This is a genomic window from Mesorhizobium sp. CU3 (genome assembly GCF_006442965.1).
Lineage (GTDB): Bacteria > Pseudomonadota > Alphaproteobacteria > Rhizobiales > Rhizobiaceae > Mesorhizobium.
Map to the genome: position 1 here is coordinate 1 of NZ_VFWX01000007.1, position 54414 is coordinate 54414.

The following is a 54414-nucleotide window of genomic DNA, read 5'->3' on the forward strand; positions in this document are numbered from 1 at the left end:
GCTCCCTTCCTTTCCCTCCGGAGGGGGAAAGGTGGCGCTGCGAAGCAGCGACGGATTGGGGGAACCACCTGGCAATCAAACCTCGGCCCCGGTCAGTCACGCCAGTCACAGAAGATATGTGCATAGCGTAGCGATGGCCGCCGACTGCCCCCTCACCCCAGCAACGTCCGCGTCCTCTTGTTCCCGCCCAGCTTGCGCCAATTGTTGAACCGATGCGTCGCGGCGGCAAACGAGATCTTCATCTGCTGGGCGACGGTGTAGCGCGACTTGCCTTCGTCGAACATGCGGTAGCAGCACTCGGCGCCTTCCTCGGTCAGCTTGCCGTCGGGCGTCTTGTTGTGCGGGTTGGCCGGGTCGAATTTTTCGATCTGCTGCTCGACCAGGCCTTTCAGGCGCTGCAAATCTGCCTCGATGCTGGCGATGAGGTCGAGAACCGGCTTCGCGTCGAACGCATGCGGGTGCTTTTTGTCTGTCATCCGGTGGGCTCCTTTGGTCGGAGCAGCTCCAGGAAAAGTGTGATCGGTTTTCCGTCCGGAACTGCGTAAAGACAAAGACCTGAGCGGTTTGCCGTTTCCGTGAAACGGCGGACCGCTCTAAGCTGTTGCTGCCTATATAGGCAAACATTCGGCAATAATGAAGGGTTGGCGCGCTTCCGCTGGATCAACCATTCGCGAGCGCATCGATGCCGCTTGCAATTGACGGCCGCCGGTTACAATCCTAGTTTAGAACTGTTCTAAACTAGAGTGATGCCATCATGCTTTCCCGTGTTTTCGGCCTCAGCCGCCGTTCCTTCGATTCGCTCTCCGAACAGGAGATCCTGGCGCTGGCGATCTCCTCCGAAGAGGATGACGGGCGCATCTACCGCGCCTATGCCGACGGGCTCGCGCAGGACTTTCCGCAATCGGCGAAAGTGTTCGAGGCGATGGCCGAGGAAGAGGACGGCCACCGCGATTCGCTGATCGAGCTTTACAGAAAACGCTTCGGCGAGCGCATCCCGCTGCTCAGGCGCGAGCATGTGAAGGGCTATTACGAGCGCAAGCCCGACTGGCTGGTGAAGCCGCTGGGCATCGAGCATGTGCGGCGCCAGGCTGAAGAAATGGAGCAGCAGGCCTACCGCTTCTATGTCGCGGCGGCCAGGCGCACCACGGATGCCTCGACCCGAAAACTGCTCGATGAACTCGCCGCCGCCGAGCAGAGCCATGAAAGCTCGGCGCACAAGCTGGAGCAGGAACATGTGCCGGGCGAGGTGAAGGCCGAGGAAGCGAGCGCCGAGCAGCGCCAGTTCATCCTCACCTATGTGCAGCCGGGGCTGGCCGGGCTGATGGACGGCTCGGTGTCGACGCTGGCGCCGATCTTCGCCGCCGCCTTCGCCACGCATGACACCTGGCAGACGCTGCTGGTCGGGCTCGCCGCCTCGATCGGCGCCGGCATCTCGATGGGCTTCACCGAAGTCGCCTCCGACGACGGCAAGCTGTCGGGCCGCGGCTCGCCGATCAAGCGCGGCCTGACGGTCGGGCTGATGACGACGCTGGGCGGCCTCGGCCACGCGCTGCCCTATCTCATCCCGCAATTCTGGACGGCGACGACGGTTGCCGCGATCGTGGTGTTCTTCGAGCTCTGGGCCATCGCTTTCGTCCAGAACCGCTACATGCAGACCCCTTTCTGGCGCGCCGCCCTGCAGGTGGTGCTCGGCGGCGCGCTGGTGTTCGGCGCCGGTGTGCTGATCGGGAATGCGTAGGTCTCTTCCTTCCCCCCCTTGTCTACGGCATGCACACATCTCCAAGTGGCTGGTTTTGGCGATAGCGTGCATGGCAACTTGGCGCATGCACTGTCTAATGCAGCGCTGGTCGACCCCCACTCCGTCGAGCTTCGCTCGCCACCTCTCCCCCGATCGACGGGGTAGAGGAAAGGCGCCAGGCTTTTTGTCGTCAACGCTCGTCCAGCAACGCGCCCTTCCTTTCCCTCCGGAGGGGGGGAAAGGTGGCGCTGCGAAGCAGCGACGGATTGGGGAACCACCTGGCAATCAAGCCTCGGCCTGATCCGTCACGCCAGTCACGGAAGATGTGTGCACCCCTTGTGGAAGAGGCGCGCTGCGCCTTACCCATTCACCGCTCTGCTATCCTGCGGCGCCTCTTCTCTTTCCGTCAGCCCGTAGTCGCGCACGACATGGGCGATGCGCAGACGATAGCCGGCAAAGATACCACCGCGGCCGGCCTTCTGCGCCTGCCGGTGTTCTTCGGTGTTGCGCCAGGCTTTGACGGCGTCTTCGTCGCGCCAGAAGGAGAGCGACAGCACGCGCTTCGGATCGGCAAGGCTCTGGAAGCGTTCGATCGACAGGAAGCCGTCGATACCGTCGAGCAGCGGCCTGAGCTCGGCGGCGATGCCGAGATAGGCATCGCGCTTTCCCGCCGCCGGCTCCACCTCGAAGATGACGGCGATCATGCCTCCTCCTTGACCATGACGTCGGTCTGGAAGAGCTGTCGCGGCCCGTGCGGTGCGGACACCTGCTTGAGGAAGATGCGGTCTTCCTTGAGGATGAATTTTTCGCGCCGCGCGAATTCGTAGTTCGCCTTGCCCGCCGGGTCGGCGGCAAGCCGCGCGCGATAGGCTTCGTAGGCGGCGAGGCTCTCGATGTTGTAGGCCGCATAGGCCGTGGTGGCCGAGCCTTCGTGCGGGGCGTAGTAGCCGATCAGGTCGGCGCCGCAGCGGGGGATGGCCTGGCCCCAGGCGCGGGCATACTGCTCGAAGGCCTCCTTGCCGAACGGATCGATCTCGTAGCGGATGAAGCAGGTGATGGTCATGGCTCGTCTCCTTCTTGGGATTCTCTGCGAGGATGGTTCGATTGCGGTCGAAACATCCCTTGTGCCGTTGTGCTAGGCATTCTCGTGTCAGGAGCGTTGCCGCGGCTCCTTGTGCTGGCTTGAGAATAATGCTCTTCTGACGAGAATGCTTCGATAGGGATCAAACCATGCGTGAAGGACCCGACATCGCCCGCATCGCCAGCCTGGTCGGCGACCCGGCCCGCGCCAATATGCTCAACGCGCTGATGGGCGGCACGGCGCTGACCGCGACGGAACTGGCGTTGGAAGCCGGCGTGTCGCTGCCCACCGCATCCTCGCATCTGTCAAAGCTGATGGAGGGCGGGCTGCTGACTTTGGCAAGCCAGGGCCGCCATCGCTATTACGGCCTCGCCAGCGCCCAGGTGGCCGGCATGATCGAGGCGATCATCGGCGTTGCCGAGGCGGTCGGCCCCAAGCGCGTGCGGCCCGGCCCGCGCGATGCGGCCATGCGCGTGGCGCGGGTCTGCTACGACCATCTCGCCGGCGAACAGGCCGTCGCCATGCTCGACCGCCTGTTCGACAGGAAGCTTCTGCTGCGCGAAGATAACGAGATCAGGCTGGCGCCTGCGGGCGCCTCGCATTTCACGGCGCTCGGCATCGACATAGACCGCAAGGCGAGGCGGCCGGTCTGCCGCGCCTGCCTCGACTGGAGCGTGCGCCGCTCGCATCTTGCCGGCACGCTGGGCGCCGCCATACTCGACAAGATCATCGCGGAAAAATGGGCGCGCCGCGAAAAGGACAGCCGCGCCGTGGTGTTTTCGCCCACAGGCAGGCAGGCGTTTGAGAAGGTGTTTCTGGCCTGACGCTCACCCCCGCTTCAACACCTTCCCCAACTCAAAGAAATCCTTCCACGGATCGGCCTTCTTCAACTCCTGCAGCGTGGAAGCATCGCCTAGCGGAAACGCATTCGGCGCAACACCCTTCTCCAGCTCGGCCCAGGTCACCGGCATCGACACCGTCGCGCCCTTCTTGGCGCGTGACGAGTAGGGCGCCACCGTCGTTGAACCGCGTCCGTTGCGCAGATAATCGACGAAGATCTTCCCGGTGCGTGCCTTCTTCGACAGCGTCGCCGTGTAGCGGTCGGGCGCTGCTTGCTCCAGCGCGCGGGCAAAGTCATGCGCGAAATCCTTGACCGCGTCCCAGTCGGCAGCAGGCTTCAGCGGCACCAGCACGTGATAGCCCTTGCCGCCCGAGGTCTTGACCAGATTGGGCAACGCCAGCGCGTCGAGCTGCTTATGAATGTCGAGCGCCGCCTCGCGCACCTTGCCGACGTCGACGCCTTCATCGGGATCGAGGTCGAAGACGATCTGGTCCGGCTTTTCCAGCGCATCGAGCGTGCAGCCCCAGATATGGACCTCCACCACGCCGTACTGGACGAGCGCGGCGAGCCCGTCGAAGTCCTTGACGTAGAGGATCTCCTCGCCGTCGGCCGGATCCTTCATGCGCAGAATCCTGTCGCTCATGCCTGGCGAGGCGTGTTTCTGGAAAAAGCGCTGGCCGTGGATGCCGTCCGGCGCCCTGACCAGACTGAGCGGCCGGTTGACGACGAATTGCTGCATGCGCGGCCAGACCAGCGCGTAGTGATCGAGCAGGTCCTGTTTCGAGACTTTTTCGTCGGGCCACAAAAGCTTGTCGGGATGCGAGAGCTTTACCGAGGTCTTCGCCGTTCCGGCTGACGCCTTCGGCGCGGATTTGCCGCCGGGCTTTGCTTCGCTCTCGGCCTTCTTCGGCTTTTCCTGCACGACTTCCTCCGCCGGCTTGTCTTCGCGAAGCCCCTGGAACGAGGCGTGGCGGATTATACGGTCGGATGTCCAGGTGCGGAACTCCACCTCGCCGACCAGTTCGGGCTTGACGAAAGTGAGGCCCTTGCCCTTCGGCACGGCGGTCGAAAAAGGCGAACTCTTGGCCTGGAGAGCATCGAGCTTCTTCTTGAGGTCCGTCGCCACCTTGCCGGAAAAGCCGGTGCCGACGCGGCCGGCATAGCTGAGCTTGCCGCCCTCATTGTAGCCGACGAGAAGCGAGCGCAGGCCGCGTCCGGTCTTGTCTGACGGCAGATAGCCGCCGATGACGAATTCCTGGCGGAGCGTGCATTTCGATTTGACCCAGGAGAGCCCCCGTCCGCTGCGATAGGGCGCGTCGGCGCGCTTCGACACCACGCCTTCCAGGCCCATGCGGCAGACATGCTGCAGCATGACCTTGCCGGGCTCGTGGAAATGGTCGCTGAAGCGCAGCGCCGAATCTTCCGGTTGCGCGCCGAGCAGTTGAGCCAAGGCCTGCTTGCGCTCGACCAGCGGCTCGCCGCGCAAATCCTGGCCGTTCAGCCGCATCAGGTCGAAGGCATAATAGACGAAGCGATCGGCGCGGCGCGCCGACAGGTCGGCTTGCAGCAACGGAAACGACGACACGCCGCTGTCGGCCAGCACCACGACCTCGCCATCGATGATGGCATCGCGGCATTTCAGCCTGGCAAGCGCCGCAGTGACCGGCCCATCGAATTTCTCGGTCCAGTCGAGCCCGGCGCGGGTCAGCAGCCTGACCTCACTGCCGGCGATCTGCGCTTGCATGCGGTAGCCGTCGAATTTCACCTCGTGCAGCCAGTCCTCGCCGCCCGGCGCGTTCCTTTCCAAGGTCGCCAGTTGCGGTTCGATGAAGTCGAGGCGTTTGGCTGCTGCGCTCTTGGCCTTGCCGGCGGCCGGCTTGTTGGAATGCCAGACCTTTGGCTTCTCGCCTTTCGCCGCCTTGCCCTGGCCGACCTCCTCTATGGTCAGGCCCGACTTCACCGATTTCGGCTCATCTTCCAGAATGTCCTCGCCCGGGCGGGCCGCGGTATCGTCGGATTTGATAAGCAGCCAGTTGTCACGCTTCTCGCCGGGACGCGGCTTCAGCCGCACCAGATGCCAGCGGCCGTTGAGCTTGTGGCCTTCGAGCTCGAAATTGATATGGCCCTTCTTCATCGCCGCGGCCGGATCGCCGTCCGGGACCCATTTGCCTTCGTCCCAGACGATGACGGCGCCGCCGCCATACTCGCCCTTCGGTATGGTGCCCTCGAACGAAGCGTAGTCGACGGGATGGTCCTCGACATGGACGGCCAGCCGCTTCTCATGCGGATCGAGGCTCGGGCCGCGCGTCACCGCCCAGCTCCACAAAACGCCGTCATGCTCCAGCCGGAAATCGTAATGCAGGCGCGTGGCGTCGTGCTTCTGGACGACGAAGATGCCGCCGCCCATCCTGCCGCGTGCGACCTTGCCGGCCGGCTCGGCGGTTTTCTTGAAATCGCGCTTGGCATGATATTGCGCGAGGCCGGCCATGGCAGCGTGCTCCTAAGCCGACTTGCGCTTGGGCGCTGCTTTGGCCTTGGGCCCCTTCGCCGGCGCCTTGGACTTGCCGCCCTTGCCGCCGCCGTCCGCGTTCAAGCTCTTCTTCAGCGCATCGAACAGGTTGACGACATTGGACGGCTTTGGCGGCGCCTTGGCCTTCGGCGCCTTCTTGCCGGCCTTCTTGGCGCGGATCAGTTCGAGCAGCGCGTCCTCATATTTGTCGTCGAACTTCGAAGGATCGAACTTGGCGTGTTTCTTGTCGATGATGAGCTCGGCGAGATCCGTCATCTCCTGGTCGGTCTTTACCGACTTGATGTCGCCGAACACCGTTTCGGGCTGGCGCACCGTGTTGTCATAGCGCAGCGTCGTCAGCACCATGCCCTTGCCGAGCGGCTCAATCACCACCGGGCGTTCGCGGCTGTAGAGCACGATGCGCGCGAGCCCAGCCATCTTCTTGCCGGCCATCGCGTCACGGATCACGGCAAAAGCCTCCTCCGACACCTTGTCCGCCGGCGCGACATAATAGGGCGTATCGAGATAGATCTGCTCGATCGAGGCTTTATCGACGAAGCCGTCGAGGCTCATCGTGTGCGAGGATTCGATCTGCACCGCTTCGATTTCGTCCTCCTCGATATGGACGAAGTCGCCGTCACTCACCTCGTAGCCCTTGATCTCGTCGCCGTCCTCGACCGGCTTGCCGGTCTCGGCATCGACATAGATACGGTTGACCGTGTTGCCGGTCTTGCGGTTGAGGATGCGGAACGAGACCTTTTCGATGTGCGTGACGACGTTCGTCAGCTCGATGGCGCAGGTGACCAGCGACAGTTTCAGATAACCCTTCCAGGCGGGGCGTGGTGCCATGACAAACTCCCGGGCGATGCGCGCTTATCCGCAACGGGCGGAGGCTGGCTTGGGTTCCGCGGCGGCCGACCGGCTCCCGTTGCGCTCAAGCAATGAAATTTCGCGACGCCGCCGAACCGTGAAACAGAAGCGCGCCGAAGCGACATCGAGGCGAAACATATGTGATGCAAAAGGCACATCATGCGCAAAGGCGACAAAAGGCACCGAAAGACCCCGAATCAGCCGCATTCCGGCCACGATGCAACGACTTTCGGACCAGAAATTAACATCACGTTCACCGACTATTCACGCCTAGATGCTATGCTCCCAGACAATTCGGACGGGACATCCGAAAACGGGACAGGGACAGGTAAAATGAACTTCTGGAACCAAATCGCCGGCTATGCCACCGCCATCCGCGAATTCGTCGCGCCGACCTACCGGCCGGAGCGCTATTACATGCGCGGCCCGGGCCCGGCCTGCGCGCGTCGCGGCAACTCGCTGGGCGTCAGCGCCAACTGATATGATCCGCGAACGCGCCCACCACAGCCGCATTTGCCGGCCGGCCGCCGACCAGCGCGCCACCACCTATCGCGCCGAGCGCCTCGCGCTTGCCGCCAACTGGCGTGCGACAACGCCGCGACTTTGACGCCGCCGCCGGCTGGCTTAGTGTTGAAAAGCACAAGCAGCCGGGGCCGCCATGACCGACCTGCCCGATCAGTACAGTCCGCCTCACCAGGTCTATGATCCAAGCCTGCCGCTGCTCGTCTTCGACGGCGTCTGCGTGTTCTGCTCCGGCTTCGTCCGGCTGATCGTCCGGCTCGACCGCAAGAAACGCTTCCGCTTTGCCACCGCGCAGTCGCCTTTCGGCGAGGCGCTGTTTCGCCGGCATGGCCTGCCGACCGACGACTACGACAGCAATCTCGCCCTCATCGACGGCGTCGGCTTCACCCATCTCGACAGTTTCATCGCCATCATGGCCGAACTCGGCTGGCCATGGCGGGCGGCGAAGGCGCTGCTCATCCTGCCGCGCCCGCTACGGGACTGGATCTACGACCGCGTCGCCAGGAACCGCTACGCCCTGTTCGGCCGGAAGGACAGTTGCGAGATCCCGTCCGCCGAATTGCGGCAGCGGCTGGTCGGATAATGCGCGAGTAAAGAGAGGGGCGGCGATGAAACTCCTGATCGTCGGCGGCTACGGCATCTTCGGCGGGCGCATCGTCGAGCTTCTGGAGAACGAACCGCGCTTGAGTCTGCTTGTCGCCGGCCGCTCGCCCGGCAAGGCCGGGGCGTTTTGCCGGACCCGCGTCGATGCCAAAGCCGAGCTCGTGCCGACGGCATTCGACCGCGATGGCGATCTGGGCGTCCAGCTTGCCGCCTTGCGGCCCGATGCCGTCATCGACGCCAGCGGCCCGTTCCAGGCCTATGGCGAGGGGTGCTACCGGCTGATCGAGGCCTGCATCGCCGGGCATACCCACTATCTGGACCTTGCCGACGGCTCGGATTTCGTCGCCGGCGTCGCCGCTTTCGACGAACAGGCGAGAGAGGCAGGCGTCTTCGTCCTGTCCGGCGTGTCGAGCTTCCCGGTGCTGACGGCGGCGGTGGTGCGGCGCCTGTCGTCCGGCTTGGCGCGGGTCGAGACCATCCGCGGCGGCATTGCGCCGTCGCCTTTCGCCGGCGTCGGCGAAAACGTCATCCGCGCCATTGCGAGCTATGCCGGCCAGCCGGTGCGGCTGACGCGCGACGGCAAGCAGGCCGAGGGTTACCCGTTGACCGAGCAGATGCGCTATACGATCGCGCCGCCCGGCCGCGTGCCGGTGCGCAGCACCTTGTTCTCGCTGGTCGACGTGCCGGACCTGCGCGCGCTTGCCGCGCTGTGGCCTGAGGCGAAGACGATCTGGATGGGCGCCGGCCCGGTGCCGGAGGTATTGCACCGCGCGCTGGTCGGCCTGGCTTGGCTTGTGCGCGTCGGGCTGGTCCGCTCGCTCTCGCTGCTGTCGCCATTGATGCACTGGGCGAGCAACCGGCTGGCCTGGGGCGAGCATCGCGGCGGCATGTTCGTCGCGGTCGAAGGCGCCGACGATGCGGGCAGACCAGCCAGGCGGTCGTGGCATTTGCTGGCGGAAGGCAGTGACGGGCCGCTGATACCCGCCATGGCGGTCGAGGCGGTGATCCGCAAGGCGATCGGCGGCCGGATGCCTGCGCCCGGCGCGCGCGCGGCGGTGCGCGATCTCGAGCTCGATGACTATGAAACGCTGTTCGCCAGCAAGACGATCTACACCGGCTTCCGCCATGACAGCGAGGAACAGGGAAAGCCGCTTTATCCCCGCTTGCTTGGCGACGCCTGGAAAAACCTCCCGGCTCCGATCCGCGCCATGCATGAGGGCACGGCGGTTGCGGAAGGGCGCGCCAGCGTCGAGCGCGGCGACGGCATGCTTAGCCGGCTTGCTGCCTGGCTGGTCGGCTTCCCGCCGGCCCAGACCGATGTTGCGGTTAAGGTCCGGTTCGACATTGGCGCAGATGGCGAGACCTGGACGCGCACCTTCGGCACGCACAGCTTTTCGAGCCGCCAGCTTGCCGGGCAGGGGCGCTCCGAGCGACTGCTTGTCGAGCGCTTCGGCCCGTTGAATTTTGCCATGGCGCTGGTCGCCGGCGACAATCGTCTTTCGCTGGTTATGCGCCGCTGGAGCTTTCTCGGCCTGCCGCTGCCGATGTGGCTTTGTCCGCGCTCGACATCCTACGAGACGGTTCAAGACGGCCGCTTCCGCTTCCATGTCGACATCTCGCATCCGCTGACCGGATTGATCGCGCGCTATCGCGGCTGGCTGGAGCCGGCTTCGCGTCACAACGACAGCAAGGTGCGCGAAGAAGCGATGGCGGGTTGAGGGCTCGCCCTTGCGCATGTCGCGCAAGGGGAAGAAAATTTTTGCAGCCTGTCGAAATCGGTCAGAGCCGCGCGACTTTAGTGCGGCCCGCAACGATGCGGCCTTCGAAAACGGGAGAACACCATGCGCTACATGATTATGATCTATGCTGACGAAGCCGCGATGGCGAGCGTGCCGACGGAGACCACCTATCAGATCAGCGCGGCCTATGGCGCTTATACCGAGGCGCTGAAAAAGTCCGGCGTCTGGCTGGCCGGCGACCGGCTGAAGCCAAGCCAGGTCACGACCCAGGTGAAGATGAGCAACGGCAAGACCAACGTGCTCGACGGCCCCTATGCCGACACCAAGGAGCAGCTTGCCGGCTTCTATATGATCGAGGCGGCCGACATCGACACCGCCATCGAATGGGCGGCGCGCTGTCCGGCTGCCAGCATCGGCACGGTCGAGCTGCGGCCGATCTGGGAGATGGCCGAGTATGCGGCCAAGGCGGGATAATCCTGTATATCGGGAATGACCTGTGATGGACGATCGCTCTGATATTGCGCGGGCGGCGGCCGAAGCGGCCGCCCGGCAGAGCTACGGCAAGCTGGTCGCCTGGCTGGCGGCCCGCACGCGCGACGTCGCCGGCGCCGAGGATGCGCTGGCCGACGCCTTCGCCGCGGCGCTCGAACGCTGGCCGCGAACCGGTGTCCCGGCGCAGCCGGAAGCCTGGCTGCTTGCGGTGGCGCGCCGCCGCGATGTGGACGCCGTCAGGCGGCGGCTGACCAGCGAAGCAGCCCGCGATCATCTCAAGCTGATTTCGGAAGAGATAGAGGCGCGCATGAGCAGCGAGGAATTGCCCGACGAAAGGTTGCGGCTGATGTTCGCCTGCGCCCATCCGGCGATCGAATCGAGCGTGCGCGCGCCGCTGATCCTGCAGACCATCCTCGGTTTCGACGCAGCCGCCATCGCCTCGGCCTTCCTGGTCTCGCCGGCGACGATGGGCCAGCGGCTGGTGCGCGCGAAGAACCGCATCCGCGAAACCGGCATCCCGTTCCGCGTGCCGGAACAGGCCGAGCTCGGCGAAAGGCTGGGCGCAGTGCTCGAGGCCATCTACGCGAGCTTCGCCGAGGGCTGGTCGGACCCGAGCGGCACCGAAACCAGACGCCGCAACCTCGCAACCGAAGGCATCTGGCTCGGACGGCTGGTCGCCTCGCTGATGCCGGAAGAGCCCGAGGCGCTCGGGCTTCTGGCGCTGATGCTGTTCGCCGAGGCGCGCCGCGCCGCGAGGCGCAGCCCGGAGGGCGACTTCGTGGCGCTCGCCGATCAGGACACGGCACTTTGGGACGATGGCTTGATCGACGAGGCGGAAGCGCTGCTCGGCCGCGCCGCGCGAAAAGGCGTCATCGGCCGCTACCAGCTGGAGGCGGCCGTGCAGTCCGCCCACACCGCGCGACGGCGTGGCGGGCGCACCGACTGGGCGGCGATCCGCCAGCTCTACGACGCGCTGATGACCGTTGCCGGTTCGCCGGTGGTGGCCATAAACCGCGCCGTGGCGATCGCCGAGGAAGAAGGCACGCCGGCCGGGCTGTCCGCGCTCTACGTGCTGGGCGAGGACAAGCGGCTGCAGGACTATCAGCCCTATTGGGCCGCCCGCGCCGGCCTGCTCGCCAGACTGGGCACCATCACGAAAGCAGCCGAGGCCTATGACCGCGCCATCGGCCTCGAACGCGACGATGCCGTGCGCCGCTTCCTGCAGGCCGAGAAGGCCAAGCTTGTCAGGAATTAGAGCAATGCCTGGCCCAACCGCTGCGCACTTTTCCCGGAATTTGCTTTAAGGCCACATCTCGTGGGATGCATTGAGTTTCCGCATCAGCTCGTCCTCCCGCAGCCTTGCCCACAGGCGTTCGATGTTCGGCCAGTCGTTGCGGGCGCGCATCGTGTCCGGATGCCAGGCGACGAGCATGGCGAGATAGATGTCGGCCAGCGACCGCTTGTCGCCGGCCAGCCAGCTCCGGTCGGCAAGCGCCCGGTCGAGGATGGCGAAACCGCGATCCATCTCGGCAATCGCTGCATCCTTCACCGCTTGCACGCTGCCGGCATCGGCGGTGTAGCGATGGGCGTAGTAGAGCCTAAGGATCGCCGGGTAGAGCACCGACGACATGAAGGCCAGCCAGCGCAGGAAATCGGCCCGTCCGGGCGAACCGGCTTCGGGCGCCAGGCCGGCTTCAGGATGGCGCTCGGCGAGCAGGATGCAGATCGCCGCCGACTCGGTCAGCGAATGGCCGTCGGGCAATATCAGTGCCGGCACCTGGTTCAACGGGCTGATGGCAAGAAAGGCCGGATCGGACACGTCCTTCTTCGGCACGTCGATCTGCTCGAACGGCGCGCCGGCCATGGCAAGCGCCGCCTCGACGACAAAGCCGCCGCTGCCCGGGCGCGTAAAAAGCTTGTACATCAAAATCCCCCCGTCGGCCGACCGCAGCCGGCGGCGATATGAGCTGGAAGTCCGGGCTTGCTCAAGTCACTGGTGGAAGCCAGCCCCGGACTTTTCAGCGGTCCAACGTGTCAGGCGCCCAGTCCGTCGAACAGGATGGTCGACAGATAGCGCTCGGCGAAGGACGGGATGACGACGACAAGGTTCTTGCCCTTGTTCTCGGGCCGCGAGCCGACGACGATCGCGGCCTGGAGTGCTGCACCCGACGAGATGCCGACCGGCACGCCTTCGAGGCGGGCGACGAGGCGGGCATTGGCGACGGAATCCTCGTTGGAGACCCGGACGATCTCGTCATAGACCGAGGTGTCGAGGATCTTCGGCGCGAAGCCGGCGCCGATGCCCTGGATCTTGTGCGGGCCTGGCTGGCCGCCCGACAGCACCGGCGAGGCTTCCGGCTCGACGGCCACGACATGCAGCGCGGGCTTGCGCTTCTTCAGCACCTGGCCGACGCCGGTGATGGTGCCGCCGGTGCCGATGCCGGCGACGAAGATATCGACCTCGCCCTGGGTGTCGTTCCAGATCTCCTCGGCCGTGGTGCGGCGGTGGATTTCCGGATTGGCCGGGTTCTCGAACTGCTGCGGGATGATGGCGTTGGGCAGGGTGGCGGCGAGCTCGTCGGCCTTGGCGATGGCGCCCTTCATGCCTTTCGGCCCTTCGGTCAGCACCAGCTCGGCGCCGAGCAGCGCCAGCATCTTGCGCCGCTCCACCGACATCGTCTCCGGCATGGTGAGGATCAGCTTGTAGCCCTTGGCGGCGGCGGCGAAGGCAAGCGCGATGCCGGTGTTGCCGGAGGTCGGCTCGATCAGCGTCGTCTTGCCGGGCGCAATCTTGCCGGCCGCCTCCAGCGCCTCGATCATGGCAACGCCGATGCGGTCCTTGACCGAAGCGATCGGGTTGAAGAATTCGAGCTTGGCCATCAGGTTGGCGACGATGCCCTTCTCCTTGGCGAATTTGTCCAGCCTGACCAGCGGCGTGTCGCCGATCGTCTCGGTGATCGAATTGAAGACGCGGCCGCGGCCGGGCACGCGCGCGGAAGAGACGGGCTTGTTCATGGTTCTCGCTCCCAAGGCAAAGGCAATTGGCAAACAGAATAGGGCTTTCAGCCGCGCAAGATAGGCCGCCGGCCGAAAATATCCGAGTGGGACGGTTGCTCAAAACCGGCCCGCGCCGGAAATGCATTTTCCGGCCAGGCCGATTTCGGGAATGGTTTGGCTGAAATCAAGACCGGCTGAGATCGGTGCCTATTGCCTTGCGGCGATCGCGGCTGCCGCGCCCATCATGAAACCGGCGGCGGTGCGGTTCAAAAGCTTCAGTGCACGCGGCGATTTCAAGAACCAGCGCGCCTTGGCGGCCAAAGCCAGATAGGGCACCAGCACCACGAACAGCACGATGACCGTAAGCACCGCCAGGATGGCGTAGTCGGCGAGCGTGATCGTCTTCAGGTCGACGATGGTCGGCGTGATGGCGAGGTAGAAAATCATCGTCTTCGGATTGCCGAGCGTCAGCGTCAGCCCGGCGATGAAACTCGACACCAGCCCGTCCTTGGCCTTCCGCGCCTCGACGGTCTCGGGCGTGATGCCGCTCGTCCAGAAGCGCCAGGCAAGGAAGGCGAGATAGGCGACACCAGCCCATTTGATGGCCAGGAACACCATGCCGAAGGTCTGGGCGACGAAGGCAAGCCCGAGCACCACGGCGGTGAGATAGGTCAGATCGCCAAGCATCAGGCCGAACGACATGGCGAGCGACGAGCGAAAGCCGGAGCCGAGCGCGCGGGCGACAAGCGCCGTGACGCCCGGGCCGGGAATCGCGGCGGCGATGGCAAGGGTTGCACTGTAGGCGACAAATCCGGTGAGTGTCATAGGCGGAGGTCCGAGGATCGGGCGCCCTTTTCGCATGAAACCAGTGGGGAATGTATTCCCTGAGGCCGGTTTCAATTGCACCAGACGCCGACTGCCAACCGGATCGTCCTACTCGATCTCAGGACTGCCCATAGGTGATGCGCCAGATGGTGCCGTTGCCGTCCTCGGTGAGGATCAGCGCGCCATCCTTGGCGACGGCCACGCCGACCGGCCGGCCCCAGACCTCGTCGTCGGAAATTACGAAGCCGGTGGCGAAATCCTCATACTCGCCGGTCGGCTTGCCGTCCTTGAATTTCAGCCGCACCACCTTGTAACCTGTGCGGACATTGCGGTTCCACGAGCCGTGCAGCGCGACGAACGCATCACCCAGATAGTCGGCCGGGAAGTTGGCGCCGTCATAGAAGGCGATGTTGAGCGGGGCCGAATGCGCCTGGATCAGCACGTCGGGCAGCGTGACCTTGCCGGCAAGATCGGGGCGTGCGCCTTTGTAGCGCGGGTCCTCATTGCCGCCGATGTAATACCAGGGCCAGCCATAGAAGGCGCCGTCCTTCACCGCGGTGGCATATTCGAAGGGGACATCGTCGCCGAGCTCGTCGCGCTCGTTGACGACACACCAGAGCGCCCCTGTCGCCGGCTGCACGCTCATGCCGGAGCAGTTGCGCAGGCCGGTGGCGACGGTCCTGCGGTTGTTGCCGTCGGGATCGAAGGCCAGCACGTCGGCGCGGCCCTGTTCCGAACCCCAGGCGGCGCCCAGCGGCTGTACTTTCGCCCAGTCTTCGAGGCCGCCCTTCGGCTCGCCGCCCATATCCTCGGCGATGTTGGAGCCGGAGCCGACCGAGAGGTAGAGCGTCTTGCCGTCGGCCGAGAAGGCGATGTCGCGCGTCCAGTGATGGCTGGCCGGGATCTTTGCGACGATGGTTTCCGGCTGGCCGGACGCTTCGAGGTCGCCATCGCGATAGGGGAATCGCACGACGCTGTTGCTGTTGGCGACATAGACCCATTGCGGCTTATCGCCAGGCGGATAGAAGGCGATGCCATAGGGCCGGGTCAGGCCCTTGGCGAAGATCGACGCCTCGGCGGGCTTGGCGCTGCCTTCGGCAAGGCGGTAGACGCGTATCTGGTTCGACATGCTGTCGGCGACGAAGAGGTCGCCATTCGGCGCCACGCGTACGACACGAGGATTGTCGATGCCGGAAGCGACGAGCTCGGCGGAGAAGCCAGGCGGAAGTTTCGGCCTGGCGTCCTCGGGGCGATCGGTGACATCGCTGCTGTTTGAAGCAGACTCCGTCACATAGGGTTTTTGCAGATCTTCAGGTTTCAGCAGCCTGCGAACGCCTGGGCGGTCGGCCGTCCAGTCGCCGAAAGCCTTCTCGCCGCTGAGCAGGGGTTGATCGGCCTGCTGCGCGAGGGCGCTGCCGGCAAGGACCAGCGCGAGGCCCGCAAGGCCGGCAATCTGCATCATGCTGTTCCTCCGTGGCTCGCCAACGACGAGGGCCGGGCTCAGGCCTCCTCGGCATCCAGGTCGTCGTCGAGGCGCTGTTCCAGTTCGACGAGGTCGGCGGGCAAGGGCAGGCCCATGGCGCGCAGCTCGCGCAATTTCTCGCGCAGCTGCTCCTGGATCTCGTGCTCGTCCTCGGGCTGGTTGACCATTTCCTCAAGCAGCAGGCTGATCTGGGCCTTCAGCGATTCCAACGCCATCTCGCACTCTCCTTGCGGCGGTCGCCGCCTCCAGATTTACCTCAGCATCCGGGAGATCAGTTGCGCCGTGTAGTCGACCATCGGAACGATGCGGGCGTAATTCAGCCGCGTCGGGCCGATGACGCCGAGCGCGCCGATGACGCGGGCATCCTTGTCGCGATAGGGCGCCACCACAAGCGACGAGCCGGACAACGAAAACAGCTTGTTCTCCGAGCCGATGAAGATGCGCACGCCCGGCCCTTCCTCGGCGAGGTCGAGCAGTTGCAGCAGCCCGTCCTGCGTCTCCAGGTCCTCGAACAGGTGCCGCAGCAGCTCCAGATCGGCCTGCGCGGTGACGTTTTCCAAGAGATTGGCGCGGCCGCGCACGATGAGGCGCGCCGGCAGGCCGCTTTCGGCGCCGGCCCACACCGCAAGGCCCTTCTCGACCAGGTCCTGCGACAGCGTGTCCAGCGCCGCCCGGGTCTCGTCCTTGATGCGGGCGATCTCGATGCGCGCCTCGGCCAGCGTGCGTCCGCGGATATGGGCATTGAGGAAGTTCGAGGCCTCATGCAACTGCGACACCGTGATGCCGGCCGGCAGGTCGACGACACGGTTCTCGACATCGCCATTCTGCGACACCATCACCGCGAGTGCCTTGGTGGGTTCCAGCTGGATGAATTCGATATGCTTCAGCGCCACTTCGTTCTTCGAGGCGAGCACCAGGCCGGCGCCGCGCGACATGCCGGACAGCATCTGGCTGGCCTCGGTCAGCATGTGCTCCAGCGTCGCGCCGGAGCCGGAGGCGCGCACCTGCGCCTCGATGATGCGGCGTTCTTCGTCCGACAGGTCGCCGAGCTCCATGAAGGCATCGACGAAAAAGCGCAGGCCGGTCTGCGTCGGCAGGCGTCCGGCCGAGATGTGCGGCGCGTAGATCAGCCCCAGATGTTCCAGGTCGCTCATCACGTTGCGGATGGTGGCCGGCGACAGCGAGGAGGGCAGGATGCGCGACAGGCTGCGCGAGCCGACCGGCTCGCCGTCGCGCAGATAAGAATCGACGATCCGCCTGAAGATGTCGCGCGAACGCATGTCGAGCGACTGCAGCACGGGCGATTGCAGCCCTGACCCCTGCGACGTCGGATCGACTGGTTTGTTCATCCCGGCGAAAACCTCCTGTGGAAAGGATATAGACTTAAGCCAGCGCGGCGCAACCCGGTGCCGCGTTTGCGGGTTTTCCTTTGCGACTTGCCCCGCATGCGTCTACAAGCCGGCCACGATTCCGGAACCGACAGGAAAGCAGGCCGAATGCGCCCCTCCAAACGCCAAGCCGACGAAATGCGCGCCATCTCCTTCGAGCGCGGCGTATCCAAACACGCCGAAGGCTCCTGCCTGGTGAAGTTCGGCGACACGCATGTCCTATGTACGGCGAGCCTGGAGGAAAAAGTCCCGGCCTGGATGCGAAATTCCGGCAAGGGCTGGGTGACGGCCGAATACGGCATGCTCCCGCGCTCGACCGGCGAGCGCATGCGGCGTGAGGCTTCCGCCGGCAAGCAGGGCGGCCGCACGCTGGAAATACAGCGGCTGATCGGCCGTTCGCTGCGCGCCGTGGTCGACCTGCAGGCGCTGGGCGAACAGCAGATCACCGTCGACTGCGACGTCATCCAGGCCGACGGCGGCACCCGCACCGCCTCGATCACCGGCGGCTGGGTGGCGCTCCATGACTGCCTGCGCTGGATGGAAGCGCGCCAGATGGCCAGCGTTTCCAAGGTGCTGAAGGACCATGTCGCGGCGATTTCCTGCGGCATCCATGACGGCCAGCCGGTCATCGACCTCGACTATCTGGAGGATTCGTCCGCCGGCACCGACGCCAATTTCGTCATGACCGGCAAGGGCGGCATCGTCGAGATCCAGGGCACCGCCGAGGGCGAGCCGTTCTCCGAGGATCAGTTCGCGGCGCTGATGGGCCTGGCGAAAAAGGGCATTTCGCGGCTGGTGAGCTTGCAGCAGATGGCGGTGGCGTAGGTTTTCGAATGCCGAGCCCGGGCCCCTCCGCAATTCTGGAATCGGCGCTATACGTCACCGATCTGACCGCCGCGGAAGCCTTCTACCGCGACATCATCGGCCTCGAGCCGCTGGGCAAGGTCGAAGGCCGCCACGTCTTCTTTCGCTGCGGCGACGGCGTGCTGCTGCTCTTCAACGCCGAGGCGACAAGAATCCCGCCGGCGCCGGATGCAAGGCTGCAGGTGCCTCCCCACGGCACGGTCGGCGAGGGGCATCTTTGTTTTGCCGCCAGCGCCGACGAGATCGCCGAATGGCGGAACCGTCTCGCCGCGAAAGACATCGCCATCGAAAGCGATTTCGAATGGCCGCAAGGCGGGCGCTCGATCTATATCCGCGACCCGTCGGGCAATTCGATCGAGTTCGCCGAACCGAGGATCTGGGGTCTCTGATGCATTCCCTGAACGGACGAAAGATCGTCGTCGCCAGCCACAATGCCGGAAAGCTGCGCGAATTCGCCGATTTGATGGGCCCGTTCGGCTTCGAGGCGAAGTCGGCCAAGGAGTACGGCCTGCCGGAACCGGACGAGACCGGCACGACCTTCGAGGAAAACGCCTATATCAAGGCCTTCGCGGCCGCCAAGGCGACCGGCCTGCCGGCGATGTCCGACGATTCCGGACTTTGCGTCGATGCGCTTGGCGGCGCGCCGGGCGTCTACACCGCCAACTGGGCGGAAAAGCCGGACGGCAGCAGGGATTTCGGCATGGCGATGCAGAAGACGGAGACCGCCCTGCAGGATGCCGGCGCGACCGGGCCCGCTGAGCGCACCGGCCGCTTCGTCGCTGTCATCTGCCTGGCGTTCCCGAACGGCGAGGCGGAATATTACCGCGGCGAAGCGGAAGGCACGCTGGTGTGGCCGCCGCGCGGCACGCTCGGCTTCGGCTATGATCCAGTGTTCCTGCCCAATGGCTTCGACAAGACGTTCGGCGAGATGAGTGCGGAAGAAAAACACGGCTGGAAGCCTGGACAGGCGACCGCGCTTTCGCACCGCGCCCGCGCCTTCCAGAAATTTGCCCAGGCTCGACTGGACCTGGCCGGGCTCGGTTCGGAATGATCGGGACCGGCCAGACGATGCAACTCGACCGCAGCCCCGGCTTCGGCGTCTACATCCATTGGCCGTTCTGCGCGGCCAAATGCCCTTATTGCGACTTCAACAGCCATGTCCGCCACCAGCCGGTCGACCAGGAGCGCTTCGCGCGCGCCTTCGAGACCGAGCTCAAGACCATGCGCGATCGCACCGGCCCGCGCGAGGTGACCAGCATCTTCCTCGGCGGCGGCACCCCGTCGCTGATGAAGCCGGAAACGGTGGGCGCGGTGCTGGACGCCGTGGCGAAGAACTGGACGGTGCCTGCCGGCATCGAAGTGACCCTGGAGGCAAACCCGTCTTCGGTCGAGGCCGAGCGTTTCCGCGGCTATCGCGCCGCCGGCGTCAACCGGGTTTCGCTCGGCGTGCAGGCGCTGAACGACAAGGATTTGCGCTTCCTCGGCCGGCTGCACAATGTCGAGGAAGCCTTGCATGCGATCAGCTTGGCGCGCGAGATTTTTCCGCGCCTGTCCTTCGACCTGATCTACGCCCGGCCCGGCCAGACGCCGGAGGAATGGGGCGCGGAGCTCGAACAGGCGATCGGCTATGCCGTCGACCATTTGTCGCTCTACCAGCTCACCATCGAGGAAGGCACGCCCTTCCACGCGCTTTACGCGGCCCGAAAATTCACGCTGCCCGACAACGACCACGCCGCCGACCTTTATGCGCTGACGCAGGAGGTGACGGCGGCGCACGGCCTGCCGGCCTACGAGATCTCCAATCACGCACGTCCAGGCGCCGAGAGCCGGCACAATCTGACCTATTGGCGCTATGGCGAATATGTCGGCGTCGGACCGGGCGCGCATGGCCGCTTCGTCGAGAACGGCCGCCGCACCGTGACGGTCGCGGAGAGGATGCCGGAGACCTGGGCCAATCTGGTCGAGGCCAAGGGCCACGGCGTCACCGGCGGCGAGATTCTGACGCGCTCGGAGGAAGCAGACGAGTTCCTGCTGATGGGGCTGCGGCTTGCCGAAGGCATCGACCTGCAGCGCTACGAGACGTTTGCCGGGCGCAGCCTTTCGACGGATCGGCTTTCGGTGCTGCAAGAGGAAGGGCTGGTGGCGCCGGTCGGCAATGCAAGGCTGCGCGCCACGACCGCCGGCATGATCGTGCTGGATGCCGTCGTAGCGGATCTGGCACGATAGCCTTTGAAGAAAATCCTCTTCGTCTGCAGCCAGAACCGCCTGCGCAGCCCAACCGCCGAGCAGGTGTTTTCCAAACGCCGCGACATCGAGGTCGAATCGGCCGGCACCAATCACGACGCCGATAATCCGCTGACGCATGAGCTGGTCGCCTGGGCCGACACCATCTTCGTCATGGAAAAGGCGCATCGCGCCAAGCTGCAGAAGAAGTTCCGGTCGAGCCTGAAGGGCGCCCGGGTCATCTGCCTGGATATTCCGGACGACTACGAATTCATGGATCCGGAGCTGGTGCGGTTATTGGAGGCGAAGGTGCCTCGATACCTTTGAAGGCTGTGGCGCTCCTCAGCGCGTTCGTCATTCTCGGGCTTGACCCGAGAATCCACGCCGTGACCTACACGAAGGGTGCGGCCGGGCAGAATTCTGCACCGCTGGTGGCGCTTCGATGTAACGGCATGGATTCCAGGGTTTGCGCGCGTCGCTTCGCTCCTTGCTTCGCCCTGGAATGACGAAACGCGAGATCGCGAAGGGTCCTGCTTGTCTAAGCGTCGTGCTTCTGGCGGTGCTTGCCGCGGGTCTTCTCGCCATGCGCTTCGCCGTGGCGGACCGGCTTCAAATCGGCCTTGTCGCGGCGCGCGCCTTGCTGCGCGGCGATCGGATGCGGCGGGATGCCCTCGCGGGCGGTTTTGGTCTCAAGTTTGCTGATGAAAATGTCGAAGCGATTGGGCATCGTCCGGTCCTGCCTCCTCCCGGGGAATCAGGGATGAAATTCGCTGGTGCCGGTCTGGTTCCGCACTGTGGCAAAGGCATGGCGATTTCATCGACCCGACCTCACGTTTTGCAACAGGCCGTCAGCCATGCCAAAGAGGGTGAACGGAGGGTTATCCTTGACCGGCGAAAAACGCAGCTATCTGATCGGGCAGAGCGAGATCGTGGCGCGGCCGCTTCAGCCCGCGCTCTATCTGGTGGCGACGCCGATCGGCAATCTCGCCGACATCACGCTGCGCGCGCTGGAGACGCTGGCCGCCGCCGATATCGTCGCCTGCGAGGACACCCGCGTCTCGCGCGTGCTGCTCGAACGCTACGGCATCCGCCGCCGCACCACCGCCTATCACGAGCACAATGCCGCCGAGGCCGGGCCGAAGCTCATCGAGGCTTTGCAGGCCGGACAAAGCGTGGCGCTGATCTCGGACGCCGGCACGCCGCTAGTGTCCGATCCCGGCTACCGGCTGGTCGGCGAGGCGCTGGAGCATGGCATCCGCGTCGTGCCGATCCCCGGGCCTTCGGCGGCGCTCGCCGCACTGACGGCTTCCGGGCTGCCGTCCGATGCCTTCCTGTTCGCCGGCTTCCTGCCGGTGAAGACCGGGCAGCGGCTGACCAAGCTCGAGACATTCAAGGCGGTGCCGGCAACGCTGATCTTCTTCGAATCGCCAAGACGGCTGGCCGAGACGCTTGCAGCTATGGTCGAAGCGCTCGGCGGCGAACGCAAGGCCGCCATCGGCCGCGAGCTGACCAAGACCTTCGAGGAGATGCGGACCGGCACGCTTGCCGCGCTCGCCGGCCACTATGCCGCCGCCGACACGCCGAAGGGCGAGATCGTCATCTGCGTCGGCCCGCCGGAGGCCGGGGAAGAACAGCCTGCCGATATCGACCGGCTGTTGCTGTCGCTGGCCGCCGAAATGCCGGCGTCCAAGGCGGCGGCGGAAGCGGCGAAAATGACCGGCGGGCAGAAACAGGCGCTTTACCGGCGGCTGCTGGAGCTTAGGGAAGGCGACGGTGGCTAAGCGTTCGGCGGGCAATCGCCGAAAGGCCTATCGGCGCGGGCATCGCGGCGAATGGCTGGCGGCGCTGGCACTGATGCTGAAAGGCTATCGCATCCTGGCTCGCCGCCACCGCACCAAGCTCGGCGAGATCGATCTTATCGCCAGGCGCGGCGATCTCGTGCTGTTCGTCGAGGTCAAGGCGCGGCGCACGCTGATCGAGGCCATGGAAGCGATCGGCCATGAATCGGAGCGCCGCATCGAAGGCGCCGCCGATATCTGGCTGTCACGCCAGCCCGACTATGGCAGGCTTTCGCTGCGTTTCGATATGGTCGCGGTGCTGCCCTGGCGCTGGCCGGTGCATGTCGAGAACGCGTTTTATGGGAGGAATTGAGGGTTCACCCCCACACCATCAGCGCCAGCAGCCCGAGCCCGCCGACCACCAGCCGCCACCAGCCGAACAGCGAATAGCCGTTCTTCGAGACGTAATCGAGCAGGAAGCGCACGACGATGAGCGCGGTGATGAAGGCGGCGATGAAGCCGACGGAAATGATCGGGAGATCCGCCGAGGTCAGCACGTTGCGGTTCTTGTAGAGGTCGAAGACGAAGGCGCCGACCATGGTCGGCATGGCGAGGAAGAATGAGAATTCCGCCGCCGCGCGCTTGTCGACGCCCATCAGCAGCGCGCCGACGATGGTCGAGCCGGAGCGCGAGGTGCCGGGGATCAGCGACAGGCACTGGAACAGGCCGATTTTAAGATAAAGGCTCAACGGGAAGCGCTCGACATCGTGATGCACCGGCTTGAAATTGATGCGGTCGACGACGAGCAGCACGACGCCGCCGATGATCAGCATGATGCAGATTAGCCGCGGCGATTCGAACAGGATGGTCTTGATGAAATCATGTGCCAGCGCGCCGAGGATGGCGGCCGGCAGGAATGCGACCAGGATGCCGATGACGAAATGCCGGGTCTGCGGGTCGCTGGGCAGCTTGGTCAGCATCTGCCATAGCTTGCCGAAATAGACACTCAATATGGCCAGGATCGCGCCGAGCTGGATCAGTATCTCGAAAGCCTTTCCGGTGGAATGGAAGCCGAGGAAGTGGCCGGCGAGCAGGATATGGCCGGTCGAGGAGACCGGAATGAACTCGGTCAGGCCCTCCAAAAGCCCAAGCAGCAGCGCTTCGACGATGGTCTGGCTTTCCATTGGCAACCTCTGATCTTGGACGATGGCTAAGGGAAGGGCTTGCTTGTCATGGGGCGGAAGTGTCCCTATAGGTCGCAACACCCATGACAGCCCCTGGAATCGGGCAGCCAAGACTTACCGGCGCGGGTAACGATTCGCCAGTGCGCCCTATCATCGCGGAACCATGCTGACGCTTTTCCACCATCCGATGTTTTCCACCTGCCGGTTCGTCCGCCTCGCCTTCGGCGAATATGGCGAGGAGCTGGCGCTGATCGAGGAAAAGCCGTGGACCAGGCGCAAGGAGTTCCTGGCGCTGAACCCGGCCGGCACGCTGCCGATCCTGCTGGCCGAAGGCGATGTGCCGATTGTCGGCGCTGTCGTGATCGCCGAATATCTCGACGAGACGCGCGGCGTTCTGAAGCGCGACAAGCGCCTGTTCGCCGAAGACCCGATGCAGCGCGCCGAAATCCGCCGGCTGACCGACTGGTATCTCAACAAGGCCGAAAGCGAGGTCACCCGCCATCTGGTGCGCGAGCGCGTGCTGAAGCCGGTGATGCCGGAGACGGCCGGCGGCGGCTCGCCCGATTCGGCGGCGATCCGTGCCGCCCGCGCCAACATCCGCCAGCACATGAAATACACCAACTGGCTGGCCGGCACCCGCCACTGGCTGGCCGGCAACAAGGTGACCTATGCCGATCTCGCGGCGGCGGCGACGCTGTCGGTGCTCGACTATCTTGGGGAGATCGACTGGCGCGAGCATGCCGCCGCGCGCGAATGGTATACCCGCGTGAAGTCGCGGCCGTCGTTTAGGCCGCTGCTCACCGACCGGGTGCGCGGCCTGTCGCCGGTGTCGCATTATGCGGACCTCGACTTCTGAGAAATTGCGCGCGCTGATCGACGCCGAGGCGCGCCGCGCCGGCTTCGAGGCCGTCGCCGTGACCAGGCCGGACGCGATCCCGCTGGCGCCTGCACGTCTCGCCGAATTCGTCGCCGACGGCTTTCACGGCTCGATGGACTGGATCGCCGAGACGCTCGAGCGGCGCAGCGAACCTTCGACGCTGTGGCCAGAGGTGCGCTCGATCGTCGTGCTGGCGATGAATTACGGGCCGGACCACGATCCGCGTCTGCTGCAGGGACGTCGCGAGCGCGGCGCGATCTCGGTCTACGCGCAGAACCGCGACTATCACGACGTGATGAAAGGCCGGCTGAAGGAGATCGCCGGCAAGATCGTGGCAAGGGCCGGCGGCGACGTGAAGGTCTTTGTCGACACCGCGCCGGTGATGGAGAAGCCGTTGGCGGAAGCGGCGGGGCTCGGCTGGCAGGGCAAGCACACCAATCTGGTCAGCCGCGAGCATGGCTCGTGGCTGTTCCTCGGCACCATCTTCACCACCGCCGAGCTCGGGCCGGACAAGGCCGAGATCGACCATTGCGGCTCCTGCCGCGCCTGCCTCGATGCCTGCCCGACCGAAGCCTTTCCGGCACCCTACCGGCTCGATGCGCGGCGCTGCATCTCCTACCTCACCATCGAGAACAAGGGGCCGATCCCGCTCGAATTCCGCGAAAAGATGGGAAATCGCATCTATGGCTGCGACGATTGCCTGGCCGCCTGTCCGTGGAACAAATTCGCCTCCGCCGCCTCCGAAGCCAAGCTGGCCGCGCGCGCCGATTTGCGCGAGCCGAAGCTTTCGCAGCTGCTGGCGCTCGACGATGCGGCCTTCCGCGCCTTCTTCTCGGGCTCGCCGATCAAGCGCATCGGCCGCGACCGCTTTGTCCGCAACGTGCTGATCGCCGCCGGCAATTCCGGCGATGCTTCACTGGCGCCCATCGTGCGCGGTCTGCTCGATGACGCCTCGCCGCTGGTGCGGGGTGCGGCAATCTGGGCCCTGTCGCGACTGCTTTCCACCCGCGAATTTGCCGACCTTGCCGTCACGGCCGTCAAAGCCGAGAACGACGCGACGGTGCGTGACGAATGGTTGTCGGCGGATCCGGCTGGGGTTCATTGAGGGGCGATATGCAGGTTTTGATTTTCGGCGCGGGTTATTCCGGCAAGGCGTTTGGCCGCGCCAACCGGCAGGGCGTTCCGGTCCTCGGCACGACCCGTTCAATGGAAAAGTTCGACGCGCTGAGGCTGGCCGGCATCGAGCCGCTGCTGTTCGACGGCGCCGTGATCGGGGAAATCGAGGACGCGCTGGCGAAAACCACGCATCTCGTGATTTCGGTGGCGCCCGATGAAACCGGCGACCCGGTGCTGAACGCGGTCGGCGCGGCGATCCAGGCAAAAATGCCGGCGCTGCAATGGATCGGCTATCTCTCCACCGTCGGCGTCTATGGCGACCATGGCGGCGCCTGGGTGGACGAAACGGCCGAATGCAAGCCGGTGTCGAAGCGTTCGGTGATGCGGGTCGCGGCCGAGCAGCAATGGCTCGATCTTGGCCGAGCAGTCGGCAAGCCGGTGGCGATCCTGCGCCTTTCCGGCATTTACGGCCCCGGCCGCAACGCACTGATCAATCTCGAGGATGGCACCGCGCGGCGGCTGGTGAAACCCGGCCAGGTGTTCAACCGCATCCATTGCGACGACATTGCCGGCGCGCTCTGGCTGCTGGCGCAGAAGATCCTCGGCGGCATCTTCAACGTCACCGACGACGAGCCGGCGCCGCCGCAGCATGTCGTGACTTACGCCGCCGGGCTGATGGGCGTGGAGCCGCCGCCGGAAATCCCCTTCGAAACCGCGGAGCTTTCGCCCATGGCCCGCTCCTTCTACGGCGAGAACAAGCGCGTCGCCAACGCGGCCATCAAGGCCGCCGGCTATCGCTTCCGCTACCCGAATTATCGCGTGGCGCTGGACCGGATGTGGGCGGACGGGGATTGGCGCAACGGCGAGCCGCGCAGCGCGATCAGAGGATGATGCCGAAAAGTGTGAAGCGGTTTTCGGACGACATCATCCTTCTTTGATTAAAGTCGCTGATGATCGAAGCGAGCCGCAGGACATGGTATGATTCGCGCCTGATCGACCGCGTCGGAGCTTAGACTGGGGGGTAACCAGCCTGATGAATTTGCGATCGCTGCCGGAGCGCAAACCGTTCCTGACCGCCGCCCTGGCGCTGGTGACCTTGGCCGCGCTGGCGGCCGGCGCGATTTCGGCCGAGCCGCGCGCGAAGGACCTGTTCGGCGCCAGAAAACTGCCGGCAGTCGCGGCGGCGCAATCCTTCGGCTTCTATTCCAAAGGCTGTTTTGCCGGCGGCGTCGCGCTGCCGATGGACGGACCGACCTGGGAAGTGATGCGCCCGTCGCGCAACCGCCGCTGGGGCCATCCGGCGATGATCGCGCTGATCGAGAAATTGTCGCGCGACGCCCAGGCGGATGGCTGGCCGGGTCTTCTGGTCGGCGACGTCTCGCAGCCGCGCGGCGGCCCGATGACCACCGGCCATGCCTCGCACCAGATCGGGCTCGACGCCGACATCTGGCTGACGCCGATGCCGAAGCGGCCTCTGACCATGGCGCAGCGCGAGAGTATGAGCGCGACGCTGATGGTCGACGAAAAGACACATCTGGTGAAGGAGGCGCTGTGGACGCCGCAGCACACCAGGCTGCTGAAGCGAGCGGCGAGCTACCCGGAGGTCGAGCGCATCCTGGTCAATCCCGGAATCAAGAAGAAGCTCTGCGACACCGTCACCGGTGATCGCTCCTGGCTGCGCAAGATCCGGCCGTTCTGGGGTCATGACTATCATTTCCACATGCGCATCGGCTGCCAGCCGGGCTCGCCCTTCTGCAAGGCGCAGGAGACGACGCCCGACGATGACGGCTGCGGCAAGCCGCTCGCCTGGTGGTTCACCGAGGAGCCGTGGCGGCCGAACAAGAACCCGGATGCGCCCAAGGCGCGCGACCTGATGACCATGGCGAACCTGCCCAAGCAGTGCCAGGGCGTGGTCGACGCGCCGGACGCGCCCTCGCTGGAAGCGGTGACCTACCGTGGCGGCAGCGCAGCCGCGATCGCCGTGGCCGAGCCGGCGCCGGACGCGCCGGCCGAGACGATCTCCAGCGGGGCGGGGAGCATGCCCGCCGCCGCCAACGCCTTCGCGCCGACGCCAAAGATCGGCATTCCGGTACCGCGTCCACGACCGGGGAATTGAGGCGCAAGCGGGCTTCCCCTTTCGGGGGTCATACGCTAGTCAATCGATTGAAACGGCGTATTGGCGCCGCAACGAGGACGATCGAAGAGCATGGCAGGCGAAGATGAGACGGGGCTGCGATTTCCGGTCCTGATCGGCGACATCGGCGGCACCAATGCGCGCTTCTCGATCGTGCTCGACGCCAATTCCGAGGCGACTGAGCCGCAGATCGTCCAGACCGCCAATTTCGCCACCATCGACGACGCGATCCAGGCGGCGGTGCTCGATCGTTCGTCCATCCGGCCGAATTCGGCGGTGCTGGCGATTGCCGGGCCGGTCGACGGCGACGAGATCCCGCTCACCAACTGTCCCTGGGTGGTTAAGCCGAGGCAGATGTTTGCCAATCTGGGCCTGAGCGAGGTCGTCGTGCTCAACGATTTCGAGGCGCAGGCGCTTGCCGTGGTGGCGCTCGGCGAAGAGCATATGGAAAAGATCGGCGGCGGCACGCCGGAGCCCAATGCCAGCCGCGTCGTGCTCGGCCCGGGGACCGGCCTCGGCGTCGCCGGGCTGATCTACGCGCTCAACCGCTGGATCCCGGTGCCGGGCGAGGGCGGGCATATGGATATCGGCCCGCGCACGCCGCGCGACTTCGAGGTGTTCCCGCATATCGAGAAGCTGCAGGGCCGCATCTCCGGCGAGCAGATCCTGTGCGGCCGCGGGCTGGTCAACGTCTACCGCGCCGTGGCCAGGGCCGACGCCAAGCCGACGCCGTTCACCACGCCGGCCGAGATCACCGGCGCGGCGCTTTCGAAATCCGACCGAACAGCCGAAGAGGCGCTGGAGCTGTTCGTCACTTGCCTCGGCCGCACCGCCGGCGATCTGGCGCTGGTGTTCATGGGCCGCGGCGGCGTGTTCCTCACCGGCGGCATCGCGCAAAAGATCGTGCCGGCGCTGAAAGCCGGCAATTTCCGCGCCGCCTTCGAGGACAAGGCGCCGCACAGCGCGCTGATGCGCGAAATGCCGGTCTATGTCATCACCCATCCGCTGGCGGCGCTGCTCGGGCTCGCCGCTTATGCGCGGACGCCGTCGCTGTTCGGCGTGCAGACGGCGGGGCGGCACTGGCGGGCGTGATCGGGCCAGGTTTTGGGATGGTGATTGGTCGCCGCGACGAAGTTTCGCCATAGGCAAGCCGTAGCGGGGGCGCTAAGAGGGTGCCGAAATGCAGCCTGGCATCCCGACAAACCACGAAGCGCCCGCGATTTGACAGTCCAAAATCCACTCAAGCTGAAAGTCCAGCCCTCCGAGGTCAGGGCGGTGCTGCGCCGTATCCTGGCTGAAAACGGCAGTGAATACCGCTGGACCTATGTGGTCGCCATCACTTGCCTGCTGATCGTTTCCGGAACCACTGCCTTCACGGCGTGGATCATGGCCCCGATGATCAACCAGATCTTTTATGAACGGCGTTCCGACATGATCTTCTGGATCTGCGCCGGGTTCATGGGTGCCTCCCTGTTGCGCGGCTTCGCCGGCTACGGCCAGGCAGTCGCACTGGCCAAGATCGGCAACAATCTGGTCGCGCGCTACCAGAAGCGCGTCTTCGATCATCTGATGAGGCTCGGCGTCAACTTCTTCAACGACACGCGTTCGGGCCGGCTGGCGGCGCAGGTCAACGAGAATGTCGGCGGCGTTCGCGATCTCCTGTCGCTGACGCTGACCTCCATCAGCCGCGATGCGGTGACGCTGATCGGCCTCGTCGGCGTCATGATCTACCAGGACCCGGTGTTGTCGCTGAGCTCGCTGCTGATCGGACCGCCGCTGATCTGGGCCGTCGTCTACATCACCCGCCGGCTGCGCAAGATCAACCGGGAGTCCGTGCTGATCAATTCGCAGCTGAACGGATCGGTACAGGAGGCCACGCAAGGCATTGCCATCGTCAAGGCTTTCACCTTGGAGGGCGAGCTGGCGCGACGCATCGGCATCATGGCCGATACGGCCGAGCAGCGGAACAACAAGATAGCCCGCGTCGCCGAGCGGCTATCGCCGATTTCCGAGATTCTGGGCGGTCTCGCCGTTACCGCCGTGCTTGCCTATTCCGGCTACCGGGCGCTTGTGCTTGGGCAGCCGCCGGGCGCAGTCTTTTCCTTCATCACCGCCCTGATCATGGCCTATGATCCGGCGCGGCGGCTGGCGCGCACGCAGGTGACGATGGAGCGCGCGCTGGTCAATGCGCGCATGATCTACGAGTTGCTCGACCTCGAGCCGAAACAGGGCGATGCGCCCGACGCCGTCGAGGCCAGGATCGCCACCGGCGAAGTGCGCTTCAACCATGTGACGTTCGGCTACAGCGCCGATATACCGGTGCTGCGTGATTTGAGCTTCACCGCCGCCGCAGGCAAGGTGACGGCCATCGTCGGCGCTTCGGGCGCCGGCAAGTCGACCATGGTGGCGCTGCTGCAGCGCTTCTACGATGTCGACCAAGGCAGTATCGAGGTCGATGGCCAGGACATCGCCAAGGTGACCAAACATTCGCTGCGCAGCTCGATCGCCTATGTCTCGCAGGCGCCCTATCTCTTCGAAGGCACGATTCGCGACAACATCCGCTACGGCCGGCTCTCGGCGACCGATGCCGAGATCGAGCAGGCTGCCAAACTGGCCGCCGCCGACGAGTTCATCCGCCAGCAACCGAAAGGCTACGACACACCGGTCGGCGAAAGCGGTTCGACGCTCTCCGGCGGTCAGCGTCAGCGCGTCTCGATCGCGCGGGCCATCGTGCGCCAGGCGCCGATCCTGCTGCTCGACGAGGCGACCTCAGCACTCGACAACGAGGCGGAAGCGCGCGTCCAGGAAGCGCTGACGCATGTCATGGAAGGCCGCACGACCATCGTCATCGCACACCGGCTGTCGACGGTAGTCAATGCCGACCACATCATCGTCCTGGAGGAGGGCCGGCTGGTCGAGCAGGGCAACCATGCCGGGCTGATGGCCGACCCGGACAGCATCTATGCCCGCTTCCACCGGATCCAGGGCAAGAACGGGCTGGGGCTTGTCGACGATGCCAAGGCAAGCCAGACTTCGGGCCAAACTCCGGCGCGAAGCCGCGCCAAGAAGGCCGTGAGGGGAAGCGTATGAGTGAAACCGGCGACATGGGCCTAGTGGTGGTGGGCGCGGCCGGCCGCATGGGCCAGACGCTGATCCGCGCCATCCACACCATGCCCGGGGCGCGCGTCGCCGGCGCCGTCGAGCGGCCGGGCTCCCCCTATCTCGGCAAGGACGCGGGCGAGCTTGCCGGTATCGGCATCATCAACGTGCCGATCGTCGATGATCCGCTGCCGGCCTTCGCCAAGGCCGACGGCGTGCTCGATTTCACCGCGCCCGCGGCAACCGTCGAATTTGCCGGCTATGCCGCGCAGGCGCGCATCGTCCATGTCATCGGCACCACCGGCTGCACGGTGGACGACAATGCGAAGATCGCCGCCGCCGCGCGCCATGCGACCATCGTCAAATCCGGCAATATGAGCCTCGGCGTCAATCTTCTGGCCGTGCTTGTCGAGCAGGCGGCGCGGGCGCTCGATCCGGACGATTTCGACATCGAGATCTTGGAGATGCACCACAGGCACAAGGTCGACGCGCCGTCGGGCACCGCGCTGCTGCTCGGCGAGGCGGCCGCCAAGGGCCGCGGCATCGACCTTGCCGACAACAGCGTGCGGGTGCGCGACGGCCATACCGGCGTTCGCCAGCCGGGCTCGATCGGCTTCGCCACGCTGCGCGGTGGTTCCGTGGTCGGCGACCACTCGGTGATCATTGCCGGCACCGGCGAACGCATCACGCTGTCCCACAATGCCGAGGACCGGGCGATTTTCGCGCGCGGCGCCGTCAAGGCGGCGCTCTGGGCGCACGGCAAGAAACCTGGTCTCTATTCCATGCGGGACGTACTCGGCCTGAGCTGAGGCGTCTCTTCCGCAAATTCCAAAGGAGCAAACATGTCGGGAACTCTCGTGCTCGTGCGCCATGGCCAGAGCGAATGGAACCTGAAGAACCTGTTCACCGGCTGGCGCGATGTCGACCTGACCGAGCAGGGCAATGCCGAGGCCCTCGCCGCCGGCGCAAAACTCAAGGCGCTCGGCCTGAAGTTCGACGTCGCCTACACCTCGGCGCTGAAGCGGGCGCAAAAGACCTGCCAGCACATCCTCGACGTCGTCGGCCAGAGCGACCTCAAGACGATCCGCGACCAAGCGCTCAACGAGCGCGACTATGGCGACCTCTCCGGCCTCAACAAGGACGACGCGCGCAAGAAATGGGGCGAAGATCAAGTGCATATCTGGCGCCGCTCCTACGACATCGCCCCGCCCGGCGGCGAAAGCCTGAAGGACACCGGCGCCCGCGTCTGGCCCTATTACCTGCACGAGGTGCAGCCGCATGTGCTGCGCGGCGAAACCGTGCTCGTCGCCGCCCACGGCAATTCGCTGCGCGCGCTGATCATGGCGCTGGACGGCAAGAGCGGCGAAGAGATCGTCAAGCTCGAGCTCGGCACCGGCGTGCCGGTGATCTACCGGCTCAACGCCGATTCCACCGTGGCGAAGAAGGATGTGCTTGAGGGGTGAGGCGTTGGGTCAGCCTGTTTCGACCCGTTCTACGGGGAGAAGTGCCCGGCAGGGCAATGGGGGGCAGCGCCGACGCTGAGGATTAAGAGAGCCGGCGCCAGCGAAAAAAACCGCGTTGACACACATCGTTTGCCCGCTTACATGAGCCCGCACCAGCCCAGATGGCGGAATTGGTAGACGCGCACGGTTCAGGTCCGTGTTCCGCAAGGAGTGGAGGTTCGAGTCCTCTTCTGGGCACCATCTCATCCCGACTGCCAACGGGATTGCTTCACAGTCACACGCGACGCGACAACCTCTGAACTTCGTCATTCCAGGGCGGAGCAAGGAGCGAAGCGACGCGCGCAGACCCTGGAATCCATTCCGTTACATTGAAGCGTCGCTGACGGTGCAAAATTCTGGCCCGCAGCACCCTCCGGCGAAAGTCACGGCATGGATCTTCGGGTCTGCGCCACGTCGCTTCGCTCCTTGCTCCGCCCGTGGATGACGAAAGGCGCCAGAACTACCCGTCCGGCCAGTCCCCCAACAAACCGCTTCAAACCCCTCGCCCTCGGCGCTACGGTCCTCGCCATGGCACCCGTCGTCAGCCCGACCATCGCCAACCGCCGCGACCAGATGTTCCCGATCCTCACCGACGCGGACATCGAGCGCATGCGCCGGTTCGGCGAGGCGCGTAGCTATGCGGCGGGCGAGCATATGGTCACCGCCGGCACGGTGTCGCCCGGACTGATCCTCATCCTGTCGGGCAAGGCCGATATCACCCAGGCCGGCGGGCTCAGCCCGCGCGAGGCGATCGTCACCTATGGTCCGGGCAATTTCATCGGTGAGCTGGCGCAATTGTCGAACCGGCCGTCGCTGGTCAACGCCGAGGCGGCCTCGCCGGTCGAGGCCATCGTCATCCCCTCGCAGCGGCTGCGCGACCTGATGGTGCAGGAGGCCAATCTCGGCGAGCGCGTCATGCGGGCGCTGATCCTGCGCCGCGTCGGCTTGCTTGAAAGCGGCATCAGCGGGCCGATCGTCATCGGCCCTCCCGGCAATGGCGACGTGCTGCGGCTCGCGGGGTTTTTGCGCCGCAGCGGTCTTCCTCATCGCGCGCTCGATTCCGACACCGACCCATGCGCGAAAACGCTGATCGAGCGTTTCCATGTCGACCCGCACCATCTGCCGATCGTGCTCTGCCCGAACGGCAAGCTGATGCACAATCCCGGCGAAACCGAGCTTGCGCGCTGCACGGGCCTGTTGCGGCCGGTCGACGCCGACAAGGTTTTCGACGTGGCGATCGTCGGCGCCGGGCCGGCCGGGCTTGCGGCGGCGGTTTATGCGGCTTCCGAAGGCCTGTCGACCATCGTGCTCGACTGCCGCGCCTTCGGCGGACAGGCCGGCGCGTCGGCGCGCATCGAAAACTATCTCGGCTTCCCGACCGGCATCACCGGCATGGCGCTCATGGCGCGCGCCTACAACCAGGCGCAGAAATTCGGCGTCGAGATGGTGATCCCCGACGAGGCGAAGCTGCTCGGCGCGGCCGACGATGATTCCGGCGCCCGTTACCGGCTTGCCATCGGCGACGGCGAGACCGTGCGCACCCGCACGGTGGTGATCGCCAGCGGCGCGCGCTACCGCCGGCTCGATGTGCCGAACCTGGCCGAGTTCGAGGGCACGTCCGTGCATTACTGGGCATCGCCGATCGAGGCGCGGCTTTGCCAAAGCCAGGAGGTGGCGCTGGTCGGCGCCGGCAATTCGGCCGGGCAGGCGGCGGTCTATCTGGCGAGCCAGGTGCGCAAGGTGACGCTTCTGGCGCGCCGCAGCCTCGACGCCACCATGTCGCGCTACCTGGTCGAACGCATCGCGGCGCAACCCAACATCGAGGTGCTGACCGGGACCGAGGTCGAGGCGCTGGAAGGTCAGGACGGCAATCTGCAGGCGGTGCGCTGGCGCAACCGAGCGACCGGCGAAGCGACGATGCGCGCCATCCAGCATCTCTTCCTGTTCATCGGTGCCGATCCGAACACCGACTGGCTGGCGAACTGCAACGTCGCGCTCGACGCCAAAGGCTTTGTCCGCACCGGGCCGGAGACGACCCCGGGGCACGGGCTGATGGAGACCAGCCGCAGCGGCGTCTTCGCCATCGGCGACGTGCGCTGCGGTTCGACCAAGCGGGTCGCGGCCGCCGTCGGCGAAGGCGCCCAGGTGGTCGCGGCGCTGCATGCCTATCTGGCGCAAAATGCTGAATCGCCGAGGAGACCGTGATGGACGAATGCAGGCACACCAGGGACATCAAAAAGGTCACTCCGAGCGCGCTCGGCTGCGAGGAATGCCTGAAGACCGGTTCCTGGTGGGTGCATCTGAGACTCTGCCGCACCTGCGGCCATGTCGGCTGCTGCGACGACTCGCCCAACCGCCACGCGACAAAACATTTCCACGCCACGCAGCATCCGGTCATCGAAGGCTACGACCCGCCGGAAGGCTGGGGCTGGTGCTTTGTCGACGAGGTCTTCATCGACCTCGGCGAGGACACGACGCCGCAGAACGGGCCAATCCCGAAGTTCGTTTGAAATCCTGGGTCTGAACGCGGTCCGGCTTTCTTACCGCACTGAACCCGTGACGGTGCGATCGATGGCCTTGGGATCGCGGTCGTTGCCGGCGAGCGCGCCGATGATCAGCAGGCTGACGACGACCGGCACGAACAGGATGGCCACGCGCGCCTGCACGTAGAAGATGGCACGCCATTCGTTCCGCTTTTCGGGGCTGTCGTTCATCATGCTCGCTCTGTTGGCCTCCCGGGGCGGGACATAGAGACGAAGCGTTAAACAACCTTTTCCGATTCGGTTAACGCTCAGATTTCGATAACACGGTCGGCAGCCCGAAGTAATGACAACGTCATTACGGGCTGCTATTCTCAAGCCATGAAACACGAACCTCCAGATGAGGCTTCCAAGAGAAGCACGCTTAATATTCGCATCAAGCCGGAGGAGCGCGGCCTGATCGACGAGGCTGCGCGCGCGCTTGGCAAGACCCGAACGGATTTCATCCTCGATGCCGCTCGGCGCATGGCCGAGGATACCCTGCTTGACCGGACACTGATCAAGGTCTCGCCGGAGGCTTATGCGGAATTTCTAGCCCTGCTCGATGCGCCGGCCAAACCCAACGAGCGACTCGCCAAGCTGATGAACGCGCCATTGCCCTGGAAGAGCAAGTGACGCTCCAGCCGCCTGTGCCGCTGGACCGCAGCCATGATCCATCCTCGTTCTCATCCGGTGTTCCGGTTCTCGACGACTGGCTCAAGCGCCGGGCGCTTGCCAATCAGGATAGCGGCGCGACAAGGACTTTCGTCGTTTGCCGGGACGCAAGGATCGTTGCCTATTACGCGCTTGCTTCCGGCAGTGTCACCGCCAGTGAGACACCGGGCCGCTTCCGGCGCAACATGCCGGATCCCATTCCGGTCGCCATCCTTGCCCGCCTTGCGATTGATGCGTCATACCAACGCCTAGGCCTCGGCCGAGCGCTGGTGCAAGACGCGGCTCGCCGGGTGATGAATGCGGCACAGTCGCTCGGCATTCGCGGCATCCTGGTCCACGCAATCTCGGATGAGGCTCGGGCTTTCTACACAGCGCTGGGGTTTGGCCCATCACCGCTGAACCCGATGACACTGATGGTCTCGCTGACGGACTTGCATGAGACGATTACCGAGTGAGACGGGCATCAGACGTCCAGCCAGCCGAACGCCCCGGCGAGGATGATATCCGCCGGCTGATCCGGGTGGTGGCCGAGGGCATCGGCGATCCTTCGGTGCGCAGCAGGTAGACCTTGTTCCGTGCGGCGAAAGGGACGCCTAATCTCCGCAACATCTGCGGAGATTATCGGACTGCGCTCAACCGGCTTTCAGCGCGAACAACCTCCCGCCGGCCGGCACCACGTCGTCGATGCCAGCAAGGCGCAGGCAGTGCCAGGCCATGGCGTGATTGGAGGAGGTAACTGGAATACCTATGCGGCGTTCCAGCTCCGCCACCGCCTCGGCGACGCGCAGGCTGGTGCAGGAGATGAAGATCGCGTCGACGCCCGGCACCTCGGCCATGCGCTCCGCCGCTGCCTCGATCGAGGCCAGCGAGATGCGAGCCGCCTCGCGGTCGTCGCGCCGGTCGAAGGTGGCGACGGCTGATATGTCGAGGCCGCGTCCGGTGAAATAGCGCACCAGGCCCTGGTTGATCTCGGGCGCGTAGGGCGTCAGCAGCCCGATGCCCCGGGCGCCCAGCGCCTTGAAGGCGGCCAAAGCGCCTGTCACCGGCGTGGTGCAGGCGACGCCCGGCCGCGCCTTTCTTATTTCGGCGAACACAGCTTCTTCGCCCAGCGTCATCGTCGCCGAGGTGCAGCCGAAGCCGACGACGTCGAGCGGAATGCTGGGTAGGATGAGATCGACGGTGGGCGCGATGCGCGGACCGATGGCGCGCAAAGTCTCCGGCGTGATGTCGTTGTCGTTGAACAGCCGCGCCTCGTAGAAGGCGACGCCCGGAATGCGCACCAGCGCGCGGAATTCATGCTCCAGCGTCTGGTCGGTGGCGAGGATCGCAAGCCCGATCGCCGCGCGCGAGGCGAGGCCGCCGTCGATCACGGATGGCAGCACGCCGAGGTCAACCGGCTTGGGATCGACAGGCCCCGAGGATTGAGGGCGGGTAGCGGCCGCGCTGACAGACATGGCATTCCCTTTCTTGGTCGATCCCGTCCGGGATCATGCTCTCAGTTCAAAAGCCCGTCCATCGATATGGCCGGCTTGCGGCCGGCGATCAGGTCGGCGGTGATGCGGGCCGAGCCGTGCGACATGGTCCAGCCGATGTGGCCGTGCCCGGTGTTGAGGTAGAGGTTGCGGAGCCGCCGCTGGCCGAATTCGGGCAGATTGTTCGGGGTCATCGGCCGCAAGCCCGCCCACATCTCGGCGCGGTCGTAGTCCGCGCCCTCCGGATAAAGCTCCTCGGTCACGCCCTTCATGAAGGCGAAATCGGCCGGCTTGTGGCTGGTGTCGTAGCCGGCGAATTCCGCCGTGGCGGTCACGCGCAGCCGGTCGCCGAAGCGCGAGACGGCGACCAGATTGTGCTCGTCGATCGCGGCGATGGTCGGCGGCTGCGGCCGGTTACCGATCGGAATGGTCAGCGAATAGCCCTTGATCGGATAGATCGGCAGGCTGAGCCCGACCGTCTTGGCGATCAGCGGGCTGTAGGAGCCGAGCGCCAGCACATAGGCGTCGCCCTTGACCGCGCCCTTGTCGGTCATCACCTGCGCCACACCGTCGCCGGACGTCTCGATGCCCGTTATGGTCGTGCCGGTGCGGATATCGCCGCCGCGCTCGACCACTTTCGCCGCAAGTGCTCTCGTGAACTTCGCCGGATCGCCGGTCTCGTCGGTCGGGCAATGGATGCCGCCGGCGATCTTTTCCTTGGCCGAAGCCAGCGACGGATCGAGCGCGACGATGGCGTCGCGGTCGAGCACCTTGATCAGCTGTCCGTCGGATTCCAAGAGCCGCATATGCTCGACGCCTTTGTCGAGCGCCTGCTGGCTGCGGTAGAAATAGAGGATGCCGCGATCGTTGCGGTCGTAGTCGATTGCCTCGTCGGCGATCACTTCGCGCAGCACCGATTGCGAATAGACGGCCAGCCGATGCTTGAGCAGCGTGTTGCGCCGGGCCTTCTCGGCCGTGCACTCCATCAGGAACAGCCAGGACCAGCTGTAGAGCCTCGGATCGGCCGACAGCTTGAAGCGCAGCGCCTGGTCCTTCAGTACCAGCGATTTCAACAGGATCAATGGCGCCCGGGGCGAGGACCAGACGAAGGAATGCCCCGGCGCGATCATGCCGGCATTGCCCCAGCTGGTCTCGGCGGCGACCTGAGGCTGGCGCTCGAGGATGACGACCTCGTGCCCGTCCTTCTGCAACTGGTAAGCAGTGGTGACGCCGACCACGCCCCCACCCAACACGATCACGCGCATGGCGCCTCCGGAGATCGCAAGTTGGGATTAGTTTAGAGCGTGGCTTGCGGCCTGCAATGGCACACACACCAGGATGTCGGCGGGACAGCGCCCCTCTCTGGGTAGCACGACCGCATATGGCGCGTCGTCAGCCCGCAAAGGGGATCGCCGCCAAGACGATTCACACTCCCAACGCCTGCTCCAGATCCCCAATCAAATCATCCCCATCCTCGATCCCGCACGACAACCGCACCAGCGAATCCGATATGCCGATCGCGGCGCGCTTCTCCGCCGGGATCGAGCCGTGCGTCATCAGCGCCGGGTGCTCGATCAGGCTTTCGACACCGCCGAGGCTTTCGGCCAGCGTGAAGAGCTGCGTGCGCTCGAGGAAGCGTTTCGTGCCGGCAAGGTCGCGGTCGAGATCGACCGAGATCATGCCGCCGAAGGCATGCATCTGGCGCTTGGCGATCTCATATTGCGGATGGCTCGGCAGGCCCGGATAGATGACGCGGCGCACATCTTTGCGCGCTTCCAGCCATCTGGCGATCTTCAGCCCATTGGCGGAATGGCGTTCCATCCTCAGCGCCAGCGTCTTGACGCCGCGCAGCGCGAGAAAACTGTCGAACGGGCCGGAGATGGCGCCGATGGCGTTCTGCAGGAACTTCAGCTGGGCGGCGAGGTCCTTGTTGTCGCCGACGACGGCGACGCCGCCGACCATGTCCGAATGGCCATTGAGATATTTCGTCACCGAGTGGACGACGATATCGATGCCGAGCTCCAGCGGCCGCTGGATGTAAGGGCTGGCGAAGGTGTTGTCGGCAACCGTAAGCATGCCCTTACGCTTGGCGAGCGCGGCGACGCCTTCCAGGTCGACGACGCGCAGCAGCGGGTTGGTCGGCGTCTCGACCCAGAGCAGTTTCGTCTCCAGGCGGATCGCGGCCTCGACGGCGGCAAGGTCCGTGAAGTCGGCGAAGCTCACCTTGAGGCCGGAGGAGCGCTTGCGCACCCGCTCCATCAGCCGGAACGAGCCGCCATAAATGTCGTCGGTGGCGACGATGTGGGCGCCAGCATCGAGCAGTTCGAGCACCGTTCCGATCGCCGCCAGGCCGGAGGCGAAGGCGAAGGCGGCTGTGCCGCTTTCGAGATCGGCCACGGCGCGCTCGAAGGCAAAGCGGGTCGGGTTCTGGCTGCGGGCATATTCAAAGCCCTTGTGCACGCCGGGCGACTGCTGGCCGTAGGTGGAGGTGGCGTAGATCGGCACCATCACCGCGCCGGTCAGCGGGTCGTGGCTCTGGCCGCCATGGATGGCGCGGGTGTCGAAAGCCAGGCGGTTCTTGCCGTTAGTCATTTTGCGCGGCGCCTCAGATGGTTGATCAGGTCGATACGGGTTATCAGGCCGACGAATTCCTCGCCATCGAAGACAATGGCGACCTCGTTGCGGTCGAAGACGGGCAAGAGCGCATCGAGCGTCTGGCTGGCCTGCAGCGTGTGCAGGTTCGAGCTCATGGCCGAGCGGACCGGACCGTTGAAGCGGTCCCAGCGGCCGTCATAAGGGCCGTCGACCTTGGCCAGGATGTCGCTCTCGTCGACGATGCCGATCAGCTTGCCGCCGTCCAGCACCGGCAGTTGCGAAACGTCCGAGCGGCGCATACGGCCATAGGCGTTGAGCAGGCTTTCGTCCGGGCCGACGGTGACGATGTCGCCGGTGCGCGGCGAGCGCATGACCAGGTCGCGCAGATCGCCATGCTGTTCGTGGTCGGCAAGGCCCTGCTCGGCCAGCCAGATGTCGTCGAAGACCTTCGACAGATATTTGTTGCCGCTGTCGCAGACGAAGGTAACGACGCGCTTGGCCGTCGTCTGCTCGCGGCAATAGCGAAGTGCGGCCGACAACAGCGTGCCGGAGGACGAGCCGGCCAGGATGCCTTCGCGCGACAGAAGATCGCGCACCGCAAGCATGCTCTGCTTGTCGGTGATGGAATAGGCTTTCTTCACCAGCGAGAGATCCGCATTGGGTGGCACGAAATCCTCGCCGATGCCTTCGACGGTCCAACTGCCGGCCTCTTCCATCTTGCCGGTCTTGATCAGCGGCGCCAGCACCGAGCCGACCGGATCGGCAAGCACCATCTCGGTCTTCGGCGAATGTTGCGCGAAATAGCGGCCCAGCCCCGTGAGCGTGCCGCCGGAGCCGACGCCGACCACCACCGCGTCGACATCGCCGTTGAGCTGCCAAAAGATCTCCGGGCCGGTCGTCGTCTCATGCGCCAGCGGGTTGGCCGGGTTGGCGAACTGATTGGCGTAGAAGGCGCCGCGCGTCTCGGCGGCGATCTTCTCGGCCATGTCCTGGTAATGTTCTGGATGGCCCTTGCCGACGTCCGAGCGCGTCATGCGCACCTCGGCGCCGAGCGCGCGCAGATGCTGGATCTTTTCGCGCGACATCTTGTCGGGCACGACGAGGATGATGCGGTAACCCTTGGGGATGCCGACCTGGGCAAGCCCAAGGCCGGTGTTGCCGGCGGTCGCCTCGACGATCGTGCCGCCGCGCTTCAGCCGCCCCTCTTTCTCGGCCGCAGCGATCATCGACAAAGCGATGCGGTCCTTGATCGAGCCGCCCGGGTTCTGGCTTTCCAGCTTGATGAACAACCGGCATTTGCCGGTGTCGAACTTGGTCAGCTCGACGATCGGCGTCTGGCCGATCAGGTCGAGCACCGAGCCGTAAGGCGGCCGCAGCCTCGCCAGATTGGTGTCCGCGCCCCCGGGCGCCGCTTTGGTCTGCTCGCTCATCTGGTCGCTCCGTGGATCGACGCGGGTGTTCGCAATCTTGCGCATCGAGCCGGCGGAATCCATTCCGGCTTCGCGGATCGCGCGCCCCGTCTTTTCCAGCCCTTTGCCTTCGGAAAGAAGATAGATCGTGCCAATCAGGCGGCGAGACGGGGAATGGAATTTCAGGCCAACGGCTGAATGCCTACCCCAGCAGCAGCTTGCTGAGTTTCGCGCATTGCACGCGGATGTCGGGAATGGCGTCGATCTCGAAGAAGGTGCCACGCGTCAGCGGTCCTACGGCGAGGAGCTTCGACGACACCGTACCGTCGGCCGCGATCAGCTCGCATCTGGCGGTGACGTCGAGGCCGAGGCGCAGCGGGTCCGGCCGCGCCAGCGAGCGCTCGACCAGCGAGCGCACGACGCCGTTCGACGTCCGCGAAATGTCGCGGGCGATGCCCATGCAGTCATAGATGCGCGCGACCTCCAGCGTCTCGATGTCCTGCGTTCCACGCGGCTGGATTTTGACGACAAAACCGTCATTCGGCTCGACATCCACCACCCGGCCGGCGACGAGGCGGATGCGGCCTGACTGGACCGCTTCGGTGACCTGCGCATAGACTTCCGGGGCCATGCGGTGGCGGTGGATGTCCCACCAAGCCTTGGTGTGCTCGACGAAGCGGCGCTTGGCCGAGGACGGCCAGTTCTGCCAGATGGTCTGGTTGAAGGGCCTCAAGCCGTCGACGACGTCGCGCCAGTCGCCGCCGGCCTTCTGGTTGTCGCGGATCAGGTTGCGGAACCAGCCGACGAAATAGGAAAGCTCGGTGCCGAGCGGAATGTCGGCGACATCAAGCTTGATCGGGTCGCCCTTGCGATGCGGCGAAGGCAGCAGGCCGCGCCGCGACACGGCGATGATTGCGCCGCGATGACCGCGCTGCTCCAGCGACAGGAAGGCGTCGACCATGCTGAGGCCCGTGCCAAGCAGCAGGACCGGGGCTTCGGGATCGAGAGCGGTATCGGCCTCGGAGCCCATGCGGATGGCCTGGCCCTGGAAGGCGCCGGGCTGCTCGTCATGGCCGGTGGCCAGAACGGCCAGATGGCCAACGACGCTGGTGCCGTTGGCAAGCACCACCTCGACACCGGCCGGCGTCGGCGAGATCGACAGGCTTTCCTCGGCAATCAGCCGCAACCGGCCGGTCTCGCGCTCGCGTTCCACCAGATCGTCGAGCAACTCTCTCAGGTAGCGCGCATAGAGGCTGCGCGGCGCATAGAACGGCCCTTGATCGGGTTTGGCGAAGCCGCGCTCCAGCACCCAGCGCGCGAAATGGGCGGGATCGTCGGCATAGGCGCTCATCCCGGAGGCTTTCACGTTGAGCACATGCGCCGACAAGAGGGTGGAATAGGCCATGCCCTGGCCGAAATGCGGCCGCTTCTCGATCAGAGTGACGCGCAGATCGGGGTTAGATGACATCAAAAGATGCGCGGCAAGCACGACGCCGCTGGCGCCGCCGCCGACAATGATGATGGAGTTGCCGCGTCCAACCATGGTTGCGAGCCGGATTTCGACTTGAGCGATCAGCGCACGGCGGCCGATGCGGGCGGCAATTGCCGCAGGCCACTAACGATCGCCGGAACGGTCTTGAGAAGGTCGCGCATCGTTCTCTCACTCCCAATGTTGATAAGATTACTATACTAACCGCCGCGCACACGAAAACAGTTTGCCAATTCGCCGGCGATTTGAAGCATGGATTTACCGAAACGGCGTGACAGGAGGAGTTTTGGTTCGCTGGAACGACCGCCAAGCGATTGGCTGGGCCGATCCCGTGGTCGTTATTCCAGGGCGGAGCAAGGAGCGCAGCGACACGCGCAGACCCTTGTCGCGGATGGCCCTGGTTCTGCACTGTAGAGGGACGCCATGGACGTAACGGCATGGATCCTCGGGTCTGCGCGTCCGTTTCGCTCCCGCTCCGCCCGTGGATGACGGAGCTCAGGTGCATCCGAGAAAACTATCGGCGCAACACGGTCCGAACCAATGCCGTGATTTTCTGCAGCTCCGCCTCATCGAGCTTCTCGATGCTCTCCGCCAGAAGGTTCGCCAGTTCCGTCGCTGCCGGCGACAGGCCCGACGTGTCGATCCGCACCCTTGGATGCGAGCTCTCGGCGAGCCGCGCAAGATCCTCGGCGTCGTCCCAGATGATGTTGAAATAGCCGATGATCTTCTGGATCAGCGTCCAGGTCGGGGCGCCGCGGCGGCCGTGCTCGAGCGCCGAGAGATAAGCGGCGCTGACCCCGATCGCTTGCGCCATCGCCTTCTGGCTGACGCCGCGTTCGGCGCGCAAGGCCCTGAGCTTCTCGCCGAACGGGGTCATGACGCCGTGCTCATCCACCGCTTCCTCATGCCCGCCTCCCTCATGAACGCGTGCGCCGCAGCCGGACATAGAGCGCGCCCGAGCCGCCATGGTTGCGGGCGGCATGGTCGTGGCTGGAGACCAGATGACGGAAGGCCGGCGTCGACAGCCAGGCGGGCACGGCGCGGCGCAATATGCCGTCGCCGCCTGAGGACGAGCCCTTGCCGGTGATGATCAGCACATAGCGGATGCCGCCGGCATGCGCGCGGTTGAGGAATGTGAGCAGCAGCGAATAGGCTTCGTCCTGCGTCATGCCGTGCAGGTCGACGCGGCCTTCGATCGGCAACCGGCCTTTTTTCAGCTTGTTGAGCGTCTGGTCGTCCAGCGCATGCGCCACATGCTGCGTCTTCGGCTTCGCAGCCGGCGCCGCAACGCCGTTGACGGGAGCTGCGGCCGGCTCGGGCTTCGGCTCGATGATGTCGGGGATCTCGACCGAATTTTTGCCCTTCAACGGCCGCGCCGAGCGCGCCACCAGGTTCCACAGGATGCGGTCGGCTTCGCTCAGATGATCATTGCCGCGGCTCATGGTCGGCCTCCGGCAAGCAGGCCGCGAGGCACCAGGGCATAAAAATCCGCCGCGTTGCGGACCACGCCGGCGATCTCGCCGGCGGCGTCGCCGGAGCCGGCGAAGAGATCGCCGCGCGCCGGTCCGGTGATGGCCGAGCCGGTGTCCTGCGCGATCATCAGCCGCCGGAACGGCTTTTGGTCGAAGGCGGTCAGCGTCGGCGCGTCGATGTAAAAGGGCGTGCCGAAAGTGTGCAGCAGCCGGTCGACCGCCACCGACCGCCCCGGCGTCAGCGGCACCTTGGCCGCGGCGATGGGCCCAAGCGAAGCATCGTCCACCGGCGCCTCGCGGAAGAAAATATAGGAGCGGTTCTGCCACAGGATCTCGTCGACGCGATCCGGGTGCGCCTTGAACCAGGCGCGGATCGACTGCATCGTCACCTTTTCCAGCGGGATTTCGCCGAGCTCGCTCAGAATCTTGCCGGGGCCGGTGAAGCGCTGGCCCGATTTCGCGGCATAGGTGACGCGGCTCAGCCTGCCGTCGGTCATCTTCAGCCGCGCCGCGCCCTGCACGTGGATGAAGAAGGCGTCGACCTTTTCGGCCAGCCAGGCGATTTCGAGGTTTTGGCCGGCAAGCGCGCCGCGTTCGATCGTGCCGCGGTCGAAATATTCGACCGGGCCCGCCGGCGTGTCTCGCGCGAAGGCGAGATAGGAATCCATGCCGGCCGGGCGGTTGGCGTCGTCGATGTCGATCAGGTCGGCGGGCCGCGACAGCAGCGGCACGACGAAGCGCTCCGTCCTGACCGGCGAAGCCTCGGCCTCAGGCTCGTAGAAGCCGGTGACCAGCCCTGCGCCAGTCTCGGCCTTCACCAGCATCGGAACGAAATGCCGCTCGAAGAAGGCGCGCGCCTCAGACCGATTCGGCTCCGAAACGGCGCGGGCTTCCGCATAGGCCTCGGCGAAAGCGTCGAAACCGACGCCGAGCGAACCGGTGCGATAGGGTTTTACCGGCGCATGGAAGGCGGAGCGGCGAAAGGCGGCAAAGGCCGCGGCATGGTCGTCATCGCCCCAGCCGGGCAGGTCGCTGAAAGACTTCTCGCTGAATGTGGGAGAGAGCGGCACCACCGGGGCCTCAGCCGCCTGGACCTAGTCTTCTTCCTCGGTGGCGACGAGCTTCCAGTTCGGGTCGCGCGAGCGGGTGTCGCGGGCGAAGGTCCAGACATCCTTGACCTCGGCGACGGTTTCCGGATCGCCGTCGATGACGGCGCCGGCCTTGTCGCGGGTCGCGGAGATGAGCTCGGAGACGACGCGCAGCGTGATATGCGCTTCCGAGCCCTTCATTTCGGCGGCGACGATGTCGGCCTTGTCGATGCCGACGAAGGACGACTGGATCTTTTCCGACTTCGCCTCGCGCTCGCCGATGGCCGCGACGAAACCGTCGTATACCTCGCGGGACAGAAGGTTCTTCAGCGTTTTGCGGTCGCCGTCGGCATAGGCCATGACGATCATCTCGTAAGCCTGCTTGGCGCCGTCGATGAAGCCCTTGGGCTCGAACGTCGGGTCATTGTCCTTGATCGTACGCAGGCCCTTGTTGAGGTCGGTGTCGGGCTTGGCGAAGGCGTCGATATCGGCATAGGCGTCGGCGGCGGCTTCACCCGGCAGGCGCTTGCGCGGCAGCGAGACGACGTTTTCGGGTCCTTGCGCGGCGTCCTGCTCGCGCGTGCGGCTCGCCGAATACGGATCGAAGGGCGGCCGCTCGTTGCCGGTGCGACGTCCGAGCACGTTGCGCAGCTGGAAAAAGATCACAACCGCCGCAATCAAGAAGAAAATCGTGCCGAAGTCGAAGAAACCCATATTTTCCGCCAACTCGATCCCTGTCCTGGCCGGACCGGCATGCCTCAAGCCGAGGCCGCGGTCGCATAGCGTTCAACACTCAAAGCATATAGAACGGCAGGCGCAATCATTCAAATCAAAGGCAGCCATACCTATCTAAGGGCGCCAAGGCCAGCGGCGATAGTGCCGCCGGGCCATAAAAGAAGAAAGCGATCGGTCAAGACTTGCGCGTTTCGTTCATTCCGCTGTTCCTGCTGCTTTTGCCGCTCTTGGAAATCGCCGGCTTCGTCATTGTCGGTCGCGAAGTCGGCGCTTTGGCGACGGTCGCCCTGGTCATCCTTTCCAGCCTCGCCGGCATGCTTCTGCTCAGGCATCAGGGTTTCGGCGTGATGGCGCGGGTGCGGGCCGAGATGGACGCCGGCCGCGATCCGAGCCGCCAGCTGGCGCATGGCGCCATGATCGTGCTGGCGGCGATCCTGCTCATCATCCCGGGCTTCATCACCGACATCTTCGCCCTTCTTCTCTTACTGCCGCCGGTGCGCGACTTCGCCTGGAGCCGGCTCAAGGGCCGCATCGTCATGGCGACAAATTTCAGCGGCGGCTTTTCGGCGCGCCGGCGCGACAAGGTCATCGACCTCGACGACAACGACTATTCGCGCGACGATTATCCGAGCCGGCCGGACCATAATTCGCCATGGCGGCGGCTGAAAAACGATTAGCCGCAAAGGTCTGATCGGCTCGAACCGGCAAAACTTGTCTTGTGCTGCCGGCCATGGTAGCGAACCCGCGATTTCAATCCGGTCAGCAAGGCTGCCCAGGCAAAAGGACTATAGGCTCATGGCCAGCAATGACGACGCCCCGGCGGCCGCCAACGGCAACGGAACCCAGCCCTCGCTCAACGTGCTTGCCCAGTATGTGAAGGACCTGTCCTTCGAGAGCCCCGGCGCGCCGAACTCGCTGCGCGGCCGCGACAAGGCTCCGGGCATCGCCATCAACGTCAACGTCAACGCCAACCCGCTGTCCGACAAGCAGTTCGACGTCAATTTGACGTTGAACGCCAAGGCTTCCTTCGACCAGGAAGTGCTGTTCAATGTCGAGCTGGTCTATGGCGGCGTCTTCGCCATTTCGGGCTTCCCGCAGGAGCACATGCTGCCGATCCTGTTCATCGAGTGCCCGCGGCTTTTGTTCCCCTTCGCCCGCCAGATCATCGCCGACGCGACCCGCAATGGCGGCTTCCCGCCGCTGATGCTCGACCCGATCGACTTCGCGCAGATGTTCCAGCAGCGGATTGCCGAGGACCAGGCGGCGAGCAAGGTCCAGGTGAGCTGAGAAGATTCGGCGCTGCACGCTCTATCGAGAGCCCGGCTTCGGCCGGGCTTTTTTGTTGGAGACGTTGGAGATTGGCGAGAGCGCCCTTTTCATCGTCATCCTAGGGCGGAGCAAGGAGCGAAGCGACGCGCGCAGACCCTAGGATCCATGCCGTGACATCAGCTGTAGAATGCGGCGGACCAGGAATGCCCTTGTGCGCGCATCAATGCTCGCTACCCTGAAACGATGACCGGCTATGTCTATATGACCGCAAGCCAGAAGGGCGGCACGATCTATATCGGTGTCACCAGCGATCTTGGCCGCCGCATGCCGGAGCACAAAGCGGGCACTGGCTCGCGTTTCACCAGTCGCTACAGCGTGCAGCGGCTGGTCTGGTATGAAGAATATTTCGACATTGCCGACGCCATCCAACGCGAGAAGTCATTGAAGCGCTGGCCGCGACAATGGAAGATCGAGTTGATCGAGAAGACCAACCCGGAATGGTTCGAGCTTTTCCGCGGAACAGGGTGGTAGCTCCGCCCGGTTTCTTGCACCGCCGGAGCATAGCATCAGTGTCACGGCATGGATCCTAGGGTCTGCGCGCGTCGCTTCGCTCCTTGCTCCGCCCTAGGATGACGATGGCGCGAAAGTTTCGGCTAATCTCGACAGGCTGTTCGGGGGCTAACAGCTCACCCCACCGCCAGCTTCAGCCAAAGCGCCTTTTCGCCCAGCGTACCGACCAGCCCGGCATGCGCCGCGCGGTCGGCTTCCGTCAGCCGCGGCGGCAGCGCGATCGGCCGGGCGCCGACCGAGATGTCGATATCGGCGACCTCGCCGGAGCCGTTCATCTGTACGGCGACCGCCTCCAGCACCAGCGCGGCCTGCTTGCCGCCGATGAGCTCGATATAGACCTCGGCCAGCAATTCCGAGTCCAACAGGGCGCCGTGCTTGGTGCGGCGGGTGTTGTCGATGCCGTAGCGGCGGCAGAGCGCGTCGAGCGAGTTCGGGCCCATCGGATGCTTGCGGCGCGCCAGCGCCAAAGTGTCGATGATGCGGCCGGGATCGATGGCCGGCTGGTCGAGCCGGCTATATTCGAGATTGAGGAAGCCAAGGTCGAAGGTGGCGTTGTGCGCGATCAGCTTGGCGCCGTCGGTGAAAGCCAACCACTCATCGACGATTTCGGCGAATACTGGCTTACCGACAAGATCGTCAGCGCTGATGCCGTGCACGGCCTGCGCCTCGGCATGGATGGCGCGCCCCTGCGGGTTGATGAATTTGTGGAAAGTGCGGCCGGTCGGGAAGCGGTTGACCAGCTCGACGCCGCCAAGCTCGATGATGCGGTCGTCGCGCAGATCGAGGCCGGTGGTTTCGGTATCGAAGATGATCTCACGCATCGAATCAGTTTGCTCCTGAGAGCACAATCATGGACCGGAACAAAATGGCAATGGCTCATGCTGACAACAAGAGTCAGGAGCGCGGCTTCGCGGGCTTATCCCCTGTAAGTTCGGCGATGATCGCGTCGACCGCCTGGCGCGCCGCATCGAAGCCATGGCCGGTGTCGATGACGGAATCGGCCTGGCGGCGCTTTTCGGCATCCGGCACCTGCTTTGCGAGGATCGACAAAAACTTCTCCTCGCTCATGCCGGGCCTGGCCAGCACTCGGGCGCGCTGGATCTCGGGCGCGGCCGTGACGACCACGACCTTGTCGACGCGGTTGCGGCCGCCGGTCTCGAAAAGCAGCGGGATGTCGAGCACCGCGACCGGCGCGCCGGCGGCGCGATGTTTGGCCAGAAACGCATCGGCGTCGGCGCGCACCAGCGGATGCACGATCGCCTCGAGCTGCTTCAGCGCGGCCGGATCGGCGAGCACCTTGCCAGCGAGCTTCACCCGGTCGACGACGCCTTGATGCGTGGTGCCCGGGAAGGCCGCTTCGACCAAGGGTGCTGCCTTGCCGGAATAGAGACGATGCACGGTCTCGTCGGAATCATGCACGGGAACGCCGGCCTCGGCGAAAATTTTCGCCGTGGCCGACTTGCCCATGCCGATCGATCCGGTGAGGCCGAGCACGATCATCAATGAGCCTCGATATCGGCGACGATCATGCGGCGCAGCTCGGCCGTCACCTCGGGCTTTACGCCGAACCAACGCTCGAAGCCCGGCACCGCCTGATGTAGCAGCATGCCCAGACCGTCCACCGTTTTCAGTCCGCACTTCTTGGCGGCGGCAAGCAATGGCGTTTCCAGCGGCACATAGACAAGATCGGTGACGATGGCATGGCCCGGCAGGCCAGCCGGATCGGCGGCAAGGCCGTCGCCATGCATGCCGAGCGCCGTGGTGTTGATCAGCAGCCCGGCATCGGCGAGCAGTTCATCAACCGCCTCGGCGCCATGTGACGAAACGCCGGGCCCGAAGTGGCGCGCGAGTTCCTCGGCCCTGGCGAGCGTGCGGTTGACGATGCGGATATCCTTCACCGCGCGCTCCTTTAGCGCATGGATGATTGCGCGGGAGGCACCGCCGGCGCCGAGCACCACGGCCGGGCCATTGGCCGCCCAGCCCGGCGCATGCTCGTCGAGATTGGCGGCGAAGCCGTAGCCGTCCGTATTGCCGCCGCACAGAACGCCATCTTCGAACCACAGCGTGTTGACCGCGCCAATCGCGTCGGCCGCCTCGTCGCGGCGGGCGACGCCGGCAAAGGCCGCTTCCTTGTGCGGGATGGTGACGTTGCCGCCGCGAAAGCGGTTTTCGCCCAGCGCTTCCAGGAAGGACGAAAAATTCACTGGCTGAACATCGATCGCCTCGTAGCTGCCGTCAATGCCATAGGTCTTCAGCCAGTGGCCATGGATTTTCGGCGAGCGCGAATGCGCGATGGGGTGGCCGGTAACGAAAGCTTTCTTTTCAGCCATCGATCGCTCCCAGCGCGCGCAGCTCCTTCAGCAGCGGCAAGAGCGGCAGACCGACAATGGTGAAATAGTCGCCCTCGACCTTTTCGAACAGCTGGATGCCTTCACCCTCGATCTGGTAGGCGCCGACGCTGGACAGCGCCTTGGCGCCGACGCGGGCGAGATGCCGGCCGATAAAGGCCGGATCGAGTTTCCTCATGGTGAGGCTGGCGATGCCGACATGGCGCCACAGCACCTCACTGTCGCGGCACAGCACCGCGGCACTGTTCAATTGATGCGTCTTGCCCGACAGCGCGAGCAGATGGCGGCGCGCGCCTTCCATGTCGGCGGGCTTGTGAAACACCTCGTCGCCGAGCGACAGGGTCTGGTCGCAGCCCAGCACCAGGGCGCCGGGCTTGCGCTCGCTGACCTCGGTCGCCTTGGCTTCGGCCAGGATCGAGGCGACATCTTCCGGCGACGCGCCGCTGTCCTGCAGCGGAGCTTCGAGCGCGCGCTCGTCGACATCGGCCGGCACCGCTTCGATGTCGAGGCCAGCATTGACGAGCATCGCCTTGCGGTAGGGACTGCCAGAGGCGAGGATGATTTTTTCGGTCATGTTCCTGCGCCATCGCGTCCCGGTTGATCGGCGCAATGGGTTATCTGTTCTTCCCTCTCAGGGCAACGATGGCCGCAGCCGTTTCCTCGATGGAGCGGCGGCTGACGTCGATCATCGGCCAGCCATGCCTGGAGCAGAGCTGGCGCGCATAGGCGAGCTCCTCGTTGATCGTCGCGCGGTCGACATAATCATTGGGAACGAAGGTGCTGGTGTTGCCGAGGATGCGGTTCTGCCGCACATGCGAGATGCGCTCGGCTGTGGCGACGAGGCCGACGATCAGCGGTTTCTTGGCCTCGAGCAGGCTTTCGGGCAGCGGCACGCCGAGCACGATCGGGATGTTGGCGGTCTTGATGCCGCGATTGGCGAGATAGATGGAGGTCGGCGTCTTCGAGGTGCGCGAGATGCCGATCAGCACGATATCGGCATCGTCCATATTGGCCGGCAGCTGGCCATCGTCATGCTCCAAGGTGAAGTTCAAGGCATCGATGCGGCGGAAATATTCCGCGTCGAGCACATGCTGGGCGCCGACGCGGCGGCCGGCCGGCGTACCGAGATAGGACTGGAAGACCGTGAGCACAGGTTCGAGCACCGAGACGCAAGGCAGGCCCATCGCCGCGCAACGCTCGTCGATCGAGCGCGCCAGCTTCTGGTCGACGACGGTGTAGAGGATGATGCCGGGCTCTTCATCGATGTCCTCGAAGACCTTGGCCACCTGCTTCTCCGTCCGGATCAGCGGATAGATGTGCTCGATGGCGCGCGCATCCTTGTATTGCGCGGACGCGGCGCGGCCTGCCGCCAGCAGCGTTTCGCCGGTGGCGTCGGAGATCAGATGCAGATGGAAGAAGCTTTGCGGTTTGTTCACAGGGGGTAGGTCCTGGCTGTGGGCAATTGTGGACAAGGCTGGATGAAGAAGCCCGGCCGTTCGAGGCGACTGTATCAGATGACACCTTGTCCACAATTCGCCCCGCTGTCGGCTTTGTCGGAGCGCTGGGGACAAAACCGGGGATCATTTTTTCTCCAGCGATTTCATCCACAGCCATGGGCGCGGTTGCGAGATAGCAAGCCGCTGACTCCAAAGCGGGAATCCGATTCGTCCCCAGATCCCTCCAAATTGCGAATGCGAATGCGCGACAATATGCTGACTGGCATTTCGGGGCGGCGGATTGGACAGGTCGCAACCACCACAACCAACAGACTCTTAGAATCAGAAGACTCTTTTAAAATAGATATTTGATTTAAGAGAGCTGGAGAGGGCAGCGCCGAATGGCTGGGAAACGGATCATGCTGGACGTCCTCAAGGGCGAGACGGTTTCACCGCCGCCGCTCTGGATGATGCGCCAGGCTGGCCGCTATCTGCCGGAGTATCGCGAGACCAGGAAGCGAGCCGGCTCCTTCCTCGATCTCTGCTACGATCCCGATCTTGCGGTCGAAGTGACACTACAGCCGATCGAGCGCTTCGGCTTCGATGCCTCGATCATGTTTTCCGACATTCTCGTGGTGCCCAATGCGCTCGGTCGCGACGTGCGCTTCGAGGAGGGCCGCGGACCGATCCTGAAGCCGATTACAGCTTCTGAGATTCCGGCGCTCGACGGCGATATGTTTCACGTGAATCTCGAACCGGTCTACGAGACGGTGCGCCGGTTGCGCGCCAAACTGCCGGGTGAGACGACGCTGATCGGCTTCTGCGGCGCGCCCTGGACGGTGGCGACCTATATGATTGCCGGCCACGGCACGCCGGATCAGGGCCCGGCCCGGCTTTTCGCCTATCGCGAGCCGGAGGCTTTTGGCAGGCTTCTGAAGATCCTGGCCGATCATTCGGCCGCCTATCTCATTCGCCAGATTGAGGCCGGCGCCGATGTCGTGCAGATCTTTGACTCGTGGTCGGGCGTGCTCGACGAGGTTTCTTTCGAAGCTTTCTGCGTCGAGCCGGTGGCCGAGATCGTTCGGCAAGTGAAGGCGGCGCATCCGGATGTTCCGGTGATCGGATTTCCGAAGGGCGCGGGCGAACGTTATCGCGACTACAGGGCAAAGACCGGCATCACCGGCCTCGGCCTAGACTGGACCGTGCCGCTGTCGATGGCAAGGGAGTTGCAGAGAGAAGGCGCGGTGCAAGGCAATCTCGATCCGCTGCGGCTGGTCGCCGGCGGCAAGGCGCTGGCCGACGGCGTCGATTCCATTCTGAAGAGCTTGGGTGGCGGACCGCTGATCTTCAACCTCGGCCACGGCATCACGCCGGAAACGCCGGTGGCGCATGTCGAGGCGATGGTGAAACAGGTGAGGAGCCACCGATGAGCAGCAACGACAACAGCACCGGCCAGGCGATGAAGCGCATGGCGATCGGCATTGCCGTTCTGGTGGTGGCGACGGTGCTGCTTTTTTATGTGGCGGGCGACGGCTTCTATCCGTGGGCCAAGGCGATCCACATCATCGCCGTCATCGCCTGGATGGCCGGTATGCTCTATCTGCCGCGGCTCTTCGTCTATCACGTCGATGCCGAAAAGGGCTCGGTGCAGTCCGAAACCTTCAAGGTGATGGAGCGCCGGCTGCTGAGGGGCATCATCAATCCGGCGATGATCGTGACCTGGGTGTTCGGCCTATGGATGGCCTGGAAGATCTTCCATTTCCAGGGTGGCTGGCTGCACGCCAAGATCGCGTTGGTGCTCGTGCTGTCCGGCCTGCATGGCTATCTCGCCGGCGCGGTGCGGAAATTCGCCGAGGACAAGAACGAAAAGCCGGCAAGGCACTGGCGGATCGTCAACGAAATCCCCACATTGCTGATGATCGTCATCGTCATCCTGGTTGTTGTGAAGCCGTTTTAGATCGAAGCATGATCTTATCCGAAAACCGGTTTCCACTTTTCGGGATGATGCTCTAGGCCTCTTCCATCCGGCCAGACCTCCGCAAAAGTCGGCTTGCTCTTTCAGGCGAGCGACGATACAAGACGGGTCTTCCTTCCCGTCATGCGCCGCCCCTTTACTCGCTTTCGGCCGCGCCCGGCATTTTGTCGTATCCAGCCGATTTTCCTCTCCAAAGCCTACCCAGAGTCTATCTAATGCAAGAAATGAAACTCGCAGAGTTCAAGAACAAGAAGCCGCCAGAGCTGATCGCCTATGCCGAATCGCTCGAGGTGGAGAACGCCAGCGTCATGCGCAAGCAGGAGCTGATGTTTGCGATCCTGAAGAAGCTCGCCGCGCAAGACATCGAAATCATCGGTGACGGCGTGGTCGAGGTGCTGCAGGACGGTTTCGGCTTCCTGCGCTCGGCAAATGCCAATTACCTGCCGGGTCCCGACGACATCTATATTTCGCCGTCGCAGATCAGGCGCTTTTCGCTCAAGACCGGCGATACGGTCGAAGGGCCGATCCGCAGCCCGAAAGAGGGCGAGCGCTATTTCGCGCTGCTCAAGGTCAACACCATCAATTTCGACGATCCCGAAAAGATCCGTCACAAGATCCACTTCGACAATCTCACACCGCTCTATCCGACCAAGCGGCTGAAGATGGAGGTCGACAATCCGACCTCGAAGGACATCTCGCCGCGCGTGATCGACCTGGTCGCGCCGATTGGCAAGGGCCAGCGCGCACTGATCAACGCGCAGCCGCGTACCGGTAAAACGGTGCTGATGCAGAACATCGCGCACTCGATCACCGCCAATCATCCGGAATGCTATCTGATCGTGCTTCTGATCGACGAGCGTCCGGAAGAAGTGACCGACATGCAGCGCTCGGTGAAGGGCGAGGTGATTTCGTCCACCTTCGACGAGCCGGCCGCGCGTCACGTGCAGGTCGCCGAAATGGTCATCGAGAAGGCCAAGCGCCTGGTCGAGCATGGCCGCGACGTCGTCATCCTGCTCGATTCGATTACCCGCCTCGGCCGCGCCTACAACACCGTCGTGCCGTCATCCGGCAAGGTGCTGACCGGCGGTGTCGACGCCAACGCGCTGCAGCGTCCGAAGCGCTTCTTCGGCGCCGCCCGCAACATCGAGGAAGGCGGCTCGCTGACCATCATCGCCACCGCGCTGATCGACACCGGCAGCCGCATGGACGAAGTCATCTTCGAAGAATTCAAGGGCACCGGCAACTGCGAAATCCAGCTCGACCGCAAGGTGGCCGACAAGCGCATCTATCCGGCGATGGACATCCTCAAGTCCGGCACCCGCAAGGAAGACCTGCTCGTGCCGCGCGCGGACCTGCAGAAGATCTTCGTGCTGCGCCGCATCCTGGCGCCGATGGGCACCACCGACGCGATCGAGTTCCTCATCGACAAGCTCAAGCAGACCAAGACCAACGCGGACTTCTTCGATTCGATGAATACGTGATTGGCGGGGGCGGGTG

The 54414-nt window shown here is 64.8% G+C and carries 60 protein-coding genes and 1 tRNA gene; 33 read left to right on the plus strand and 28 right to left on the minus strand.

From position 1 onward, the window contains the following. Window positions 1-152: 152 nt before the first annotated feature. On the minus strand, window positions 153-476 hold the full coding sequence (locus FJ988_RS12170; protein ID WP_140817862.1) for a hypothetical protein: 324 nt from the start codon (window positions 474-476) through the stop codon (window positions 153-155). A 278-nt stretch (window positions 477-754) separates the two neighbouring features. Here FJ988_RS12170 and mbfA point away from each other — a divergent pair, with 278 nt between their 5' ends. Then, window positions 755-1738, plus strand: coding sequence for an iron exporter MbfA (gene mbfA / locus FJ988_RS12175; protein WP_140817864.1), 984 nt, complete (start codon window positions 755-757; stop codon window positions 1736-1738). A 359-nt stretch (window positions 1739-2097) separates the two neighbouring features. On the opposite strand, the gene FJ988_RS12185 is transcribed toward mbfA, so the two are convergent. Together FJ988_RS12185 and FJ988_RS12190 are read right to left on the minus strand one after the other, a co-directional pair. Beyond that, window positions 2098-2442: an antibiotic biosynthesis monooxygenase gene (locus tag FJ988_RS12185; protein ID WP_140817866.1), complete on the minus strand. Its 345-nt coding sequence runs from the start codon at window positions 2440-2442 to the stop codon at window positions 2098-2100. Then, a complete protein-coding gene (locus FJ988_RS12190; RefSeq protein ID WP_140817868.1) occupies window positions 2439-2801 on the minus strand; it encodes an NIPSNAP family protein in 363 nt (120 codons plus the stop codon). Before FJ988_RS12190 ends, FJ988_RS12185 begins: the two co-directional genes overlap by 4 nt. Before the next feature lie 167 nt (window positions 2802-2968). Between FJ988_RS12190 and FJ988_RS12195 the strand changes: the two genes are divergently transcribed. Beyond that, window positions 2969-3643 (plus strand): helix-turn-helix transcriptional regulator, encoded by a 675-nt coding sequence (locus FJ988_RS12195; protein ID WP_140817870.1) that lies wholly within the window; start codon window positions 2969-2971, stop codon window positions 3641-3643. A 3-nt stretch (window positions 3644-3646) separates the two neighbouring features. On the opposite strand, the gene ligD is transcribed toward FJ988_RS12195, so the two are convergent. Next, entirely contained in the window at window positions 3647-6148 is a 2502-nt protein-coding gene (ligD, locus tag FJ988_RS12200; RefSeq protein ID WP_140817872.1) for a DNA ligase D, read from the minus strand. A gap of 12 nt (window positions 6149-6160) precedes the next feature. Continuing rightward, window positions 6161-7018 (minus strand): Ku protein, encoded by an 858-nt coding sequence (locus tag FJ988_RS12205; RefSeq protein ID WP_140817873.1) that lies wholly within the window; start codon window positions 7016-7018, stop codon window positions 6161-6163. 354 nt (window positions 7019-7372) lie between these two features. On the opposite strand from FJ988_RS12205, the gene FJ988_RS12210 reads away from it, so the two are divergent. From FJ988_RS12210 to FJ988_RS12230, 5 genes are all read left to right on the plus strand, one after another. After that, on the plus strand, window positions 7373-7519 hold the full coding sequence (locus FJ988_RS12210) for a hypothetical protein (protein WP_140817875.1): 147 nt from the start codon (window positions 7373-7375) through the stop codon (window positions 7517-7519). Window positions 7520-7697: 178 nt separating this feature from the next. Continuing rightward, a complete protein-coding gene (locus FJ988_RS12215; RefSeq protein WP_140817877.1) occupies window positions 7698-8144 on the plus strand; it encodes a thiol-disulfide oxidoreductase DCC family protein in 447 nt (148 codons plus the stop codon). Between the two features lie 25 nt (window positions 8145-8169). Further along, on the plus strand, window positions 8170-9882 hold the full coding sequence (locus FJ988_RS12220; RefSeq protein WP_140817878.1) for an SDR family oxidoreductase: 1713 nt from the start codon (window positions 8170-8172) through the stop codon (window positions 9880-9882). A 123-nt stretch (window positions 9883-10005) separates the two neighbouring features. Next, complete coding sequence (locus tag FJ988_RS12225) at window positions 10006-10377, plus strand: YciI family protein (protein WP_140817880.1); 372 nt, start codon at window positions 10006-10008, stop codon at window positions 10375-10377. Between the two features lie 25 nt (window positions 10378-10402). Next, window positions 10403-11650, plus strand: a complete 1248-nt coding sequence (locus FJ988_RS12230; protein WP_140817882.1) for an RNA polymerase sigma factor — start codon at window positions 10403-10405, stop codon at window positions 11648-11650. Window positions 11651-11695: 45 nt separating this feature from the next. On the opposite strand, the gene FJ988_RS12235 is transcribed toward FJ988_RS12230, so the two are convergent. The 6 genes from FJ988_RS12235 to hrcA form a co-directional block, all read right to left on the minus strand. After that, on the minus strand, window positions 11696-12319 hold the full coding sequence (locus tag FJ988_RS12235) for a glutathione S-transferase family protein (RefSeq protein WP_140817884.1): 624 nt from the start codon (window positions 12317-12319) through the stop codon (window positions 11696-11698). Window positions 12320-12429: 110 nt separating this feature from the next. Then, complete coding sequence (cysK, locus tag FJ988_RS12240) at window positions 12430-13410, minus strand: cysteine synthase A (protein WP_140817886.1); 981 nt, start codon at window positions 13408-13410, stop codon at window positions 12430-12432. A 189-nt stretch (window positions 13411-13599) separates the two neighbouring features. After that, window positions 13600-14217, minus strand: coding sequence for a LysE family translocator (locus FJ988_RS12245; RefSeq protein WP_140817888.1), 618 nt, complete (start codon window positions 14215-14217; stop codon window positions 13600-13602). A 118-nt stretch (window positions 14218-14335) separates the two neighbouring features. After that, window positions 14336-15679 (minus strand): sorbosone dehydrogenase family protein, encoded by a 1344-nt coding sequence (locus tag FJ988_RS12250; RefSeq protein WP_140817890.1) that lies wholly within the window; start codon window positions 15677-15679, stop codon window positions 14336-14338. A gap of 38 nt (window positions 15680-15717) precedes the next feature. Further along, the gene (locus tag FJ988_RS12255) at window positions 15718-15915 is read right to left on the minus strand and encodes a hypothetical protein (RefSeq protein WP_140817892.1); all 198 of its coding nucleotides are present in this window, start codon (window positions 15913-15915) and stop codon (window positions 15718-15720) included. 36 nt (window positions 15916-15951) lie between these two features. After that, window positions 15952-17049 (minus strand): heat-inducible transcriptional repressor HrcA, encoded by a 1098-nt coding sequence (gene hrcA / locus FJ988_RS12260; protein WP_140817894.1) that lies wholly within the window; start codon window positions 17047-17049, stop codon window positions 15952-15954. Window positions 17050-17196: 147 nt separating this feature from the next. Between hrcA and rph the strand changes: the two genes are divergently transcribed. From rph to FJ988_RS12285, 5 genes are read left to right on the plus strand one after another with little or no spacing between them, the layout of a single operon-like run. Beyond that, a complete protein-coding gene (gene rph, locus FJ988_RS12265; protein ID WP_140817896.1) occupies window positions 17197-17913 on the plus strand; it encodes a ribonuclease PH in 717 nt (238 codons plus the stop codon). A gap of 8 nt (window positions 17914-17921) precedes the next feature. Then, a complete protein-coding gene (locus tag FJ988_RS12270; RefSeq protein ID WP_140817898.1) occupies window positions 17922-18341 on the plus strand; it encodes a VOC family protein in 420 nt (139 codons plus the stop codon). Beyond that, window positions 18341-19003, plus strand: a complete 663-nt coding sequence (gene rdgB, locus FJ988_RS12275) for an RdgB/HAM1 family non-canonical purine NTP pyrophosphatase (RefSeq protein ID WP_140817900.1) — start codon at window positions 18341-18343, stop codon at window positions 19001-19003. The genes FJ988_RS12270 and rdgB overlap by 1 nt, the downstream gene beginning before the upstream one ends. Beyond that, a complete protein-coding gene (gene hemW / locus FJ988_RS12280) occupies window positions 19000-20178 on the plus strand; it encodes a radical SAM family heme chaperone HemW (RefSeq protein WP_140817902.1) in 1179 nt (392 codons plus the stop codon). The genes rdgB and hemW overlap by 4 nt, the downstream gene beginning before the upstream one ends. Before the next feature lie 3 nt (window positions 20179-20181). Next, window positions 20182-20502 (plus strand): low molecular weight protein tyrosine phosphatase family protein, encoded by a 321-nt coding sequence (locus tag FJ988_RS12285; RefSeq protein ID WP_140817904.1) that lies wholly within the window; start codon window positions 20182-20184, stop codon window positions 20500-20502. A gap of 211 nt (window positions 20503-20713) precedes the next feature. Here the strand turns inward: FJ988_RS12285 and FJ988_RS12290 are convergent, their stop codons facing one another. After that, a complete protein-coding gene (locus FJ988_RS12290; RefSeq protein WP_140817906.1) occupies window positions 20714-20902 on the minus strand; it encodes a hypothetical protein in 189 nt (62 codons plus the stop codon). Window positions 20903-21059: 157 nt separating this feature from the next. Between FJ988_RS12290 and rsmI the strand changes: the two genes are divergently transcribed. Further along, entirely contained in the window at window positions 21060-21956 is an 897-nt protein-coding gene (gene rsmI, locus FJ988_RS12295) for a 16S rRNA (cytidine(1402)-2'-O)-methyltransferase (RefSeq protein ID WP_181183514.1), read from the plus strand. Next, entirely contained in the window at window positions 21949-22326 is a 378-nt protein-coding gene (locus FJ988_RS12300) for a YraN family protein (RefSeq protein WP_140817910.1), read from the plus strand. The genes rsmI and FJ988_RS12300 overlap by 8 nt, the downstream gene beginning before the upstream one ends. 4 nt (window positions 22327-22330) lie before the next feature. Here the strand turns inward: FJ988_RS12300 and FJ988_RS12305 are convergent, their stop codons facing one another. Then, window positions 22331-23137 (minus strand): undecaprenyl-diphosphate phosphatase, encoded by an 807-nt coding sequence (locus FJ988_RS12305; RefSeq protein WP_140817912.1) that lies wholly within the window; start codon window positions 23135-23137, stop codon window positions 22331-22333. A 163-nt stretch (window positions 23138-23300) separates the two neighbouring features. On the opposite strand from FJ988_RS12305, the gene FJ988_RS12310 reads away from it, so the two are divergent. From FJ988_RS12310 to FJ988_RS12360, 11 genes are all read left to right on the plus strand, one after another. Next, on the plus strand, window positions 23301-23993 hold the full coding sequence (locus tag FJ988_RS12310; RefSeq protein ID WP_140817914.1) for a glutathione S-transferase family protein: 693 nt from the start codon (window positions 23301-23303) through the stop codon (window positions 23991-23993). Continuing rightward, the gene (queG, locus tag FJ988_RS12315) at window positions 23974-25119 is read left to right on the plus strand and encodes a tRNA epoxyqueuosine(34) reductase QueG (protein WP_140817916.1); all 1146 of its coding nucleotides are present in this window, start codon (window positions 23974-23976) and stop codon (window positions 25117-25119) included. Before FJ988_RS12310 ends, queG begins: the two co-directional genes overlap by 20 nt. Window positions 25120-25127: 8 nt before the next feature. After that, on the plus strand, window positions 25128-26021 hold the full coding sequence (locus FJ988_RS12320) for an SDR family oxidoreductase (RefSeq protein ID WP_181183515.1): 894 nt from the start codon (window positions 25128-25130) through the stop codon (window positions 26019-26021). A gap of 142 nt (window positions 26022-26163) precedes the next feature. Next, the gene (gene mepA, locus FJ988_RS12325; protein WP_140817920.1) at window positions 26164-27246 is read left to right on the plus strand and encodes a penicillin-insensitive murein endopeptidase; all 1083 of its coding nucleotides are present in this window, start codon (window positions 26164-26166) and stop codon (window positions 27244-27246) included. A gap of 90 nt (window positions 27247-27336) precedes the next feature. Continuing rightward, window positions 27337-28356 (plus strand): glucokinase, encoded by a 1020-nt coding sequence (locus FJ988_RS12330; protein ID WP_140817922.1) that lies wholly within the window; start codon window positions 27337-27339, stop codon window positions 28354-28356. Window positions 28357-28485: 129 nt separating this feature from the next. Next, window positions 28486-30354, plus strand: coding sequence for an ABC transporter ATP-binding protein (locus FJ988_RS12335; RefSeq protein WP_140817924.1), 1869 nt, complete (start codon window positions 28486-28488; stop codon window positions 30352-30354). Beyond that, a complete protein-coding gene (dapB, locus tag FJ988_RS12340; RefSeq protein WP_140817926.1) occupies window positions 30351-31172 on the plus strand; it encodes a 4-hydroxy-tetrahydrodipicolinate reductase in 822 nt (273 codons plus the stop codon). The genes FJ988_RS12335 and dapB overlap by 4 nt, the downstream gene beginning before the upstream one ends. A gap of 33 nt (window positions 31173-31205) precedes the next feature. Further along, a complete protein-coding gene (locus tag FJ988_RS12345; RefSeq protein WP_140817928.1) occupies window positions 31206-31826 on the plus strand; it encodes a 2,3-bisphosphoglycerate-dependent phosphoglycerate mutase in 621 nt (206 codons plus the stop codon). A 155-nt stretch (window positions 31827-31981) separates the two neighbouring features. After that, window positions 31982-32066 (plus strand) — tRNA-Leu (locus FJ988_RS12350). A gap of 327 nt (window positions 32067-32393) precedes the next feature. Beyond that, window positions 32394-34070, plus strand: coding sequence for a cyclic nucleotide-binding domain-containing thioredoxin-disulfide reductase (locus FJ988_RS12355; protein ID WP_140817930.1), 1677 nt, complete (start codon window positions 32394-32396; stop codon window positions 34068-34070). Continuing rightward, window positions 34070-34375 (plus strand): UBP-type zinc finger domain-containing protein, encoded by a 306-nt coding sequence (locus FJ988_RS12360; RefSeq protein ID WP_140817932.1) that lies wholly within the window; start codon window positions 34070-34072, stop codon window positions 34373-34375. The genes FJ988_RS12355 and FJ988_RS12360 overlap by 1 nt, the downstream gene beginning before the upstream one ends. A gap of 30 nt (window positions 34376-34405) precedes the next feature. Here FJ988_RS12360 and FJ988_RS12365 read toward each other — a convergent pair whose 3' ends face one another. Continuing rightward, entirely contained in the window at window positions 34406-34582 is a 177-nt protein-coding gene (locus tag FJ988_RS12365; protein WP_140817934.1) for a hypothetical protein, read from the minus strand. 144 nt (window positions 34583-34726) lie between these two features. Between FJ988_RS12365 and FJ988_RS12370 the strand changes: the two genes are divergently transcribed. Beyond that, complete coding sequence (locus FJ988_RS12370; protein ID WP_140817936.1) at window positions 34727-35020, plus strand: DUF1778 domain-containing protein; 294 nt, start codon at window positions 34727-34729, stop codon at window positions 35018-35020. Then, window positions 35017-35514: a GNAT family N-acetyltransferase gene (locus FJ988_RS12375; protein ID WP_140817938.1), complete on the plus strand. Its 498-nt coding sequence runs from the start codon at window positions 35017-35019 to the stop codon at window positions 35512-35514. Before FJ988_RS12370 ends, FJ988_RS12375 begins: the two co-directional genes overlap by 4 nt. 177 nt (window positions 35515-35691) lie before the next feature. Here the strand turns inward: FJ988_RS12375 and FJ988_RS12380 are convergent, their stop codons facing one another. The 9 genes from FJ988_RS12380 to FJ988_RS12420 all read right to left on the minus strand — a co-directional run bounded on the left by FJ988_RS12380 (window position 35692) and on the right by FJ988_RS12420 (window position 45298). Continuing rightward, window positions 35692-36513 (minus strand): aspartate/glutamate racemase family protein, encoded by an 822-nt coding sequence (locus FJ988_RS12380; protein WP_140817940.1) that lies wholly within the window; start codon window positions 36511-36513, stop codon window positions 35692-35694. A gap of 41 nt (window positions 36514-36554) precedes the next feature. Next, entirely contained in the window at window positions 36555-37796 is a 1242-nt protein-coding gene (locus FJ988_RS12385; RefSeq protein ID WP_140817942.1) for a D-amino acid dehydrogenase, read from the minus strand. Between the two features lie 160 nt (window positions 37797-37956). After that, window positions 37957-39123 carry a PLP-dependent aspartate aminotransferase family protein gene (locus tag FJ988_RS12390; RefSeq protein ID WP_140817944.1) on the minus strand — a complete coding sequence of 389 codons (1167 nt, stop codon included), beginning with the start codon at window positions 39121-39123 and terminating at the stop codon, window positions 37957-37959. After that, entirely contained in the window at window positions 39120-40556 is a 1437-nt protein-coding gene (locus tag FJ988_RS12395; RefSeq protein WP_140817946.1) for a pyridoxal-phosphate dependent enzyme, read from the minus strand. Before FJ988_RS12395 ends, FJ988_RS12390 begins: the two co-directional genes overlap by 4 nt. Before the next feature lie 181 nt (window positions 40557-40737). Further along, the gene (locus FJ988_RS12400; RefSeq protein ID WP_140817948.1) at window positions 40738-42078 is read right to left on the minus strand and encodes an FAD/NAD(P)-binding protein; all 1341 of its coding nucleotides are present in this window, start codon (window positions 42076-42078) and stop codon (window positions 40738-40740) included. Window positions 42079-42538: 460 nt separating this feature from the next. Continuing rightward, on the minus strand, window positions 42539-42901 hold the full coding sequence (locus FJ988_RS12405; RefSeq protein ID WP_140818450.1) for a helix-turn-helix domain-containing protein: 363 nt from the start codon (window positions 42899-42901) through the stop codon (window positions 42539-42541). A 40-nt stretch (window positions 42902-42941) separates the two neighbouring features. Further along, a complete protein-coding gene (locus tag FJ988_RS12410) occupies window positions 42942-43466 on the minus strand; it encodes a Smr/MutS family protein (protein ID WP_140817950.1) in 525 nt (174 codons plus the stop codon). Continuing rightward, window positions 43463-44566, minus strand: coding sequence for a murein transglycosylase A (locus FJ988_RS12415; protein ID WP_140818452.1), 1104 nt, complete (start codon window positions 44564-44566; stop codon window positions 43463-43465). Before FJ988_RS12415 ends, FJ988_RS12410 begins: the two co-directional genes overlap by 4 nt. A gap of 24 nt (window positions 44567-44590) precedes the next feature. Continuing rightward, window positions 44591-45298, minus strand: a complete 708-nt coding sequence (locus tag FJ988_RS12420) for a Tim44/TimA family putative adaptor protein (protein WP_140817952.1) — start codon at window positions 45296-45298, stop codon at window positions 44591-44593. 203 nt (window positions 45299-45501) lie between these two features. Between FJ988_RS12420 and FJ988_RS12425 the strand changes: the two genes are divergently transcribed. The 3 genes from FJ988_RS12425 (at window position 45502) to FJ988_RS12435 (ending at window position 47119) form a co-directional block, all read left to right on the plus strand. Beyond that, window positions 45502-45996 carry an FxsA family protein gene (locus FJ988_RS12425; RefSeq protein WP_140817954.1) on the plus strand — a complete coding sequence of 165 codons (495 nt, stop codon included), beginning with the start codon at window positions 45502-45504 and terminating at the stop codon, window positions 45994-45996. A 118-nt stretch (window positions 45997-46114) separates the two neighbouring features. Then, on the plus strand, window positions 46115-46606 hold the full coding sequence (secB, locus tag FJ988_RS12430; protein ID WP_140817956.1) for a protein-export chaperone SecB: 492 nt from the start codon (window positions 46115-46117) through the stop codon (window positions 46604-46606). A gap of 225 nt (window positions 46607-46831) precedes the next feature. Beyond that, a complete protein-coding gene (locus FJ988_RS12435; protein WP_140817958.1) occupies window positions 46832-47119 on the plus strand; it encodes a GIY-YIG nuclease family protein in 288 nt (95 codons plus the stop codon). A gap of 155 nt (window positions 47120-47274) precedes the next feature. Here FJ988_RS12435 and dnaQ read toward each other — a convergent pair whose 3' ends face one another. From dnaQ to FJ988_RS12460, 5 genes are all read right to left on the minus strand, one after another. Further along, on the minus strand, window positions 47275-47979 hold the full coding sequence (gene dnaQ / locus FJ988_RS12440; RefSeq protein ID WP_140817960.1) for a DNA polymerase III subunit epsilon: 705 nt from the start codon (window positions 47977-47979) through the stop codon (window positions 47275-47277). A gap of 73 nt (window positions 47980-48052) precedes the next feature. Further along, a complete protein-coding gene (gene coaE / locus FJ988_RS12445; protein ID WP_140817962.1) occupies window positions 48053-48658 on the minus strand; it encodes a dephospho-CoA kinase in 606 nt (201 codons plus the stop codon). After that, entirely contained in the window at window positions 48658-49488 is an 831-nt protein-coding gene (locus FJ988_RS12450; RefSeq protein WP_140817964.1) for a shikimate dehydrogenase, read from the minus strand. Before FJ988_RS12450 ends, coaE begins: the two co-directional genes overlap by 1 nt. Beyond that, window positions 49481-50080, minus strand: coding sequence for a Maf-like protein (locus FJ988_RS12455; protein WP_140817966.1), 600 nt, complete (start codon window positions 50078-50080; stop codon window positions 49481-49483). The genes FJ988_RS12450 and FJ988_RS12455 overlap by 8 nt, the downstream gene beginning before the upstream one ends. Window positions 50081-50120: 40 nt before the next feature. Further along, on the minus strand, window positions 50121-50942 hold the full coding sequence (locus FJ988_RS12460; protein WP_140817968.1) for a pyruvate, water dikinase regulatory protein: 822 nt from the start codon (window positions 50940-50942) through the stop codon (window positions 50121-50123). A 401-nt stretch (window positions 50943-51343) separates the two neighbouring features. Here FJ988_RS12460 and hemE point away from each other — a divergent pair, with 401 nt between their 5' ends. From hemE to rho, 3 genes are all read left to right on the plus strand, one after another. Further along, a complete protein-coding gene (hemE, locus tag FJ988_RS12465) occupies window positions 51344-52372 on the plus strand; it encodes a uroporphyrinogen decarboxylase (RefSeq protein ID WP_140817970.1) in 1029 nt (342 codons plus the stop codon). Beyond that, window positions 52369-52899: a protoporphyrinogen oxidase HemJ gene (gene hemJ, locus FJ988_RS12470; RefSeq protein ID WP_140817972.1), complete on the plus strand. Its 531-nt coding sequence runs from the start codon at window positions 52369-52371 to the stop codon at window positions 52897-52899. The genes hemE and hemJ overlap by 4 nt, the downstream gene beginning before the upstream one ends. Window positions 52900-53132: 233 nt before the next feature. Next, entirely contained in the window at window positions 53133-54398 is a 1266-nt protein-coding gene (gene rho, locus FJ988_RS12475) for a transcription termination factor Rho (RefSeq protein ID WP_127230347.1), read from the plus strand. Window positions 54399-54414: the final 16 nt, after the last annotated feature.

What these genes read in the sequence shown, in the direction of transcription:
- FJ988_RS12170 (WP_140817862.1), bottom strand. Translation starts at nt 476, where the DNA reads ATGACAGACAAAAAGCACCCGCATGCGTTCGACGCGAAGCCGGTTCTC.
- mbfA (WP_140817864.1), top strand. Translation starts at nt 755, where the DNA reads ATGCTTTCCCGTGTTTTCGGCCTCAGCCGCCGTTCCTTCGATTCGCTC.
- FJ988_RS12185 (WP_140817866.1), bottom strand. Translation starts at nt 2,442, where the DNA reads ATGATCGCCGTCATCTTCGAGGTGGAGCCGGCGGCGGGAAAGCGCGAT.
- FJ988_RS12190 (WP_140817868.1), bottom strand. Translation starts at nt 2,801, where the DNA reads ATGACCATCACCTGCTTCATCCGCTACGAGATCGATCCGTTCGGCAAG.
- FJ988_RS12195 (WP_140817870.1), top strand. Translation starts at nt 2,969, where the DNA reads ATGCGTGAAGGACCCGACATCGCCCGCATCGCCAGCCTGGTCGGCGAC.
- ligD (WP_140817872.1), bottom strand. Translation starts at nt 6,148, where the DNA reads ATGGCCGGCCTCGCGCAATATCATGCCAAGCGCGATTTCAAGAAAACC.
- FJ988_RS12205 (WP_140817873.1), bottom strand. Translation starts at nt 7,018, where the DNA reads ATGGCACCACGCCCCGCCTGGAAGGGTTATCTGAAACTGTCGCTGGTC.
- FJ988_RS12210 (WP_140817875.1), top strand. Translation starts at nt 7,373, where the DNA reads ATGAACTTCTGGAACCAAATCGCCGGCTATGCCACCGCCATCCGCGAA.
- FJ988_RS12215 (WP_140817877.1), top strand. Translation starts at nt 7,698, where the DNA reads ATGACCGACCTGCCCGATCAGTACAGTCCGCCTCACCAGGTCTATGAT.
- FJ988_RS12220 (WP_140817878.1), top strand. Translation starts at nt 8,170, where the DNA reads ATGAAACTCCTGATCGTCGGCGGCTACGGCATCTTCGGCGGGCGCATC.
- FJ988_RS12225 (WP_140817880.1), top strand. Translation starts at nt 10,006, where the DNA reads ATGCGCTACATGATTATGATCTATGCTGACGAAGCCGCGATGGCGAGC.
- FJ988_RS12230 (WP_140817882.1), top strand. Translation starts at nt 10,403, where the DNA reads ATGGACGATCGCTCTGATATTGCGCGGGCGGCGGCCGAAGCGGCCGCC.
- FJ988_RS12235 (WP_140817884.1), bottom strand. Translation starts at nt 12,319, where the DNA reads ATGTACAAGCTTTTTACGCGCCCGGGCAGCGGCGGCTTTGTCGTCGAG.
- cysK (WP_140817886.1), bottom strand. Translation starts at nt 13,410, where the DNA reads ATGAACAAGCCCGTCTCTTCCGCGCGCGTGCCCGGCCGCGGCCGCGTC.
- FJ988_RS12245 (WP_140817888.1), bottom strand. Translation starts at nt 14,217, where the DNA reads ATGACACTCACCGGATTTGTCGCCTACAGTGCAACCCTTGCCATCGCC.
- FJ988_RS12250 (WP_140817890.1), bottom strand. Translation starts at nt 15,679, where the DNA reads ATGATGCAGATTGCCGGCCTTGCGGGCCTCGCGCTGGTCCTTGCCGGC.
- FJ988_RS12255 (WP_140817892.1), bottom strand. Translation starts at nt 15,915, where the DNA reads ATGGCGTTGGAATCGCTGAAGGCCCAGATCAGCCTGCTGCTTGAGGAA.
- hrcA (WP_140817894.1), bottom strand. Translation starts at nt 17,049, where the DNA reads ATGAACAAACCAGTCGATCCGACGTCGCAGGGGTCAGGGCTGCAATCG.
- rph (WP_140817896.1), top strand. Translation starts at nt 17,197, where the DNA reads ATGCGCCCCTCCAAACGCCAAGCCGACGAAATGCGCGCCATCTCCTTC.
- FJ988_RS12270 (WP_140817898.1), top strand. Translation starts at nt 17,922, where the DNA reads ATGCCGAGCCCGGGCCCCTCCGCAATTCTGGAATCGGCGCTATACGTC.
- rdgB (WP_140817900.1), top strand. Translation starts at nt 18,341, where the DNA reads ATGCATTCCCTGAACGGACGAAAGATCGTCGTCGCCAGCCACAATGCC.
- hemW (WP_140817902.1), top strand. Translation starts at nt 19,000, where the DNA reads ATGATCGGGACCGGCCAGACGATGCAACTCGACCGCAGCCCCGGCTTC.
- FJ988_RS12290 (WP_140817906.1), bottom strand. Translation starts at nt 20,902, where the DNA reads ATGCCCAATCGCTTCGACATTTTCATCAGCAAACTTGAGACCAAAACC.
- FJ988_RS12305 (WP_140817912.1), bottom strand. Translation starts at nt 23,137, where the DNA reads ATGGAAAGCCAGACCATCGTCGAAGCGCTGCTGCTTGGGCTTTTGGAG.
- FJ988_RS12310 (WP_140817914.1), top strand. Translation starts at nt 23,301, where the DNA reads ATGCTGACGCTTTTCCACCATCCGATGTTTTCCACCTGCCGGTTCGTC.
- queG (WP_140817916.1), top strand. Translation starts at nt 23,974, where the DNA reads ATGCGGACCTCGACTTCTGAGAAATTGCGCGCGCTGATCGACGCCGAG.
- FJ988_RS12320 (WP_181183515.1), top strand. Translation starts at nt 25,128, where the DNA reads ATGCAGGTTTTGATTTTCGGCGCGGGTTATTCCGGCAAGGCGTTTGGC.
- mepA (WP_140817920.1), top strand. Translation starts at nt 26,164, where the DNA reads ATGAATTTGCGATCGCTGCCGGAGCGCAAACCGTTCCTGACCGCCGCC.
- FJ988_RS12330 (WP_140817922.1), top strand. Translation starts at nt 27,337, where the DNA reads ATGGCAGGCGAAGATGAGACGGGGCTGCGATTTCCGGTCCTGATCGGC.
- dapB (WP_140817926.1), top strand. Translation starts at nt 30,351, where the DNA reads ATGAGTGAAACCGGCGACATGGGCCTAGTGGTGGTGGGCGCGGCCGGC.
- FJ988_RS12345 (WP_140817928.1), top strand. Translation starts at nt 31,206, where the DNA reads ATGTCGGGAACTCTCGTGCTCGTGCGCCATGGCCAGAGCGAATGGAAC.
- FJ988_RS12355 (WP_140817930.1), top strand. Translation starts at nt 32,394, where the DNA reads ATGGCACCCGTCGTCAGCCCGACCATCGCCAACCGCCGCGACCAGATG.
- FJ988_RS12360 (WP_140817932.1), top strand. Translation starts at nt 34,070, where the DNA reads ATGGACGAATGCAGGCACACCAGGGACATCAAAAAGGTCACTCCGAGC.
- FJ988_RS12365 (WP_140817934.1), bottom strand. Translation starts at nt 34,582, where the DNA reads ATGATGAACGACAGCCCCGAAAAGCGGAACGAATGGCGTGCCATCTTC.
- FJ988_RS12370 (WP_140817936.1), top strand. Translation starts at nt 34,727, where the DNA reads ATGAAACACGAACCTCCAGATGAGGCTTCCAAGAGAAGCACGCTTAAT.
- FJ988_RS12380 (WP_140817940.1), bottom strand. Translation starts at nt 36,513, where the DNA reads ATGTCTGTCAGCGCGGCCGCTACCCGCCCTCAATCCTCGGGGCCTGTC.
- FJ988_RS12385 (WP_140817942.1), bottom strand. Translation starts at nt 37,796, where the DNA reads ATGCGCGTGATCGTGTTGGGTGGGGGCGTGGTCGGCGTCACCACTGCT.
- FJ988_RS12390 (WP_140817944.1), bottom strand. Translation starts at nt 39,123, where the DNA reads ATGACTAACGGCAAGAACCGCCTGGCTTTCGACACCCGCGCCATCCAT.
- FJ988_RS12395 (WP_140817946.1), bottom strand. Translation starts at nt 40,556, where the DNA reads ATGAGCGAGCAGACCAAAGCGGCGCCCGGGGGCGCGGACACCAATCTG.
- FJ988_RS12400 (WP_140817948.1), bottom strand. Translation starts at nt 42,078, where the DNA reads ATGGTTGGACGCGGCAACTCCATCATCATTGTCGGCGGCGGCGCCAGC.
- FJ988_RS12405 (WP_140818450.1), bottom strand. Translation starts at nt 42,901, where the DNA reads ATGACCCCGTTCGGCGAGAAGCTCAGGGCCTTGCGCGCCGAACGCGGC.
- FJ988_RS12410 (WP_140817950.1), bottom strand. Translation starts at nt 43,466, where the DNA reads ATGAGCCGCGGCAATGATCATCTGAGCGAAGCCGACCGCATCCTGTGG.
- FJ988_RS12420 (WP_140817952.1), bottom strand. Translation starts at nt 45,298, where the DNA reads ATGGGTTTCTTCGACTTCGGCACGATTTTCTTCTTGATTGCGGCGGTT.
- secB (WP_140817956.1), top strand. Translation starts at nt 46,115, where the DNA reads ATGGCCAGCAATGACGACGCCCCGGCGGCCGCCAACGGCAACGGAACC.
- FJ988_RS12435 (WP_140817958.1), top strand. Translation starts at nt 46,832, where the DNA reads ATGACCGGCTATGTCTATATGACCGCAAGCCAGAAGGGCGGCACGATC.
- dnaQ (WP_140817960.1), bottom strand. Translation starts at nt 47,979, where the DNA reads ATGCGTGAGATCATCTTCGATACCGAAACCACCGGCCTCGATCTGCGC.
- coaE (WP_140817962.1), bottom strand. Translation starts at nt 48,658, where the DNA reads ATGATCGTGCTCGGCCTCACCGGATCGATCGGCATGGGCAAGTCGGCC.
- FJ988_RS12450 (WP_140817964.1), bottom strand. Translation starts at nt 49,488, where the DNA reads ATGGCTGAAAAGAAAGCTTTCGTTACCGGCCACCCCATCGCGCATTCG.
- FJ988_RS12455 (WP_140817966.1), bottom strand. Translation starts at nt 50,080, where the DNA reads ATGACCGAAAAAATCATCCTCGCCTCTGGCAGTCCCTACCGCAAGGCG.
- hemE (WP_140817970.1), top strand. Translation starts at nt 51,344, where the DNA reads ATGGCTGGGAAACGGATCATGCTGGACGTCCTCAAGGGCGAGACGGTT.
- hemJ (WP_140817972.1), top strand. Translation starts at nt 52,369, where the DNA reads ATGAGCAGCAACGACAACAGCACCGGCCAGGCGATGAAGCGCATGGCG.
- rho (WP_127230347.1), top strand. Translation starts at nt 53,133, where the DNA reads ATGCAAGAAATGAAACTCGCAGAGTTCAAGAACAAGAAGCCGCCAGAG.